This is a genomic window from Flavobacterium psychraerolatum (assembly GCF_025960985.1).
GTDB lineage: Bacteria > Bacteroidota > Bacteroidia > Flavobacteriales > Flavobacteriaceae > Flavobacterium.
Window position 1 is genome coordinate 57,672 of the sequence record NZ_JAOQMX010000005.1, and the last position, 57,671, is coordinate 115,342.

A 57,671-nucleotide genomic window follows, 5' to 3' on the forward strand; every position below is an offset into this window, starting at 1 on the left:
ACCAAATTACGATAGTTATGACTGCAAAAGAATTAGTTCTTGATTTTTACAAATCTGATGCCTTGATTGATTGTGAAGTAATGAAACAATATATCCATCCGGATATTCATATCGATTGGAATAATAGTAATGGATTCTTAGAATTAAACTATGAAGCTATTTTAGCTTTCACAAGTAACTTAAGTTCGGGTTATGTAAGATCAAAAGCTAAAATAAGTCATATTATTGCAGAAAATAATCTAGTTTCAGTTCACTATTCACATGTTGTTAAGACGATAGAAAATCCAAGAGAAGACATGTTGGTTGGTCATTTTATGGTAATCTGGGAGATAAAAGACAATAAATTATTCCGTGGGTTTCAAATCAGTCAAAAACCTTGATTTTTGTTTTAAAAAATCGAAAGTTCTACACAGTTTAATGCCTACTATTTTATATTTTTGCAACACAAAATTTAAAAACTACATAAAATATATATCATGAGTGTTTTAGTTAATAAAGATTCCAAAATAATTGTTCAAGGATTTACAGGAAGCGAAGGTACATTCCATGCTTCTCAAATGATTGAATACGGTACAAACGTTGTTGGAGGAGTTACTCCAGGAAAAGGTGGTACTACACATTTAGACCGTCCAGTTTTTAATACAGTAAAAGATGCTGTTGATCAAGTTGGAGCTGATACTACAATCATTTTTGTACCACCAGCTTTTGCCGCTGATGCAATCATGGAAGCTGCAGATGCAGGTATCAAGGTAATCATCGCTATAACAGAAGGAATTCCTGTTGCAGATATGATTAAAGCAAATGGATATGTAAAAGAAAGAAATGCTAGATTGATCGGACCTAACTGTCCAGGAGTTATTACTCCAGGTGAAGCCAAAGTTGGTATTATGCCAGGTTTCGTTTTCAAAAAAGGAACTGTTGGTATTGTTTCTAAATCTGGAACTTTAACATACGAAGCTGCTGATCAAGTAGTTAAACAAGGTCTAGGTATCACTACTGCTATTGGTATTGGTGGAGATCCAATCATTGGAACTACAACAAAAGAAGCAGTCGAATTGTTGATGAATGATCCAGAAACAGAATGTATCATCATGATTGGTGAAATTGGTGGTCAATTGGAAGCTGATGCTGCAAAATGGATTAAAGCTGATGGTAACCGTAAGCCAGTTATTGGTTTTATCGCTGGAGAAACTGCTCCTGCTGGTAGAACAATGGGTCATGCAGGTGCTATTGTTGGAGGTACTGATGATACAGCTGCTGCCAAAAAACAAATTATGAGAGACAACGGAATTCATGTTGTTGATTCACCAGCTGAAATTGGTAAAAAAGTAAAAGAAATTTTAGGATAAACTTTTCTTGAAATTAAAATACAAGGAGCCTCACATTTGTGGGGCTTTTTTAGTATAAAAATGAAATTAAAGAAATACATTTGCACTTTATTAAAAAGGACTGTTTTATCAGTAGTAATTATAAATGTAACAGAGACAAACGATTGATTTTGACGAGACCTTACGAATTGGTGAGAGTTTATTGTGTCAAAAATTTCAAAATAAAAAACAAAGAATTATGTACAAAGAATTAGAAAAATACAAAGAAAACAATAGTTTTACAATTGCAGTTGATGATAGCTTAGAAGATGCGTGTAATGCATCTGAAGGAAGTGGTGTTTTTATTGTAAACGCAATCAACGGAGATGACAAAGAATTAATCATGGTAGGTTCTACTGGAACGGTACAAAATGATGGTTCTTTGAAAAGTAAAAATGGTGGTTTGTATGATAAAATTGTAAACGGACATCAATTTGCAAAAACAGGAAGAAAATATTCTTGGCCAGCACAAATGAAAATAGAAAACATCGAAAGACTTGAGGTTCTTTGGTTTGAAACTTTTAATGATACTGATAAAGGAATTCCAACATCTGTTGAAGGTCAAATTTTACAAAATTTCTTATCTGAAAATGGTAAATTACCAAGATGGAATGTGGCTTTCTAGTCCACTTTCTTTAAATTAATAAAAAGCTCCATAACTATGGGGCTTTTTCTATTTAACTTATTTTATAAAACACTTAAATAATCTATATTTGTATTTCCAAATACAATAAAAATATACTTAAAATATGAAATTACTAGAAGGAAAAGTTGCCATCATTACTGGTGCAAGTCGTGGAATTGGAAGAGGAGTAGCAGAAGTTTTTGCTAAGCATGGAGCAAATGTAGCTTTTACATACAGTTCATCTGCAGCATCAGCTTTGGAATTAGAAAATGAATTGAATGCATTAGGAATTAAAGCTAAAGGGTACCAATCTAACGCAGCAGATTTTAATGAAGCACAAATTTTAGTGGATAAAGTTTTGGAAGATTTTGGAACTATTGATATCTTAATTAACAATGCTGGAATTACAAAAGACAACTTATTAATGCGTATCTCGGAAGCTGATTTTGATTCTGTTATAGCAGTTAATTTGAAATCTGTATTTAATATGACTAAAGCGGTTCAAAAAACATTTTTGAAAAAACGTGCTGGATCTATCATCAACATGAGTAGTGTTGTAGGAGTAAAAGGAAATGCTGGTCAAACTAATTATGCAGCTTCAAAAGCGGGAGTGATTGGTTTTACAAAATCAGTAGCTCTTGAACTAGGTTCTCGTAATATCCGTTGTAATGCTATTGCTCCAGGTTTTATTGAAACAGAGATGACAGGAAAATTAAGTGAAGAGGTTGTGCAAGGATGGAGAGATGGAATTCCGTTGAAACGTGGTGGTACAACAGAAGATGTTGCTAACGCTTGTCTATTTTTAGCCTCAGATATGAGTGCATATGTTACAGGGCAAACCCTAAATGTATGTGGTGGAATGTTAACATAGTAAAAAGTTATCCGTATCGGCTTACAATTCTGTACTGATAATTATAACTAAAGTGTATTATTAAATATGAATAAATCAACGATTCTACTTCTTTTACTTTCTTTGCTAATTGCAGGTAGTTTGTCATATTTTCAATACTTATATAAAGCCAAAGACAATTCAAAACTGAATTTGTTTTTGGCTTTTTTACGATTTCTAACTATTTTGGGTATTTTTATCTTACTTATCAATCCCGTTATAACGAGGAAAACTCTAGAAGTTGTAAAGCCTCCACTGGCTATTGTAGTAGATAATTCGAGTTCTATTGTAAACCTAAAGGCCTCAAAGGAAACAATGGATACTTATAATTTTTTAAAAAATAATAAAAAAATAGCCGATAAGTATACCATTCAAACCTATCAATTTGATGCTAATTTTAAATCAGGAAACATATTTGATTTCGAAGGGACTCAGACTAATTTTGATGGAATTGCAAAAAACTTAAAAAATTACAATCGTAATCAAATTTATCCTACTGTAATTATTACCGATGGAAACCAAACTCAAGGTAATGATTATGTATTTACATTCGATAAAACAAATAAAATTTTTCCAGTAGTTGTAGGTGATACGACAAAAGTTTTGGATCTAAAAATTAATCAACTCAACGTTAATAAATATGCTTTCTACAAGAATAAATTTCCTGTAGAGGTATTTATGAATTATACTGGTAAAAAAAACATTCAAGCAGAATTAACTATTACGGAAGGTAATTCTGTTGTTATAAAACAAAAAGTTTCTTTTTCAAATACAAATAAAAGTACTATTGTCAACTTACTTTTACCAGCGGATAGAGTAGGAGTTTGTGTTTTCAAAGCGACGCTTTCTTCGGTAGAAAAAGAAAAAAATACCTATAATAATAGTAAAAATTTTGCTGTTGAAATACTAAATCAGAAAACGAATATCCTTATAATTTCAGAGATCAATCATCCAGATATTGCTGCATTAAAACGTGCAATTGAATCTAATGAACAACGTAAGGTAACTATAGTTAAACCTAGTGAAATTAAAGTATTAAATAGTTATGCAGTTTGTATTCTTTACCAGCCAACTGCAAATTTTAAAACTATTTTTGATCAAATTAAAAAAGCAGGAGTTAATGCGTTTATCATAACTGGAATGCATACAAATTTTAATTATTTAAATCAAAACCAAAATTATTTTGAGTTTAAAATGAGTGGACAACCTGAAGATTTTACTGCTAAATTTGAAGATCAGTTTAATCTTTTTGCGTTAGAAAATAATGGTTTTGAAATCTTACCACCGTTAGAAAATCCATTTGGGAAAATTATATCCAAAAGTGCTATATCTGATTTATTAACTGCCAAAATTAGAAACATCGAAACTGGCATTCCTTTATTATCTTTTGCTGAGAGTCATGGAGAAAGAATGGCATTTCTATTTGGTGAAAATAGTTGGAGATGGCGATTTCAGTCCAACATCAATAATCAAACCTTTGATAAATATGATTTATTTATAGATAAAATTATTCAATACTTAGCTTCTGATAATTCAAAAAAATCATTAGTGGTTAATCATGAACATTTTTATAATTCTGGAGAATCACTTGAAATTAATGCACAATTTTTTAATAAAAATTATGAGTTTGATGAAAAAGCCCATATAACCATTACGGTAAAAAATAAAAAAACGAATCAAACTAAAAATTATGATTTACTAAAATCAAACAGTTCCTACAAGGTAAACTTAGAAGGACTCTATCCTGGTGTATATGATTTTACAGTAAAAGAATTAAATACCAACAGTAAGTATACCAATAAGTTTGAGATTTTGGACTTTAATATCGAAAAGCAGTTTGTAAATTCTGATTCTGAAAAACTAAAACAATTAGCCAATCAAACTGGAGCAGAATTGTATTTTCCAAATCAAATGGAAAAGTTGGAAAAAACACTTCTAAATGATGAAGATTACAAGTCAATACAGAAAAATACTGTAAATAGATTCCCAATAATTGAGTGGTATTGGTTATTAATCATTCTTACACTACTACTATCAATTGAATGGTTTACACGAAAATACAATGGACTACTTTAAAATATAATGTTTCTAATATAATATACAAATGGATTTTAGACTTCAAGTTTTTGTCACTGTCGCTAACCGCTTAAGTTTTACTAAGGCAGCAGGTGAATTGTATATTACCCAACCAGCGGTAAGCAAGCACATTCAGGAACTAGAGGAGAGCTATAAAATTAAGCTTTTTGATCGAAAAGGTTCTAAGGTAGCACTTACGCAAGCTGGTGAAATATTACTAAAACATTGTAAAAACATTTTTGATATTTATAGAACCATTGATTTTGAGATGAGTACTTTGACCAAAGAACGAAAAGGTTCATTGCGATTGGGAGCAAGTACCACTATATCTCAATATGTTATTTCGCCTTTGCTAGCTAATTTTCATTCGAAACTAAAAGATATAAAAATCAATCTCCGAAATGGAAACACAGAACATATTGAAAATGCATTGGTTAACAAAGAAATTGAAGTTGGAATTGTAGAAGGGCAATCCAAAAATACTTCAATCAAGTACGTCCCTTTTTTAAAAGATGAAATTGTTTTGATCTGTAGAGCAAATCATGATTTAGTGAATCAAAAAAATATTTCGATATCAACTCTAGAAAAATTAAAATTCTTAACAAGAGAAATAGGTTCTGGGACATTGGAAGTTATCGAGCATAGTTTGAAAGCACATTCTATATCACTTCAAAAATTGACTATTGAAATGCAATTGGGAAGTACAGAAAGTATTAAATCTTATTTATTAAGTTCTAATTGCGTAGCATTTATGTCTATTCATGCTGTAAGCAAGGAGCTAGCAAACAACGAATTAACGATTGTAGATGTTGATAATCTAGTCATTGAACGGAATTTCTATATTATTACTTTACAAGGATGTCAAAACCCATTAACAACTTTGTTTATTCAAAACTTAAACACCTATTATAATCTTAAGTAATAGCGTATCGTAATTATGAATAATAATTATCAATAAAAAGTACGCACCTTTGTATTCAAGAAACAAAGTTAACTTATCATGGAAAATACAAACCCCTTCATAAAAATAAATCCAAGATTTCAGAAACTAATATTTATAGTATTGTTAATACTATGTTTAACAGTTGGTATTACACCACCTATAGCATTATTATTAGGACTGGTTGTTGCCAATGTATCGGGGCATCCCTTTTTACCTTTTAATCATATTGCAATTCGGTATTTACTACAATTTTCAGTAGTAGGGTTGGGGTTTGGTATGAATGTTTATCAAGCGATGGCAATTGGTTCTACTAGTTTTTTGTTTACTGTGATTTCAATAATTAGTACGATTACGATTGGAATTATAATAGGAAAATGGTTTATGATCGATAAGAAAACAGTTCATCTAATCTCTTGCGGTACTGCTATTTGTGGAGGTAGTGCAATAGCTGCTATTGCCCCCATCATCAAATCTGATGAAAAGCAAACATCGGTAGCTTTAGGCGTAATATTTATATTAAATTCTATCGCATTATTTTTGTTTCCTGCCATTGGTCATTGGTTACAACTTTCACAACAAGAATTTGGATTGTGGTGCGCCATTGCAATTCATGATACGAGCTCTGTAGTAGGAGCAGCAAATAAATATGGTGCAGAAGCTTTGGCAATTGCAACAACTGTAAAGTTAGCACGTGCCTTATGGATTATACCAGTAGCATTATTGACGACAATTACATTTAAAAATAAAACTAGTAAAATAAAAATCCCTTATTTTATTGGATTTTTTATTATATCCATGCTTTTAAATACTTACATCTCTCCAATTTCATTTATTGCTCCAACTGTAGTAGTGATGGCAAAAATTGGTTTAACTATAACTTTATTTTTAATCGGATCTGGACTAAATTTTAATGTTTTAATTTCTGTTGGAATCAAACCATTACTACACGGTATTATTTTATGGATTTTTATAGCAATAATGTCATTGGTATCAATTATGTATTTTATTTAATACCTAATCTAGACTTTAATTTCAAAAATAATAAAGCAGTTTTATAAGCTGCATCTGGTGAGGAACCTTTTTCTTTATTTTCAATTTTATAAATACCTAATAACTCTTCCAAAGTAAAATCTTGATCAGTAATTTCAATTAATTTTTGATGCATAATATTTACATCCAAAGCTTCGTTTTTTAAATGACCACATTCCAACCGTTCTAGTGCTGCATTAATCATATCAACACTAAAATTAATATTATGCCCCACCAAAATGGCATTACCCAAATAATCAATAAAAGCTTTTATCGCATCAGGTTCTCCCATTTTTTTTAATTTACTTTCGACAATAAAATCAAAAGGAAGTTTATTATCATGAAAATATTTGTATTGCATCAAAACGGTCTCAAAACTATCACCGATATGAATACTGTCATCAATAACTGAGAATGCTCCAATGGTTAATATAACATCAGAGTGCAAATTACCACCAGTACTTTCTGTTGATAATATTACAAATCTTTTTGATTTTTTATTAAATGTCGCTAAATAGTTTTTCCAGTATTCAGGATAAACCTTATTCATTGTTTTTAACCAATCTAACATAATTAAGAAAATTGAGTTAATTGAAATTTGCTTTTGATCAAATCTTCCAGTTCTTTCATTGGAGCGAGTGCATTTTTGAGTTTCTCACGATCGATTTTTGATAATTCTTCGATATTTATAAATTGACCGGAATCATCATTTTTTATACCTTCGAGTGTTCTAAACTTTGTTAAAGTCAAATACGCATCTGCACAGTCCAGATAAATCTCTGCATTTTTAGGATCTGTAATCGCTAATTGTTTTAATCTTACATACGTATTATTGATTCCTCTGATACCATTACTCAAAGTAAACATTCGAGCACCATCAATTAGCGGCATTAATGCTCTTGTTTTTATATCAAATTTATCTTTATTGGGGCCTTCTTCTTCCACTAAGAATTTTTTGAAAAAACTTAATGGTGAATTTTTACGTAAAGCATCATTACCAAGAAAATCATAAAATAAGGAATTGTTTATCGTGTTTTCAAAAACAATCGCATTTAGAGCTTCTTCGATCCTTTGATCACCAAAAATAATTTCATAATCAAAAAAGATACTACTTAATTCATTATTTTTTTCTCCAGGATTTTTCATCCAAGAATCAAATTGTTTTAACCATTCAGATACTGATCTACACCATATCATATTGCTGGCTAAATATCCATCTGGGCATTTAGTATATCCAGTTTTTTCTAATTTTGAAGTAGTTTTTTGCGCTAATTCGACAAAATAATCTTTAATTTCTCTATATTTCTCAGGAACAATATCTTCAAAAACCAAGAAACTATCTTGATCAGTAAGTAATAACTGCTCTTTTCTAGCTTGACTACCAATACTAAACCATGCAAAACGAGCAGGAGGGGAGCCTAGCTCCAAAATAGATTGTTCTACAGCCCTTTTTAAAATGGCGAAATTAACCTCACTCGCAATATTTGAAATATGTGTTAATGGAATATTTTTTTGAATAGAAGATTGAATTATATCCCCCAAACGAGAACGAATTTGTTTTAATTCTTTTGCCGTTTGTGATCGTTTAATTTCTTTAATTAATATTCCTGGATTATTTGCCTGAGCCAAAATCAAATCATGCTCGGTAATAATTCCTTTAATTTCTGTTGTATCCGAACCATCTGCCGTTACACACAAATGTGTTACATTATGTTTTAACATTAGCAATTGTGCCTCTGCAAGTGATATATTTTCAGAAACAGTAACCACTGGATATGACATAATCGCATCAATACTATCTGTAATGAGAAAACGTCCAGTTGCTATTTTTGAAGACATATCAGTATCAGTAACAATTCCAACAGGAACATTATTTTCTGCAATGAGTGCATTATTTACTCGCATTTCTGCCATCAATTGTGCAACTTCTTTTATTACAGTATTACCATTTGTAATTAAAGGGTCTGTAGTAAATGATAAATTTTGAAAAAATTGCATCCCAGACTGTTGACCCGTGAAATATGAATTTTCAGAAATTAAATTATTTTCAAAATTTTCTTTATCATTTGCATTTCTTTTATCTACAGCAAAATTTTCGAGTAATAAATTTAAAACATCTGAATTACTTGCAACAAAAGGCCTAAAAACTGCAATAGGAATAGCATATACAATACTTTCTTCACGAGCTTTGGCCGTCATCATATAATTGTTTTTCGCAAAAAATGGTCTTAACCCAAAAATAGTTCCTTCATGACATTTTGTTAAAATAGTTTCTTCTGCATCAGAAATGATAGAAAGATTGACCATGCCATAAGCTACAACATAAAAGGAATCATGCAGTGGTTCATTTATTTTAAAAAGAGTTTTATTTTTTTCTAAATTAATTACACGAATACTAGATGCTATTTCAGATAATTGTTCATTTGTCAAGTTATTAAATGGAATATATTCTTTTAAAAAATCGGCAATTTTCGCTGCAATTGAATTCATAGTTTAAGTAATTGTATCATACAAAATTAATAAATAAATTGATCTAAAACGATGTTGAGTTATGGATTGTAAATCTTTTATTAAAAATAGTTTTAAAGTTTCAATTTTTCAGAATATTTGAATAAATCTATTATTTTTTCTTTAATTCATAACTGCTTCATTTGTAATTTGGTATATATAAATGTATTTTTATAGTATTTGTTCAATAGTAGGGATAAAAGAAGATTTTAATCTATTCTATTTTACATAATATAAATTATGATTCAAATTATAACAGTTTAATTTGTGATTATCCAATCTAAATTATTAGAACTATTTAATAGATTAATTTAACTTTTACTTTAATTATTCTTTTAAATATCATGATTAATAATTTATTAAATACAAAACAATTAACTATAGTCAAAAGGCAAATTATTAGCTTTGTAGTGAAAGAGAAATAAACAAATTTAAATTCTAAAAATTGAAAAAGAACACCTTTATATTCGATATGGACGGAGTTATAATTGATTCTGAACCAATTTGGCGAGAAGCCCAAATAAAAGTCCTGGCCAAGCAAAATGTTACCATAACAACTCAAGATTGTATCCTAAACACCATGGGCAAGCGAATTGATGATGTCGCTATTATTTGGTGTCAGCTTCACCAATTAACTATCGCTCCAAAAGAAATTGAAATACAAATCATTGATCTGGTAGTTCAATTAATAGGAATAAGAGGCAAATCAAAAGAAGGCCTTTATCAACTTTTGGATTACTTAACCCAAACAAATTACACAATTGCTTTAGCTACTTCATCAAGTATTCCAATCATTAATGCTGTCTTTGACAAACTTTCTATTGCTACTTATTTTAAGGTTGTGGCCAGTGCAGACAATGAATTGTATGGTAAACCACATCCAGCTGTTTACTTAAAAGTTGCCAAAGAATTACAAGTAACTGCAAGTGATTGCTTTGTATTAGAAGACAGCGTAACTGGTATGATAGCAGGAAAAGCTGCTGTAATGACTACAATGGTTATTCCAGAAAACAAAGATGATCCTAGATTTACTTTAGCTGATGAAATTTTCGAATCTATGATTGAAGTAATAGATTACTTGAAAGAATATAATTAACTATATATGAAATATATAAAATAAATTTCAATAGTTATATTATAGAATTTTATTAGATATTGATAGTTGGTACAAACAGTGATTTAATCAAAATAAGACCTACTAATATCATTAAAAATGTGGACTACTTCCCTACTCGATCAACATTATAAGCTATCGTTACAACAAATAGTACACGGATTGTTTAATATCTGATTTACAAATAAGTGGTATCAATCAAATAATTTATTATTTTAGTACACTAATTGCAAAAAATGACAGCAAACGAAGAAACTATTCAAAAATTTTATTCCGCTTTTTCAAAATCAGACACCAAAACAATGTTTAAATTTTATGCTCCAAATATAAAATTTATGGATCCTATTTTTGGTTCTTTAATAGGTATGGATGTCCTCTCGATGTGGTCAATGTTAATTAGTAAAAGTAAAGGAAAGATGGAAATTGTAGTCTCCGATATTAAAGCTGATGATTTTATTGGTTCTGCACAGTGGATTGCGACTTATACTTACAGTGCCACTAATAGAAAAGTAGTTAATATAGTGACTGCTAATTTTCAATTCAAAGATGGTTTAATTTTTAAACATACTGATAATTTTGATATTTGGAAATGGTCTCAACAGGCCTTAGGTTTTATTGGAGTACTATTTGGCTGGACAGGATTTATGCAGCAAAAAATACAAGACAAAGCACTTCTCTCATTAAAAAAATACAAAACAACAATAAGTAAACATAACTCTAATACTTCTGTTCAATAGAGGTTTTACTTGGATTAAAACTAAGATTGAAATATAATAGAATGAAAATAACATTAAGTTAGTTAATAAAACATTACTGATTTCTCTGGTATCCTAATAAAAAATTATTATCATCGAAGAATGTTCGATTTTTAATAAATAATAATTGGGGAATAATTAACAAACGATTACCTTGCGGCGGATTATCTAAAATTTATACAATGAAAAAAGTAATGCATAAGAAGTTAAATGAGTTACAAGCCACAGCGATTTGTGGAAATGACATTAGTTCTTCCTGCTTATATGTATCCGCACTTACAATTATGTATGCCGGACAATATGCATGGATTTCCTTATTATTTGTAGCAGTTGTTCTTTTTTTATTTAGAAAAATCTACGGAGAAGTAGTCGGAGCCTTACCTCTTAATGGTGGAGCATACAATGTACTTCTTAATACCTCTTCAAAGAGATTAGCTTCTATTGCTGCAACACTTACCGTATTATCCTATATGGCGACAGCAGTAATTTCTGCCTCAGAAGGAATGCATTACTTACACAATATAGCACCTGCCATTAATATTACAATTGCTACTGTTATTATATTATTGATATTTACGGGATTAGCTATCATAGGTATTGGAGAATCTGCTATCGTGGCGGTAGTTATTTTTATTACCCATTTAAGTACATTGACTTTATTAGTTATAGCTTCTGTATCGTTCATATTTATGAACGGTTTAGATGTTTTCAGTATGAATTGGAGCCTCCCTATCACATCCGGAACTATTGTTAATGCTTTATTCTTAGGGTTTTCGGCAGCAATGTTAGGTATTTCTGGATTTGAGAGTTCAGCCAATTTTGTTGAAGAACAAGAAGCAGGCATTTTTCCTAAAACGCTTCGTAATATGTGGGCAATTGTTAGCTTCTTTAACCCTGTAATTGCTTTATTGCTTATTTGCATCATACCCTTGGCACAAGTTGGAGAACACCAAGAGTCGCTTTTAGCCTTTTTGGGAGCAACCACTGGAGGATCTTGGCTAGCTTATTTAATTTCTATTGATGCTGTTTTAGTTCTTTGTGGTGCAGTATTAACATCATTTGTAGGGGTTTCAGGGTTATTAAACCGTATGACGCTGGATAGAATTTTACCTAATTACTTTCTAAAGCAAAATAGTAGAGGTTCAAATTACCGTATTATCATAAGTTTCTTAATCCTTTGCATATCAGTTTTACTAGTTACAAAAGGTGATATTGTAGCACTTGCGGGTGTTTACACCTTCTCATTTTTGGCAGTAATGGGATTGTTTGGAATCGGAAATTTACTTTTGAAATTTAAACGTAAAAAATTACCTAGGCCAGAGAGAGCGCGTGGTTTAGCAGTAGTTATTGCTGTAGCCTTAATTATTACTGCTTTTATAGGAAACATAAAGTTAAACGTAGATTCATTCTATACCTTCCTTCAATACCTAGTACCAGCATTTGGATTTGTTGCCATTATGTTGAATCGTTCGTTACTAATTCGTCTTTTGATAGAAGCTTTAGAATACTTTTATCAACCTTTACGAAAAATGGTGATCTTTAGTAATCGTTATTTGCATAAAATGAACCTTAAAATTGAATCGCAAGAGTTTGTGTTTTTTACGAAAGGAGATGATGTAGCCATCATCAACAAAGTGATGCAATACGTCCAAAATAATGAATCAACGAAAAAGTTAAAAATTGTCAATATTAATAAAGATCATGAGAATAATGACTTACTAATTTCTGATTTAAAAGTATTGGATAGAGCATATCCAGAAATTGATATCGAGTTTATTGAACTTGATGGTGTTTTTGGTCCAGCAATTATCGATACCCTATCAAATAAATGGAAAATTCCAAAAAACTTTATGTTTATTGGTTCCCCTGGTGATCGTTTCTCTTATAGAGTTTCTGAACTAGGTGGTGTACGTCTAATTATGTAACTCTCTCATAAACAAATTACTTTACCCCAGGATAAAATTAAAAATATTTTTATTCTGGGGTATTTTTTTTCATAATAAATCCTATAAATCACTTTATTTGCATTTTATAAACTAAATATTTTTTATTAATAATGAATGAATTTCTCACCTATACCCTTTTAAAATCTGGTCATTTTACTATTACTGTGACTAGTATCTTAATGATTGTTACATTCATCTTTGGTACCTTAATTTTTTTAAAAATAATTAAGAAAACAATTTATAAGACCCAAAAAATAGATTTTGCTAAAAAGTATTCTATTTATACCTTATTAAGGTATTTTATTCTTGTATTTGCTTTTATTTTTGGATTACAATTTTTGGGTTTCAACCTATCGGTATTAGTAGCTGGCTCTGCAGCCCTATTAGTTGGTGTTGGTTTAGGTTTACAAAACTTGTTTAGTGACTTTGTTTCTGGAATTGTTTTGTTAATAGATTCTTCTGTTAAAGTAAATGACATTATTGAAGTCAATGGATTAGTTTGTATTGTTAAAGAGATTAATTTGAGAACAACAACTGTACTCACTCGTGATGACAAATACATCATCTTACCCAATACCGATTTAACTCACAATCAAATTATAAACTGGACACATAATAATCTTTCATCCCGTTTTGAAGTTAACGTAGGTGTCGACTACAATTCAGATGTTACATTGGTGATGGATATTTTACAACAAGCTGTGGATGAACAGCTAGGTGTACAAAAAGATCCTAAACCGTTTATAAGACTTACCAATTTTGGTGATTCCTCTTTAGATTTTTCGATAATTTTTTGGTGCGAAAATGTTTTTAGAGTAGAAAGTCTTAAAAGTGAAATGCGAATCAAGATATTCCAACTTTTTAAAGAAAGTAATATAACAATTCCGTTTCCACAAAGTGTTATTCATTTTAATGAAAAAGAAATTTTTAATAATAATTCAAAATAAGTGTCAGGCTTTGGATTTATGAACGACTAAACTAGTGAATTTACCAATTTAACTCTTATTTGTGCTTTAATAAGCTTAATATTTGCTTTCGAAAGGTGAATAATATAGTAAACCAAACCTAAATATTATTTTATGAAAAAAACTTACCTCTCATTATCCGTACTAGCCATAGCTCTATTTACACAACTTTCACAAGCACAAAGTCCTTGGACCAAAGAAAAAGGAAAAGCCTATGTTCAAGTTGGTTTTTCGGGTTTATTTTATAATTTAGCTCAAATTGATGGTGTAAAAACAACACTGAATGCAGATTATTCAGATGTAACGAGCCAAATTTATACCGAATACGGTCTTACAGATAAATTGGAAGCACAGTTTATCCTTCCATATAAATTTATAAATGTAACTTCCACAGTAAATACTAATTCGGCTAGCCTATCTGGATTAGGGAATATAACTTTAGGTTTAAAATATAAAATTCATGACAAAAACTGGAAAATAAGTACTGGATTACAATATATTGCCAATACCATTGAATCAGGAACTGGAATTGACGGGAAGAATCTAAGTACTGGTTTTGCTGCTAATACTTTTGTTCCCTATGTTACTGCTGGAACAAGTAATGGAAAATGGTACTATTTTGGAAACATAGGCTATGGCTATATGACTAATGACTACTCTGATTATCTTAAATTTGATGCTGAATTAGGTTATAGCATCGTGCCAAAAGGACATTTAATTTTGGCTTTTAACTCTAAAAATGTAGTCTCAAAAGAAAAAGCATTTGACAAAAACAGTACTAAATGGCCATCTTACTTAGACCGTCAAACTTATAATGCATTGGGTTTAAAATTTAATTATGAGTTTAAGCAAGATAAATTTGGTGCTAATTTTGCTGTTTTTGGTGCTTTTGGAAATGAAAATGCTCCTTTAGCTCCTTCTCTTAATCTTGGAATTTACACCAAATTATAAATAACAAAATAGAATATTTAGCTAGTTAAAAACTGCAAGTCCGTATCAAGTTGTATCGCTACACTTGCTTACGGACTTATTACTTAGATTGAAATTTACTAGACTTTTCTGAAAATCAACAAATCAAGTAAATTTTAAAATCACTAATCATACATGAAAAAAGTTTTAGTAATAATCGTTTTATCTCAATTTTTATGTACTTCATTATGGTTTGCGGGTAATGCAATTTTACCCGAATTGATTCAAAGGTTGGGCATTTCAAGTAATTTTTTGGCTCATAGTACTAGTTCTATTCAGTTAGGATTTATTCTAGGTACATTATTATATGCACTACTTGCTATAGCGGATCGTTTCTCTCCTTCACTTGTCTTTTTTATAAGTGCACTTTTAGCCGCATTTTTTAACCTAGGTGTCAACTTGCCTAATCTTACACCTGAAATTTTATTATTAGTCCGTTTCTTAACAGGGTTCTTTCTAGCTGGAATTTATCCAATCGGAATTAAGATTGCAGCTGATTATTACCAAGAAGGTTTAGGAAAATCATTAGGTTATTTGGTTGGAGCATTGGTTTTGGGGACCGCTTTTCCTCATTTTATAAAAAGTTTTACACTAAACTTGCCTTGGGAATATGTTGGTTATTCAACTTCGTTATTTTCTGTTTTGGGGGGATTTTTATTATACTTGTTAGTTCCAGACGGACCATATCGTTCCAAAGGTTCTACATTCAAAATTACAGCAATTTTAGACGCTTTTAAAAATCAAAAATTATCAGCTGCTGCGATTGGGTATTTTGGACATATGTGGGAGTTATACGCCTTCTGGACTTTTGTTCCATTGATGATTCAGCAATATTATAAAAACCACCCAAATCCCCAAACTAACTATTCGTTATTAAGTTTCTTTATCATTGCAATTGGTAGCTTGGCTTGTGTTGCTAGTGGGTATTTATCCAAAAGAGTCGGGACAAAAAAACTTTCTCAAATCATTTTACTACTCTCTACATTTTGCTGTTTACTTTCTCCATTGTTTTTACAAAATAGCTCAGAAGTAGGTTTTAAACTATTTTTACTGTTTTGGTCGTTAGTAGTAATTGCTGATTCACCACTTTTTTCAACACTAATTGCTCAAGAATCACCACAAAATAGTAGAGGATCAATTATTACAATTGTGAACTCTATTGGTTTTTTGGTAACAATAGTAAGTATTCAGCTAATTAGCTATTTTATTAGCGCAACTAATACTGTGTATATATTTATCATTCTTGGTATCGGCCCCATAATTGGACTATTTTATCTTAGAAAAAAAAGTAAAATATAAGGAAACTATATTAGCATTTTATTCCAAAAAGGACTTATTACTTATTCCAAAACACGTCATATGCAAAACGGATTAATGTCCCTACAACCACTACCAAAAAAAAGACTCTAATAAAACCGTTTCCTTTGTTTATAGCTACTTTTGCCCCAAACCACCCTCCTATTGCATTGCAAAATGCCATTGGAATGGCTATCATCCAAATAATTTTACCTTTAATAATAAATAAAACGATAGAACCAAAGTTAGTTGCCAAATTTACCATTTTAGCATTAGCAGAAGCATGTAAAAAATCAAATCCCATCAAGGCAATAAAAGCAACTACAAAAAAACTACCTGTACCCGGACCTATAAAGCCATCATACATACCAACTATAAAACTTATTAAAACTGCATTTATAAGTTGTTGGCGTTTGCTAAGATTTTTTTCTACTAGTTGTCCAAAATTTTTCTTGGCATAAGTATAAATTGCCAATAATGACAGTATAAACAGTAATAAAGGTTTCATGAAATCATTACTTACATACGTCAATAACGTCGATCCAGCAAATGCAGACGGTATTGCAACAATCATCATTAAGAATAATAATCGCCAATTCATGGTAACCTTTTTCAAATATTGAAATGCAGCAAAAGAAGTACCACTAAAAGCGGGTATTTTTAAAGTTCCAATGACAGTTGATACCGGTAGGTTTGGTAATAAAATTAATCCCGCTGGTGTCTGTATTAGTCCACCTCCTCCCACAATAGCGTCAATAAAGCCTGCAACAAATGCTGCCACGCACAACATAATCAATATATAATTTTCCATAAATCGGTAACAAAAGAATCAATTTGCAAAAATAAGATTTCAAAATTGATAATGCTGATATAATCTATTCAAAATTATATATTTTTGTGACTTAATTTGAATTATAATGGACTCAACTCAATTGATAACACTACTCTCATATACAATTCCTTCAATAATAACAGGAGCTGTGGCCTCTTACCTATTCGATGCACATTTTAAGGACCAACAAAATACGAGACGCTGGTTGCTAGAAAAGGAAAATAAGCCTGCAATTTTACCTTTACGTTTACAAGCGTATGAACGCATGATCTTATTTACTGAACGTATTAATCCATCGCAATTATTAGTACGTGTACAACCCATTTCAACAGACAAAATAGATTATCAAAACTATTTGATTGCACAAATTGAGCAAGAGTTTGAGCACAACTTAACACAACAAATATATATATCAGCAAAATGTTGGTCTATTATCTTGACAGCCAAAAATGCTACAATTCAAATGATACGACTTGGCGCTCAAGATGAAAAAACTACAGATGCTAATAATTTGAGAGCTTATATATTAAGTAATTTATTAGATAAATCAACTCCAAGTAATACCGCTATCGCCTTCATTAAAGGTGAAGTAAGTGAATTATGGTAAGTTTATAATTCATTCAATAAGCGATTCAGTTGAAATTTTTCAGCTTCATTCAATTGTGGTAGAATATGCTCAAAAGTGGTCTTCATTCCTGCTTCTTTGAGCATTTTACGTATAGAATCTCTACCGAATTTAGAAAACTGCCACATATGATGTGTGGTTGCTTTGACCAAATTAATTAAGACTACATCATTGATAATTTTAAAGCTTATTAATCTCTCAAGTGCATTCTGTCTCGTGATTGCTTCATACTTCGGACTAGAATACTGGATTAATTCAGCTATTAAGGGAGGTTTATCGGTAATGTAATTTGGGGTTGAAAGTGCCAATGATAACCATAAAGTTCGTAAATTATAATCATTAAATCCTATCCACCTTTTTGATTGTTCTAGGTATTGAAATCTTTTTTCTGGAAAATTACTCCACAGATAATACAATGCCAATTCTTGCGTTTGATACGATTTATCCTTTAATAAAGTCTCATATTTTAAACGAAAATCCTCTGGTATTTTGGGAATTAAAGCTGCTATTTGCTGTCTTAATTCTACTTCATTAGTATTTAATGCTGCATCAAAAAGAGGTTTTTTATCTTCCCATTTTTCATTTTTTAATTGATTTAAAATTGCTTTTTTGACTATAATATTACTATCTGAAACTAATATATCTTTAAAAATAATAATTTTATCAGATAATTTAACTCCTTTCATACCTTCAATTTTAAAGAGTAACTGAATCATCTTATTCTTCAATAACAACTCATTGGACTTAGGCGTATTAAACACGTAACCCTCAAGCCATACTTTACTGAATTTATCTAAATCATAATTAGAGAATTTCTTGATTTCAGTAAAGAAATCGGAGGTAGTAACCGTTTTGTATTGATATTTTTTAAGATAGGATTGAACTGCTTTTGCAAAAGCTTTTTCTCCAATTTCATTTTCTAAAACGAATAAAGCCCAAGCTCCTTTTTGATAAAAACTTAATGAACTTGCTTTTGCATTCAAAATCGGAATACTATCCGTGCGAGAAGCATATTTTATCTGCTGTGCCGATTCATACATTTTGGCATAAAAATAATCCTCTCCTTTTAATTCTTTCTCCGTCAAAAGTGCATAATATGTAGCAAACCCTTCCTGAAGCCAATGATGTGTACCATTTTTTGCTGTAACTAAATCACCAAACCATTGGTGAGCCAATTCATGTGCATTCACATTGGTATAACTTCTATCTTCAAAACCAATAGAATCTACAACATAACGACTCGAAAAAATGGTTGCAGACGTATTTTCCATACCAGCATAAAGAAAATCACGAACCGGAATTTGACGGTACACTTTCCAGGGATACTTCACACCTATCTTGTTTTCTAGAAAATCAAAAATCTTTTTAGAATCTCGGTAGGTAGTTTCAAATTTTGCTGTATCAGACATCTCAAGATACATTTCTAATGGAATACCCGAGTCTGATTTCTCCTTATACAAATCATACTTTCCAATTCCGAGCATCAATAGATAAGAACTCATAGGATTATTCATTTTATACTTCCAAACTGTTTTTTTAAGGCCTTCAATTTTTGCTTTCAGAACACCATTTGTAGTAACCTGATATTCTTTATCGAAAGTGATTTCAAGATTAAAAATCATTTTTTCATTAACGTCATCAAAACTTGGATACCAGTTGCTGGTATAACGTCCTTGTCCCTGCGTCCAAATTTGTGATGGTATTTTAGATTCTCCTGATAATTCAAAGTCACCAACAAAATACAAAGCTTGATTAGGAATTACTTTATAATCCAATTCTAATTTGTATTTTCCTTTTTTAAATGGAGCAATCAATAGTAATTCTTTTTCCGTATTAGTATAAATAATTTGTTTACCATTTACTAATATATTTTTAAAAGTCATCTTTTGAGCATCAATCCGAATTGTATCAATAGCTACCATCACTTTAAACTCATAATTCACTTTCCCAGAAATAGATTTATCTTGAGCATTGAGCTCAATTTTTCCACAAGATTTTATAAAATCAACAGATTTTACTTGTTGCCCAATTGCAATGTAGGAAAGCAGCAGAAAAAGATATTTCATAGGAGTTAATTATTTTCTAATGGTCAAAGTTACAAAAGGTTTTTAATATTTTTTTAGTGCTATATAAAGTAAATTCTTCGTAAATCTATTTGAAAAAACTTATAAATTAAACAAAAAAAATACTCAATAGATAAACCATGAGTATTTTTTTTTATTGTATTGAAATAGATCTTTACTCTATCCTACCTTCTTTAATTTCTTCTACAATTTCAGGGTTTAGTAATGTGCTAGTATCACCAAAATTTGAATAATCACCCTCTGCTATTTTTCGCAAAATACGACGCATGATTTTACCAGAGCGTGTTTTTGGTAATCCAGATACATATTGAATTTTGTCTAATTTGGCAATTGGTCCAATATGGTCTGCAATATGTCTATTTATTTCCAAGAATAAATTTTCTTTATTTCTTAATTCGCCTGTTTCTTTCAAAATTACAAAACCGTATAATGCTTTTCCTTTTACGTCATGAGGAAAGCCTACAATAGCACTTTCAGCTACAGCTGGGTGCTCATTGATTGCATCCTCGATGGGTGCAGTACCTAAATTATGACCCGAAACAATCACTACATCGTCTACACGACCAGTAATACGGTAATAACCAACTTCATCTCTTAAAGCTCCATCACCTGTAAAGTATTTACCTGGAAATTGAGAAAAATAAGTTTCTTTGTAACGCTCATGATCATTCCAAATAGTTCGTGCAATACCTGGCCATGGAAATTTGATACACAAACTACCCTCTTGTTGATTACCTTCAATTTCATTGCGCTTATTATCCATAATCACAGGTTGAATACCTGGTAATGGCAAAGTAGCATATGTTGGTTTTGTTGGTGTTACAAATGCTATTGGCGAAATCATAATTCCACCAGTTTCTGTTTGCCACCAAGTATCTACTACTGGACATCTTTTTGCCCCCACATGGTCATTAAACCAATGCCAAGCTTCTTCATTAAGTGGTTCCCCAACAGACCCAACAACTTTTAATGATTTGAAAGGGTATTTCAATACGTAATCTAAGCTTTCTTTTGCAAGAGCACGGATTGCAGTTGGAGCAGTATAAAACTGCGTTACTTTATGTTTTTCAATTACTTCCCAAAAACGACTGAAATCTGGATAAGAAGGTACTCCTTCAAAAATCACTGTTGTCGCACCGTTTAATAAAGGTCCATACAAAATATAAGAATGCCCTGTAATCCAACCAATGTCAGCAGTACACCAAAAAATATCATTTTCTTCGTAATTAAATACGTTCTTAAATGTGTAAGCTGAATAAACCATGTAACCAGCTGTAGTGTGTACCATTCCTTTTGGCTTTCCAGTTGAACCCGAAGTATAAAGGATAAATAAAGGATCTTCAGCATCCATAATTTCTGCAACACTATTATCAGAGGCCTCATCAAGTAAAGGTTGCAAATAGACATCCCTACCTTCTTTCATTGTGATGGGCGAATTGGTTCTCTTAACTACTAAAACAGAAGTGACACTTGGACATTTTTCTAATGCTTCATCAACAATAGGTTTCAAAACAATAGTTTTATTACCACGGAATCCACCATCAGAAGTGATAACCATTTTACATTCACTATCGTTAATTCGACTTGTTACTGCTGAAGAAGAAAACCCAGCAAATACTACTGAGTGTATAGCACCAATACGTGCACAAGCGAGAACAGAGACAGCTAATTCTGGAATCATTGGTAAATAAATACAAACTCTATCTCCTTTTTTAATTCCTTGTTCACGCAATACATTTGCCATTTTGCAAACACGTTGGTGAAGTTCGTTATAACTAATATGTAAGGCTTCTTCTTCGGGATTATTTGGCTCAAAAATAATAGCCGTTTTTTCACCTCTTTTATTTAAATGTCTATCAATACAATTCTTTACAATATTAACCTTAGCTCCAGAAAACCATTCAACTTCAGCTTCAGCCATATTAAACTCTACTACCTTGTCCCATTGTTGGTACCAAGTAAAGTTTTCTTCAGCAATTTTCCCCCAAAATTTTCTAGGCTCACGAACCGATTTATTATAGTGTTTAAAATATTGTTCTAAATTGTCTATTTTATAGTAACTCATCTTTTCAAATTTTGCTTAAATATATTAAAACTCTATTAATTGTTGAAAGATTTTGGAAATACCAGAGAAACCCCTCAATAATCAAGTTTTGTAAAACTAATATTTTTTTTTGTTATTTACTAGTTTGCTTCCAAAATCAAAGCTAATATAGAACAACAAAATCATTTCCTATAAAAACACCATAAATTTCACCAAAAAGAGATACTCCTGATCGCTTTAAATACAGAAATATTACAAGTAATTACTCTTTTATAAATTAGTATAATTATACCAATTAGGCTGGATATTGAATTTCCCTAGAAGTAGTTTCTGATTGCAATGCATTACTAAATACAGAGATGAGATTATAACCAAAAATATTAATCTAGCCCCAATAGCAGTTTAATACTTTACTATCATAATCTAAAATTGAATCGAAATTTCCATTGTATTAAACTTTAACAACCTCATTAACACTATCTTTTGGATTATGTTCATGCTTAAATAAAATAGCAAAAGCAATGGCAATAACCAAAGCATACACAGCAAATGAAAGCCAGATTGAAGACCAATCTTTATTATTTCCCGTAGTAAAATAAGTATCAATAAGATAACCACTTGCTTTACTGCCTAAAACAGCTCCAAAACCATTGGTCATCATCATAAATAATCCTTGAGCACTTGAGCGAATAGAGGAATCTGTTGTAGTTTCTATAAATAATGAACCTGAAATATTAAAAAAGTCAAAAGCCATACCATATACAACGCATGATAATAAGATCATCCATAACCCACCAACTGGATCACCGTATGCAAAAAACACAAATCGCAATACCCAAGCTAACATACTAATAAGCATTACTTGTTTGATTCCAAAACGTTTTAAGAAAAATGGAATAGCTAAAATAAATAATGTTTCAGAAATTTGAGAAATTGAAAGCACAATAGTAGAATATTGCACTACAAATGAGTCTGCATATGCTGGTATTTTTGCAAAATCAGACAAAAAAGAATCTCCATACATATTGGTTAATTGTAATGCTCCTCCCAAGAACATAGAAAACAAGAAAAACAAAGCCATTTTATAGGTCGAGAATAATCGAAAAGCATTAAGTCCAAATAATTCTACCCAAGAAGATTTATTCACCGTTAGTTTTTGCGGAGGACATTTAGGTAAGGTAAATGAATATAAACCCAAAGCAATGGCAAACACTGCCGCGATATAAAATTGGTTAGCATTGGCTTTACTTCCTGTAAGATTGGTGATCCACATCGCTACAATAAAACCAACAGTTCCCCACACTCGAATGGGAGGAAAATCTTTTACAACATCCATAGCATTATTCTTCAATATTGAGTATGAAATAGAATTAGATAACGAAAGTGTTGGCATATAGAAAATCATAGCCAAAAAGATTACATAATACAAAGTATTTGGATCGTTAACTTGTGGTACATAAAGTAAAACCAAACCATACAAAATATGCAAAATACCATAAAGCTTTTCAGCATTAATCCATCTATCGGCCAAAATACCAGTTATTGGCGGCATAAAAATTGAAGAAAGACCTAAAGTCGAAAAGATTGCACCGAACTCTGCTCCTGTCCAACCTTTTGTATTAAAACAATAAGTCCCAATAGTTATCAACCAAGCTCCCCAAACAAATAGTTGTAAGAAACTCATGATAGTTAATTTAATTTTTATGTTCATAAAATACCAAATAAGACTTTAAAAATAAAGTTGTTGTTTTTGTTTATTCTAATTGTTGTTTGATAAGTACGAATTCAATTTATTAATTGTAGAATTAGTACTATTCGAAGAATTTTTAATTATTTCATCATTGATTATATCAAGTTTTTATCAAGATAAATAATCCAAACCCATTGGTCTCAACTTAAATAAGCTTAGGTCTATTGGCTATAAATCAGATAGATTCTGAACTCGTATACAATCGTTTTTATGGGATACAATAATAGGAATTTTTAAATAAAAATACTCCATAAGTTTTCATTTTTTATCAAATTATAAAAAAGGTATATTAGAGTAAGATTACAGGTATAGTTGTAAAATCAATATTTTAAATTATAATTATGCATTACCTATAGTATTACTTCAAACTATAATAGTTAAAATTATAAAAATCAGTTTATAACAAAAATAATATTAAATATAATATAACTGAAATTATTATAAAAAAAGGATAATAACGTTTGTTTTTATTTTAAATTTATACATATTAAAATCTCATAATAGATAATATTAAACAGAATTGTAACAAAAACTAAAACCAAATGATTCCCGAACTACTCTTTTTCTACCTAAATAAGGAAGAACCAAGCAAAAGTTGTTTACTTACTCTAAGAGCAATTATCCTAAAACAAGATGTCAATATTACCGAAACACGTAAATATGGGATGCCATGTTTTTGTTATTTTAAAAAGATATTTTGCTATTTATGGACTGACAAAAAAACTAGTGATCCATACATTCTAATGGCAGAAGGAGTATTACTTTCTCATCCTAAATTGAAAAAAGGAAACCGTTCTAGGATGAAGATACTTCAAATTAAAGCTTCCGAAGATTTAGATATACAAATAATTGAAACTATTTTACAGGAAGCTTTAAATTTATACACAAAGGGGATTATTACTTTATAAAACAAAAAAACAAAGCCTTTTTAGTATTACTAAAAAGGCTTTGTTTTGTATAAAAGTGACTAATTAATTATTGAAAGGTACTGCTACTCTAGTAGTTCCCCACCCCATTAATAAAGTTCCATCATTTTCAAAAGTCATTGAAAAACTTTCTAAAGACTCACCAGAAGTCACAGGAGCCGATACTCTAATAACATCATTTGCTTCATTATAAGAATAAGCTCCCCAAACATTGATGTCTTTACTTAAAATAATTGTCCAAGTTTTTTCTCCTGGGATAGTAAATAAAGAGTACTCACCTGCTTTCACTAGTTTACCACCCAACTTTACATCTTTGTAAAGTATTATGTCTACTGCCTCATTTGCGCCTGTACGCCAAACTTTACCATTTGGAACCAATGTAGCAAGACTTCTATCTTTTAACTGTGGTCTACTGTAAACTACTTTAATTTCTTTATTAGCTTCTTTACTTGAAATTGGAAAAGAAATTGCATCCATTGGACTAGCGTCAAGCGGCTTGAATTTTTGAGCATAACTAGTAGGGCTCATTAAAAGGGTAAAAATAAAAGCTATTACCCCTGATAAAATTGATTTTTTCATAGTGTTTTTTAATTAATGCTAAAAATAAGTAAACTTATAAAAACAACGGTATCAAAATCTCTACATTACCTTTTATTGTATAAACTTTAACTATTTTTGCGCTCTATGTGGAATTTTCAAAATAAGAAAGTCGCCACTATAATTAAAAAGATATCTTATGTATAAATACTGCTGGGCAATAACATTCTGTTTGTTTTTAGTAAGTTGTGCAGGAACTATCAAAACTACCAAATTTGATAAAGAGAAAGTAAATACTTATAAAAAAACCTATATCATATCAGCTAAAAATTCTCAATATATAAAATTCCATTTCGGTACAATAACCCCATTTCCCATCTATATTCCAGCTGATATACCTGCTCAAAATGCGGCAGTTATTGGAAATACAGCTGAAGTTATTAAGCAAGAGTTAGAAAAAAATGGTATCCAAGCAGTGATCGGTAGCAAAGACAATATTCCTCCGACAGATTTTGATCTTATTATTGAATATTATGATGTTTGGCGATGGGATTTTAAAAAAATATTAGATCGGCTAGATTTATTATTTATTGCTCCATCTGGAGAGGGTTTAATCGCTAAATCAACTTTTACTATATATAAGAACAAAGAATTACATAATTTTCCTACTCCCGAAAAAGAAGTACCAAAAATGATTAAAGAATTCCTTAATCCTTAAAACATAAGTGTTACTTGAGTTTAATAGCCTTTTGAACTAAATCCAATACTAATTCAAACTGTGTTTCTCTTGTCATTTCAGAATTATCGATTTCAATAGCATCTGATGCCTTTACCAATGGAGAATTATCTCTATGAGTGTCTATATAATCACGTTCCACTACGTTATCATAAATTTCCTTAAAAGTAACAGTATCCCCTCTAGCAACGAGTTCATCAAAACGACGCTGTGCTCTCGTTTGTGCATTAGCGGTCATATACAACTTTAATTCTGCAGTAGGAAAAACAACGGTTCCTATATCTCTACCATCCATAACAATTCCTTTATCCTTCCCCATTTCTTGCTGTTGTTCAACCAATTTGGAACGAACCTCTGCTAGTTCGGCTATTTTACTCACAAAACTAGAAACTTCTATAGTACGTATTTCTTTCTCTATATCAACTCCATTAAGTAACATTACAGCCAACCCCATTTCTGGCTTGAATTCGAATTTTAATTGAATACTAGATAAACTATTTATTAAGGAAGTGGTATCAAAATACTCTTTAGTAATATATCCATTCTGCATAGAATACCAAGTGATAGCACGGTACATTGCCCCAGTATCTACAAAGACATATCCTAGATATTTTGCCAATTGTTTGGCTAGTGTACTTTTTCCTGTAGATGAAAATCCATCAATTGCTATGGTAATTTTTGAACTCAAAATATTTTATTGAAAATTAATAGTTAAACCAAAAAGGCTGGTATTTCCTGCCAAAGTATATCTAGAATAGGAATAATCAAACTTTAACTTGTTCATTTTTAACCCTAATCCTAAAGAAAAACCTGAAAAATTGCGTTGTTCTACAATTTTTAATTCTTGTGCTCTTCTAAAGTTATAACTCATTCGTATATTAAATGCTTTTTTGGGAAATAATTCGGCTCCTAAAATAACATGGCGGAAAGCATTGCCTAAAAATGATATTTTTTCTTCGGTAATTGAACCATCAAACGATGATGTTGCTCTTGATGGATTTGAAAATGAAATGTTCCATTGCTGGAGATTTTCTAAATTTAAATGCCAACGAATCGGTACGTGCTCTAATTCTTGTGAAACTCCAAAAATAATCTCCATTGGTAATTTTTCACGTATCCCTGAATAGGTTGTGAATTGTGTTCCAATGTTTCGAATGACTAATCCCCAATTTACATCATTGGCCTCATCAATATATATAGCACCCAAATCAATTGCACCTCCAAAAGAACTATACGTCTCTAGACTAGATGATATTAATTTGGCGTTAGCACCAATATGCAAAGTAGTATTTGGAACATTATACGCATAACCCCCAGATAACGCTATTTCACTACCAGAAAATGAAGCTGTACTTTGACCATTTTCGTCATAACCATCAAAATTACCATAGTTAATATAACTAACTCCTGCATGTATGGTTTGTACATGACGATCATAAGTGTAAGCATAAGCAGCTGTACCATAAGTAACTTCTCCAAAATAACTACCATAATTAATTGCCAAATGGTTGTCCATTTCGGCATTAATTGATGCTGGATTAAAACTACCTTGATTTACATCCCCATCATATACAGTAACCGTTTTACCTCCTAGAGCAGCTTGTCGTGGAGAGGTAACCAAATTTAGAAATTGATACACACTCTTTCCCCCAATTTGAGAGTAAGAAATTGAACAAAAAAGTAAAAACAAATAAATAAGATGTTTTTTTAACATGCTTTAAATTTCTCTATTGGTGTATATTACAACGCAGTTGCGAAGATAAAATTATAATGCTATAATTAATTATTTTTTAATATTAAATCCAAATTTAATAATAAAACCAAAGTCAAAAGCATATAATGGAGCTTAACTCTGGTTTTATTACTATTTTAAAAAAATTCTATTTATTATAGTTTTTTGGCATTTTTTACATTTTGATCAGTAATAGCAATTGCCAATACTTCACTCATTTCTTTCACAAAATGAAATGTAAGCCCCGAAATATATTCAGGTTTAATTTCGTCTATATCACTTTTATTTTCATGACATAAAATAATTTCCTTGATATTTGCTCTTTTGGCAGCTAATATTTTTTCTTTTATTCCTCCCACAGGAAGCACTTTACCTCTAAGTGTAATTTCGCCAGTCATGGCTATATTTTTCTTAACACGTTTTTGTGTCAACAATGACACTAAAGAGGTCAACATAGCAATTCCAGCGCTAGGTCCATCTTTTGGTGTCGCTCCTTCTGGTACATGTAAATGAATATTATGCTTGGTTAGAACTTCTGGATTTAATCCTAGTAACTCTGTATTAGCCTTGATATACTCTAAAGCAATAGTAGCTGACTCTTTCATCACAGTACCTAAGTTACCTGTAATTGTCATAGTTCCTTTTCCTGGAGAAATTAAAGATTCTATAAATAAAATATCACCACCAACACTAGTCCAAGCTAATCCTGTTACTAATCCAGCAACGTCATTAGATTCGTATTTATCTCTTTCCAACCTTGCTGCTCCCAACACTTCAATAATATCAGCATCAGTAACTTTAACATTATACTGCTCTTCCATTGCTACCGATTTGGCCGCATTACGAATCACTTGAGCAATTTTTGCCTCCAAACCACGTACACCTGATTCACGAGTATAACCTTCTATGATTTTTTCTAATTGTTTCTTTCCAATGGATAAATCTTTACTTGTCATTCCATGTTCTTTTAATTGACGTGGAAAAAGATGCTGTTTTGCAATTTCTACTTTCTCTTCAATTGTATAACCGGACATTTTAATTATTTCCATACGATCACGTAAAGCAGGTTGAATTGCGCCCATATTATTGGATGTAGCAATAAACATTATTTTGGATAAATCATAACCTAACTCTACAAAATTGTCGTAAAATGTACTGTTTTGTTCTGGATCTAATACTTCTAATAATGCCGAAGATGGATCTCCTTGATTACTGTTCGAAAGTTTATCTATTTCGTCCAAAACAAAAACTGGATTAGATGTTCCTGCTTTTTTTAAACTTTGAATAATTCTTCCAGGCATAGCACCCACATATGTTTTTCTATGTCCGCGTATCTCTGCTTCATCACGTAAACCACCAAGAGATATTCGTACATACTCTCTACCTAGCGCTTCTGCAACCGAACGTCCAATTGATGTTTTACCAACACCGGGAGGTCCTGTCAAACAAATAATTGGCGATTTCATATCATTACGCAACTTTAATACAGCCAAATGCTCTATCATACGTTTTTTGACGTCTTCTAAGCCAAAGTGATCTCTATCTAATATTTTTTGTGCTTTTTTTAGATCAAAATTATCGTTAGAATATTCGTTCCACGGTAAATCTAATAACACTTCCAAATAGTTACGTTGAATTCCAAAGTCAGGTGCTTGGGGGTTCATACGTCTCATTTTGGATAATTCTTTCTCAAAATGTAATTTGGACTTTTCGTCCCATTTTTTTGTTTTAGACTTTACCAGCATTTCGTCCATTTCTTCCTCTTGAGACACGCCACCCAATTCTTCTTGAATGGTTTTCATCTGTTGATGCAAGAAATATTCTCTTTGTTGTTGGTCTAAATCAAAGCGAACTTTTGATTGAATATCGTTTTTAAGTTCCAATTTCTGCAACTCAATATTCATGTATTTCAAAGTCTCTAATGCTCTATCTTTTAAGTTATTAATAGCAAGTAAATCTTGCTTTTCTTTAACTGTAAGATTTAAATTTGAAGTAACAAAATTCACAAGAAATGACTGGCTTTCAATATTTTTAATCGCAAAAGTAGCTTCACTAGGAATACTAGGGCTTTCTTTTATGATTTGAATAGCCAACTCTTTGACAGATTCTAGTATGGCTATGAATTCACCATTTTTTGCTTTAGGCTTCTTCTCAACTACATCTTTTATAGTAGCGGTCATGTACGGCTCTTCAGAAATTACTTCTGTAATTTCAAAACGTTTTTTACCTTGAATGATTACAGTCGTATTCCCATCAGGCATTTTTAAAACACGCAAAATTCTTGCTACAGTTCCTATCTTATGAATATCATTTTTTGTAGGTTCTTCAACATCTTCGTCAATTTGAGCTACTACCCCAATGATTTTCCCAACTGCGTTTGCATCATCAATTAATTTAATTGATTTGTCTCGTCCCGCTGTAATTGGAATTACTACACCTGGAAATAGAACCATATTTCGTAAAGGAAGAATCGGAATCGTTTCAGGTAGAACTTCATTCATCATCTCCTCCTCATCCTCGGGAGTTAATAACGGAATTAATTCTGCTTGAGAGTCAAGTTCTTGAAGTGACAGGTTGTCAATTGTACTTATTTTATGATTTGACATATATATAATTAAGTCATTTTGTCATAGGATTAAGATACTCCATGACAAAAATATTAGATAAAAAATTTTATTACACTGAAAATCAATCAGTAAACACTGTAAACATCACTGATTAATAGTTAAAAATCAATCTCTGTGCCACAGTCCTTTCAGATTACGTAAAGGAATCGTTTGTGAGCAAAAATCGGTGCATTATTTTTTTAATAAACTATAAGATGAAATTTTTCCTTGGTATTCTTCGTAGCAAAATGATCCCAATTGCAAAGAATAATGCTAAGAAAACCATAGCCAATCGTGGGCTACCTGTGATTTGATCTATTAAACCATAGATAACCATTCCTATTACAATTCCAATTTTCTCCGCCACATCATAAAAACTAAAAAAGGAGGCTGTATCATCTGTTTCAGGTAATAATTTTGAATATGTAGAACGTGATAAGGATTGTATACCTCCCATTACCAAACCAACAATACCCGCCATGAAATAAAAAGTTCCTGGTTGTGTGATGAAATAAGCTGAAATACATAGTACTAACCAGATAGAATTAATGACTATTAAAGTAGGTATATTACCATATTTCGCAGATGATCTTGATGTTATAAAAGCACCTAGAATGGCCACCAACTGAATTACCAAAATACAAATAATTAATCCTGTGGTACTATCACTCTCTGTTTTCCACTCAATTTCTTGTGCTCCAAAATATGTTGCAATAAGCATTACCGTTTGAACTGCCATACTGTAGACAAAAAAACTAGCCAAATAACCTTTCAATATTTTATTTTGATTCAATAGAGTCCATACTTTTTTTAGTTCATTAAAACCGTTGAATAAAATTGCTTTTGTTATTTTTTCTTTGATTTTGTGATTTCCTTTTGGTAAATAGAGATACGTATATTGACTAAACAAAAGCCACCAAAAACCTACCGTTATAAAAGAATACCTCATAGCTTTCATAGTTGCCTCTCCCGGTGTACCACTGATACCAAATAATGTCGGTTTCATTACCATAGCCAAATTGACAATAAGCAATAACACACTACCTAAATATCCCATGGAATAGCCCTTGGCGCTTACAGCATCTTGTTGCTCTTCAAAAGCTATATCAGGCAGATAGGAATTATAAAAAACCAAACTTCCCCAAAATCCTATTAGTCCTAAAAAGTAAAATAACAGCCCAAAATAGATGTTTTCTAAACTAAACCAATACAATCCAATGCACGAAAGTGCTCCTATGTAACAAAAGAACTGCATGAAAACTTTTTTGTTCCCCACATAATCCGCTATTCCTGAAAGAAATGGCGAAATGAAAGCTACTACCAAAAATCCCAATGCAGTTACAAAACTGATTAATGCAGAATTCTTAAAATGAAAACCAAAAACATCCAAATAGGGATTTTTGGAATCAAAAAGAGCATTATAAAAAATGGGGAAAATGGCTGAACTTATCACTAATGGATAAGCTGAATTAGCCCAATCGTAAAAAGCCCATGCATTTAATAATTTTTTATCTCCTTTTTTTAATGCTTCCATAAATCCTTTTGCAAGTTAAAATTGTATATCATAAAAAAAGAGAAGTCCATCTAATAGAATAAACTTCTCTTTTGAAAATTATTTCAATATTGGAAATTATTTGTAAATAACTCCAAATTTTGCTGCTGTTGCTTTTGCTTCTGGTACCATTGCTTTTAAATTAGCAATTCTTGTAGCGTCAGATGGGTGTGTACTCATGAATTCTGGTTGTGCTGCTCCATTAGAATTTGCAGACATTCTTGTCCAGAAAGCAATTGCTTCATCGGGGTTATACCCAGCAATTGCCATTAATGTTAAGCCAATTTTATCCGCTTCAGTTTCATTAGATCTGCTAAAAGGCAAAGTAACTCCGTATTGTGATCCTAAACCGTAAGCAGTACTAAAGGCTTGTTGCGTTTCGGCACTTTTACCTGATGTAGCAACAGCTAATCCCATACCAACATATTCTTGAATTTGAGAAACACTCATACGTTGCGCACCGTGATTTGCTAAAGCGTGCGATACCTCATGCCCCATTACTGTCGCTAGACCTGCATCCGTTTTGGTAATTGGTAAAATTCCAGTATACACAACAATTTTACCTCCTGGCATACACCATGCATTTACATCTGGGCTTTCGACCAATTTGTATTCCCATGCATACCCTTTTAAATATTCTGTTTGCCCCAATGATGCTAAATATTTTTCGGCTGCAGCTTTAATTTTCATCCCTACATTTTCTACTTTTTTAGCATCTGTTGTTCCGGTTACTACTTTGTTCTCTTTTAAAAAAGTCCCATATTGTTGAAATGATGTTGGGAATAATGCATCATTAGATACAAAATTTAATGTTTTTTTTCCTGTTAGTGGATTGGTAGCGCAAGAAAATAGCATACCAATCGCACAAAAACCTACAAATATATTCTTTTTCATTTTTCTATAATTTTTTACAAAAATAAGATTTTATCCTAAACTCCCATTATATGAAGTACTCTAAATTCTTTATCTACTATTAAATAACTCTCTTTATCCATTGTTTTTTTATCAAAATCTATTTCTTCATTATTAATTTCGATACATTTTACTTCAAAAGGTAAACCAATAAAGTTAATCTTATATTTAGAATACTTAGTATCATACTTTCCGTCTTTATGCAATTGAATAATTAATTCGTTCTTTTTGCCCGTTACTTGGAAAGATAAAAAACTATATCGACCTTTTTTATAATCATAACCATCTTGAGCATCTTCATAAACTACTGATTTTTCCATTCCGTCCTTATAATACAAATCAAGTATTAATTCATCAAATTCCAGTTCGCCAACATATTGTTGAATAGGATATTTTGGGATTATAGCTCCTGCTTTTATAAAAATTGGAATTTCATCAAATTTTGTGTCTACCCACATTTCTTTACCTCCTTTAAACATCAAATTTGTCCAATAGTTATACCAATTACCTCTAGCAACATATATTCGTCTACCTAATGAGTTAGGTTCTAATATTGGGCAAACCAAAATTTGATTTCCAAAGATAAATTCATCATTACGATAATGAGTTTGAATATCATCTTGATCAAAATAAACTAATGGTTTTAACATAGGGATTCCTTCTTCAATATATTGCCAAAACATAGTATACAAATAAGGCAACAATTGATAACGAAGGTTGATGAATTTTCTTGTAATATCAATTACTTCTTCATCGAATGCCCAAGGTTCTTGATTACCATGATCACCTGAAGAATGGGTACGACAAAAAGGATGAAAAACACCCAACTGAATCCAACGTGCGTATAACTCTCCTGTTGGTTGTTCTGCAAAACCTCCAATATCCGAACCAGTGAAGCCCATACCAGAAATATTCATACGCTGTACTTGAATATTTGCGATCCATAAATGTTCCCAGGTAGCAACATTATCACCTGTCCATGATGACGTGTATCGTTGTGCTCCAGCATATGCAGAGCGAGTAATTACAAAAGGTCGCTTTGGATAAGCAAATTTTTTCACACCATGATATGTTGCTCTTGCCATTTGTGTGCCATAAATATTATGGGCTTTTCTATGACTACATGGATTTCCATCATAATCATGTCGTACATCATTTGGAAATGTTTTGTTTGGAACTTCCATAACAGCTGGTTCATTCATGTCATTCCAAACTCCTTTCACTCCAATATCAACAATCAATTCTTTAAATAAACTAGCCCACCATTCTCTAACTTCAGGATTTGTGTAGTCTGGAAAATTACATTCACCAGGCCATACTTTCCCCTTCATATAGGGACCATCTGCCCTTTTGCAAAAATAATCTTTATCTAAAGCTTCTTGGTAAATAGAATATTCTTTATCAATTTTTATCCCAGGATCAATAATAACAATTGTTTTGAATCCGTCCGCGGCCAACTCGGAAACCATTCGTTTTGGGTCTGGGAAATAATTTTTATCCCAAGTAAAACATCTAAAACCATCCATATAATCAATATCAAGATAAATGGCATCACAAGGAATTTTTAATTCTCTAAATTTTGCTGTCACTTCTTTGACATTACTTTCTGGGAAATAACTCCATTTACATTGATGATAACCTAAAGTCCATAGCGGAGGTAATTCAGGTTTCCCTGTTAAATCTGTATAGGAGACTACAACATCTTGCATATTTGGACCATAGATGAAATAATAATTCATTTCTCCGCCATCTGCCGAAAAGTTAGTGACATTTCTACGATCATGACAAAAGTCAAAATTTGTTTTAAAAGTATTATCAAAAAAAATCCCGTATGCTTGTTTATTTTGTAACCCAATATAAAAAGGTACTACTTTGTAAAGTGGTTCTTGGTCTTTTTGGAAAGCATATTGATCTGTTGCAAAATTTTCTAACTTTTTACCTTTAAGATTCATTTGAGTAGCTTTATCACCTAGACCGTAAAAACATTCACCGTCTTTCGAGGCTTTACTCATTTTTACTATGTTTCCCCCAAATTCATAACTTTCCTCCCAATGAAAACCTAATTCATCTTCTAGTATTACCTTATTATCCATATCCAAAATAGAGACTCTAAGGTCTTCTTTTTGAACTTTACAAATAACTTTGCTTGTTTTTATTTTAAAATAAGTTGCTTTTTCAGTCACTTCAAGAAAATTATATCCATGTGAATGATTTTGATCAATGGCATATGAAAAATCATTACTAAAATATCCTTTTGTAGTGTATCTAAAGCGTAACATACTATCTCTAAGTATGGTGATCTTTAAAATAACACTATTATTTGTGTGAAAATAAACAGAATCTACTTCATGTTCATAGGAAATTATTTTTGAAGGGTATAAATTTCCTTTATACTCTAATTCTGTATTTGTAATCATTTTCCAGTTATTTTAAAGTTCAATATTATAATTATTTTAAGTTTCACCACTTTTTAATCAAAATTGATTCCTTTAATTATGATATAAAACAAAATACCACATCCCTATTTAATAACTAAAGTAAATTGGGATATGATATTTTATTATTTTGTATAAATTGTAGCTCTATATAAATAAATGACTGCCCGCTCTTACTATAATTTAAAAGGGGGGGGGAAACTATAACTTTAAGGTTATTTATTTCAATATGTATTGAAACAAATGATCCTATTTTATAATTTAATAAGTATTTTATATTTACAGATCATTCTCAAGACACTCTATAAGAAGGAATCTTGTAAATAATTCATTTATTTTGAAATTTTATATGCGATCATAGCTAAAGGAGGTAGCGTCAGTTCTGCCGAAAAATCTCTACCGTCATAAGGTGATGCTTCAATTGCAATCTTATTTGGATTAACTATTCCACTTCCTCCATAAATTGCATCATCACTATTGAAAATTTCAGTTAGTTTTCCTTTTCTAGGTAAACCAATACGGTAATTTTCTCTAACAACTTGAGTGAAGTTACAAACTACAATGACACTATCTTTTGGATCAATTCCATGTCGAATATAAGACATCACCGCATTTTGATGGTCTGAATAATTGATCCATTCAAATCCTTCTGGACTAAATTGTTTCTCATGCAAAGCAGGTTCAGATTTATACAAGCCATTCAAATTAGTAATTACTTTCTTAATACCTTCATGTAGAGGGTATTGTAACAAATGCCAATCTAAACTTTCTTGAAAATTCCATTCGGCACTTTGACCAAATTCAGCCCCCATGAACAATAGTTTTGTTCCTGGATGTGTAAACATATAACCATAAAGCAATCGTAAGTTGGCGAACTTCTGCCACTCATCCCCCGGCATTCTTCCAAAAATAGAATGTTTACCATATACTACTTCATCATGAGAAAGAGGTAGCATAAAATTTTCTGTAAAAGCATAAGTCATAGAAAAAGTTAAATCATTTTGATGGTATTTCCTATAAACTGTGTCTTTTTGGAAATAATCTAAAGTATCATGCATCCAACCCATCATCCATTTCATTCCAAAACCTAATCCACCAACAAATGTGGGCCTAGAAACCATTGGAAAAGAAGTACTTTCTTCGGCAATTGTTTGAACACCTTCAAAATTAGAATAGACAGCTTCATTAAACTCTTTCAAGAAACTGATAGTGTCTAAATTTTCTCTACCACCAAATTCATTTGGCTCCCACTCTCCTTCTTCTCTCGAGTAATCTAAATATAACATTGAAGCAACTGCATCTACTCTCAAAGAATCAACATGATAATGTTGTAGCCAAAAGATTGCATTGCTAATTAAGAAAGAACGAACTTCATTACGACCATAGTTAAACACTAAACTTTTCCAGTCAGGATGGTATCCTTTTCTACGGTCAGGATGTTCGTATAAATTTGATCCATCAAAAAATCCTAATCCATGTGCATCATCAGGAAAATGTGATGGAACCCAATCCATAATCACCCCAATTCCAGCTTGGTGCAGTTTATCAACCAAAACCATAAATTCTTGAGGATTTCCAAATCGTGAAGTTGGTGCAAAATAACCGACCAATTGATACCCCCATGACGGATCATAAGGATATTCCATTACAGGCATAAATTCTACATGAGTAAAACCTGTTTCTTTGACGTAATTAACTAGATCCTCAGCAAATTCTAAATACGTTAAAAAACGATTTTCTTCGCCTTGACGTTTCCAAGATCCTAAATGAACTTCATACACCGAAAAAGGTTTATCAAGGCCATTGTGCTCTTTTCTAGTTTTCATCCATTTGGAATCATCCCATTTGTAATCCAAATCCCAAACAACTGAGGCTGTATGAGGTGGTTTTTCACAATAAAAAGCAAAAGGATCTGCTTTCTCAGTAATAATTCCACCATTATCAGATTGAATTTTATATTTATATGTAGTTCCTTTTTCAATTTCAGGAATGAAGCCTTCCCAAATTCCTGAAGAATCCCAACGTACTTGCAATTGGTGCTCTCCTTGAATCCAATAATTAAAATCACCGACAACAGAAACTGAACGAGCAGTAGGTGCCCAAACAGCGAAATATACTCCTTTTACTCCGTCCACTTCAATAAGATGTGCACCTAATTTTTCATATAATCTAAAATGCTTTCCAGCTTTAAACAAATCTATATCAAAATCGGTAAAAAGAGAATGCGTTTGTACTTTATTCATTTTTTGGTTTGTTTTTTTTAAACTTTACTATATATTACTAGTAAAGAATGGTTATTAATAGCTTGACTATTGTTGAATTTTAAACAAATGAAAAGGTAATTCCGGACTTATTTCAACATAATTCCATTCTTTATCCCATAAATAGCTATTTCCAGTAATCAAATCTACAATATGAACAGGATTAATTCCTAACTTATCAATAGGTAATCTCACCCATCCTTTTTGAGTATTTGATGAATCTAAATTAACTATCATCAGTGTTTTGTTTTGTAAGTCATCATCAAATTTATAATAAGCTATAATTTGATCATTATTGGTATCACAGAAAACGATGTTATTTGTTTGTTGCAAAGAAGATTGCTCTTTACGAATCTGGTTAATTTTTGTGATTAATCGAGTCAATTTATTCTGAATGGTCCAATCCCATTTATAAACCTCATATTTTTCAGAATTAAGATACTCTTCTTTCCCTGGTGCCATCGGTTCTGAAACTCTATATTCGAATACGGGACCATATATTCCAACACTTGAACTTAAGGTAGCTGCTAGAAAATACTTTTGCAAATGCATTGATTCATTTCCGTTTTGCAAAGCAAAAGGATTAATATCAGGTGTGTTTGGCCAAAAATTAGGACGATAAAATTCTTTTTGCTCAGATTGTGTTAATTCAGATACATATTCTGTTAATTCAGCTTTTGAATTCCTCCATGTAAAATAGGTATACGATTGACTAAATCCCTGTTTTGCCAGCTCATTCATGATTTTTGGACGTGTGAATGCTTCTGCTAGAAAAAGTACATCTGGATGTTTTTTCTTGATCTCGCCTATTAACCATCCCCAGAAGTAAAAAGGCTTAGTATGCGGATTATCAACACGAAATATCTTTATATTACAATCTTCAATCCAAAATAATGCAACGTCTAATAATTCTTTCCAAAGATTTTTCCAGTCTGAACTTTCAAAATATATAGGCTGAATATCTTGGTATTTTTTAGGCGGATTTTCAGCATATTGTACTGTTCCGTCTGGTCTCCATTTAAACCATTGTGGAAAATCCTTTACATATGGATGATCTGGTGCCGCTTGTAAAGCATAATCCATAGCGACTTCAATTCCCCAATCTTGTGCTTTTTTTACTAATGATTTGAAATCTTCTATTGTACCCAATTCAGGATGAGTAGATTTATGTCCCCCTTTTTCTGAACCAATTCCCCAAGGTGAACCAACATCTCCTGGTTCAGCATTAGTTGCATTATTTTTACCCTTTCTATTTACTTCTCCAATAGGATGAATCGGCGGAAAATATAAGGTATCAAAACCCATTTGTGCTACTCTAGGCAATAATCTTTCACAGTCTTTAAAAGTTCCATGTTTACCCTCTTCTTCTGAAGTTGAACGAGGAAAAAATTCATACCAAGTACTAAATAGTGCTTTTTTTCTATCTACGTAAACTTTTAATTGTGAAGATTGATTAGCTAATAACCGTGTTGGGTATTTTTTAAAAATTTCAGTTAACCTAGGTGATGTAACTTCAGGAATTGCTTGATCATATTCTGATTCAGTTTTCAATAGGTATTCTAAATGTCCCAAATATCCTCTTTCATCGTGTGTTGCTACATCAAGAATAGCATGAACATACTCTGCCCCTTCTAGTAATTCTGATTTCACATATTGACTGTCTTGAATTTTACGATCTGTCCCGTGTTGCCAGTTTAGCGCATAATCAACCCAACCTTCTACAAAATAGCTATAATTCCCTTGTTTATCGACTTTAAAATCGCCAAACCATTCATCATTTACGGTTGGAATCATTCGAACTTCATTCCAATTTTCATCAGACTCATGTTTGTATTTTACACAAACCTCAATGACATCATGACCATCAGAGAAAACAGCTGCAGTTACATGTACCGTCTGACCAACTATTCTCTTTACAGCGAAAGTACCACCATCCAATTGTGGTGATACATTTTCTATTATAATTCTGGTTTGATTCTGCATTTTATAAATGTATATCTTTTCTAATTTATAATTTACTTTAGTTTTTCTGAATACCTATTATTATTTGATAATATAATTATCTGGAATTATTGCTCCTTTTATAACAACTACAATTCCATCTTTGACAGCATACAATTCATTGGAAGTATTTTCTAATTCTGGACTTCCAATAATTTGAACATCATTCCCAATTCGACAGTTTTTATCGATCAATGCATTCTTAATAAAGCATCTTTCACCAATTCCAATTAAAGTTTTATTTTTATCTGTTTCCTCTTCCATTTTCTCGATACTTTGATACAAATCATTACCCATAATATAGCAATTTTGTATCACAGAATCCTTGCCTATTCTAGAACGTATTCCGATTACAGATTTTGTTATTTCTTTAGCATTCAAAATACAACCTTCAGAAATTAACGAACGATCAATCTTAGTGTTTTGGAATTTTGAAGGAGGTAATAATCTTGGACGTGTATAAATTTTATTATCGTTATCAAACAAATTAAATTTTGGAACATCATCTGTTAGACCAATATTTGCTTCAAAGAAAGAGTCAATATTACCTATATCTGTCCAATATCCTTCGTATTGGTAACTTAATACTTTATGAGTTTCAACTGATTGTGGTATAATTTCTTTTCCGAAGTCTTTGGCATCCGGATTAGCCATAAGTTCTACCAATAAATCTTTATTAAAGATATAAATTCCCATTGAAGCTAAATACAGCTTTCCTTCAGATTCCATTTGTTCACTCACTTCAGAAGACCAACCAGGTAATAAATCCTGAACAGGTTTTTCAATAAAAGATTCAATGAAACTATCACTATTTGTTTTCAAAATTCCAAAATCTGATGCGTCTTTTGCGTTTACAGGCAAAGTGGCTAAAGTGATATCAGCGTCTTTCCTGATGTGCTCTTCGATCATCTCGTTTAAATCCATTTGATACAATTGATCCCCAGAAAGAATTAATGCATAATCAAATTCATGATTCAAAAAGTGCGGCATACATTGTCGTACAGCATCTGCTGTTCCTTGAAACCAATTAGGGTTATCTACAGTTTGCTCTGCTGCCAAAATATCAACAAAAGCTTGACTAAAAGCACTAAAAACGTAAGTATTTTTAATGTGAGCATTCAAAGACGCCGAATTAAATTGTGTTAATACAAACATTCTATATATGTCAGAATTCATACAATTAGAAATAGGAATATCAACAAGTCTGTATTTACCTCCAATTGGCACGGCAGGTTTCGACCTCGACTCCGTTAACGGATACAATCTTGAACCTTGACCACCTCCTAGAATAATCGCAATCACATTTTTTCTCTTCGCTTTCATCTTTTATTTTATTATTAAATTATACATTTTTAAATATTCTTGGTATGCTGTTTTCCAAGAATGATTAAGTGTCATCCCGGATTTTATTATTAAATTTATTTTTTCTTCATTTTCAAATAAAACTAAAGCTCTATTAGTTGCAGTAATCATGTCTTCAACAGTTGCGTTTTCAAAACAAATCCCTTGACCATTATCCTCTATATCAATTACCGTATCTTTTAGTCCTCCGGTGCGTCTAACTATAGGAATAGCTCCATAACGATATGCATACATTTGATTCAATCCACACGATTCTGTGCGTGACGGTATCAATAAAAAATCAGAGCCAGCATAAATCAAATGTGCCAATTCTTCATTAAAGCCAATGTAAATATTATAATTCTTTTGATAATCAGTTAATAAATTACTCAATTGTTTTTCAATGGTTATATTTCCTTTGCCTAATATAAGAATATTAATTTTATTAGCGTTTTCTTGCAATACTTTTTTTGAGTATTCACACAATAAATCAGCTCCTTTTACATCCAATAGCCTTCCTACATAACTTATCAACGGCACATCATGTGATAAATTAAATAAATCACATAATTTTTCTTTGTTTTTTCGTTTACCAAAACTAAAATTCGTTATCGAAAAATTTACTTCAATTTTTGTATCGGTAGTAGGATTCCATGTTTCATAATCAATTCCACTTAGAATCCCTTTCGATTTGTATCTCGTTTCGTTGAATAAATATTCTAATCCATTGGCTGAAATATTAACCTCATTTAGGTAATTAGGAGAAACGGTTGTAATGGCCCTTGCACACCTCAATCCAGCGGCTAGTGAATTAATACAACCATCCCATTCTAAAAGTCCTTTTTTATTCACATCATAATCTGGTAAATAATTATTTTTATCAAAACTGAATTGTCCTTGATACAAAGCAGTATGTATTGTTAATAATGTTGGGATATTTTTTAATTTTTCATATTGCATCCCTTGTGTTATCATAAATGGTATTAGTGCAGTATGATGGTCATGACAATTAATTACTGCAGGGAATTCATTTCGTGTCAATAACCAATCTAAAAATGCCTTTTGAAAAGTTAAAAATCGTTCTATATCATCTTTATATCCATAAATATCTTGCCTATCAAAAAGTTCTTGAATCACTATCAGATACAATTCAAACCCTAATGAATTATTTTTTTCTTTAAGTATTTTAAATGGAAAAAGAAATTGCCCCAATTCTACATCTGCCCAAAAAATAGTTTCAAATTTATTTTCTTGGATAAATTTGGTTTCATAACAAGGAAGAAACACTTTTACTGAATGTTCTTCCATATTCTGGTATTTTGCCAATGCGCCAACCACATCTGCTAAACCACCAACCTTAGCAATTGGATAACATTCAGCACTAATATGAATAATTTCCATATGAATAATTTAAAACAATTATAGTTTAAAAATAATCTATGACTTTCATCAATTAATTATCAAAAACCGAATAAATACCTGAATAAAAGTATTTAACATTTTCTAAATTTAGTAAAAAAATAAGTAAACAAAAGGATATTTGAAATTTTAGTAAAAATTTAAAAATTGACTCTTATAAGTCTTTATTTATATGCTTTTTTAATCAAAATAGGCCATTACATTACAATTATTCATCAAAAAATCACTAAATGGTTAAAAATTTAATAAAACTTGTTCCAAATTAGCAACAATTTTCTTTAATAAATCAATTCCATCATAAATACTAAGATAATTCTTCCTTACACTTTTTAAAATATAATGATTATTTGATCTTAGAATAGTAGGTAGATAAACGAATGATTTAATTTTTTCCTATTTTTAACATAAATTATAGTCTTAATAAATGTTCATTTGTCTACTATTAAGTAGTATTTTCGAATTATTTTTCGAATTAAATTATGAACTGCCTTTCTACTGTTAGTTAACCACAAATGAAATTATACTTACACCTTTATTTTAATCGAACAATGAGTTTTGTTTTGACGGTATTTATTATTTTAATGATTGGTTATATCGATGTACTGACAGGTACGGAAATGGCTTTTTCATTTTTTTATCTACTACCAATTATTTTATTAGCTATAAATAGTAATGTGAATTTGATAGATATCATAACATGTTCTGTAGTTGCTGCAAGTTCTTGGTCGTATTCTGAATATGCACATATCTCATTATCCAATACTTTTTTCCCAATTTGGAACTCAACTGTGCGCTTATTAATATTTGTTATCATTGGAACTCTTATCTATAGATTGAAAGAAAAAGAAAATAGAATTCAATCAACAAATCAAAAATTAAAGAAACTGAATCTTGAAAAAAATAAATTTATAGGCATTGCTGCACATGACCTAGCCAATCCAATTGGAGCTATTAATTCCTTCGCTGATCTACTGATTGATAATTGTGCGCAGAATAATTTAGCCGAAGTTAGCGAAGGACTAGAAATTATAAAAACATTGAGTGCAAATACGATGGCCGTATTAAAAAATCTTTTAAACGTAGCTGTTATCGAATCTGGAAAAATTGATTTGAAGATGCATCAAGAGGATTATATTAATTTCATAAGAAATCAAATTACTTATAACCAAATTGTTGCAAAAAATAAATGTATAAAAATAGAGTTAAAAACAAATTTACAATTCATACCACTTCATTTCGATACACATTATTTAAGTGAAGTGATTAGTAACTTATTATCAAATGCTATTAAATATTCTTATCCTGAAAGTACTATTATAGTTCAGGTTTCTCAAGAAGATAATTCGATTATAACCAAAATTATCGATAATGGAAAAGGGATTCCTGAGAAAGAACAACAAAACTTATTCTATTACTTTGAAAAATCAAGTACACAACCGACCGCAGGAGAAAGTAGCACCGGACTTGGTTTGGCAATTGCAAAACAAATCGTAAATTTACATCAAGGAACAATTGGCTTGAAAAGTAAAATTAATGAAGGTACAACGTTCTATTTTTCACTTCCAATGAAAAAATAATTGTATCAGGCCATTTTCTTAATTAAAAGAATACGAATTTTTAAAAAAAAACATCACATGAGTTATAAAGTAGAAAAATCTGAAAGCGAATGGAAAGACCAACTAGGTGCTGAGCGTTTTAGAATATTACGTGAAAAAGGTACTGAATACCCACATACGGGAGCTTATAATATGCATTACGAGAAAGGGGTGTATTGTTGTGGTGCCTGTGGAGAGCAATTATTTGAAAGTAATTCAAAATTTGATGCACATTGTGGATGGCCCTCTTTTGACGAAGCAATTCCAGGGAAAGTAAAAAATGTATTGGATAAAACACACGGCATGATTCGAACAGAGGTTGTTTGTGCTAACTGCGGTGGGCACTTAGGACATGTATTTAATGACGGTCCAACGCCAACAGGAGAACGTTTTTGCGTGAATTCGTTGTCTATCGATTTTAAGGAAGAATAGTAAATGAAAAAGAACTTCTCTAGTTTTAGAGAAGTTCTTTTTATGATACAGTACCCTTATTTAATGTGCAAATCCAAGAATAACACTCACTGCTATTATTAAAATGACAATGGTAGTAATGGTAGCATATAAATAATCTTTTTCGAAAATAAAAACAAAGAGCGACAGTAAGATTCTAGTGATTGGTGTTAAGAACAATAGAATAATCCCAAGTAAAATAATTGACTGTCCTTGTCCAGTAGAAACACCAGTGATAATACTGTCAACTATAGAAGTAAATGTTTCATGATTGCCTGCAAAACTACTGTAATTTTTTACTAGATCGGCTTGTTGCAGTATGTACAATATGCCTCCAAATGTACTGACAGACAAAGATAACCACACTCCATATTTTAATACAAGACTAATTATTTTTTGAAAATCAATACTACTCTGTTTTGGAACTTTGCTCCCGTTAAATTTTACCATTGATTCCATTGTATATCATATTTAAACCTAAGATTATTATTAAAAATGCAAAAAGAAGTCTAAGCTTTTTAGGATCTGTTTTTACTAAAACTTTCGCACCTCCCATGGCTCCCAAAAGAACCCCTATCACGATTGGCATACAAATTTCGGGTTGCACATAGCCTTCTTGAATGTATATGACAGAGCTAGCCATTGCAGTGACTCCCATCATAAAATTACTCGTAGTTGTAGAGACCTTGAACGGAATTTTCATGATTGTATCCATAGCAATAACTTTGAAGGCACCAGATCCAATCCCCAATAATCCAGACATTAATCCTGCAATCCCCATCATGCTAAAACCTCCCACAATATTTTTTGTACCGTAACTGATTATTTCACCATTGTGCGCAGGATAACTTCCGGGTAATTTTAAGGTAACAGCCAAAGTGCTCGAATGCTCAACGATATGCTCTTCTTTTTTTCGAATGGCATTTAGTGCTGAAAATATTAGTGTCAACCCAAATACAACTGCAATTGCTGCGGTCGGAATCATGGTAGAAAGTAGCGCGCCACAAACAGCTCCAGTTGTAGTTGCAACTTCTAAAAAAATACCTAATCTCATATTGGTAATTCCTTCCTTAACATAGGCTGCAGCTGAACCTGAAGAAGTCGCTATGACAGATACCAAGGCAGCACCAATTGCATAATGAATATCAACTCCAAGAAAAACGGTTAACAACGGAATAATTATTATTCCACCACCTAAACCTGATAATGACCCTATAAATCCTGCCGAAATAGCACCAATAAATAGGATCAGTGTAAAGATAATTACTGTCATTTTTTAATATTTTTATAACTAAAATAAAATACTTGCGGAAGTACCGTAAGAGATAAAACCATAAAAATTATTAATCCACCTACGATCTCATAATGGCCAGTGGCTTTTGAATCTCAGATCCCATTCCTGTTGATAATGCAGCCGGAAGCAAACCTAACGGCGCCATAAGTGCAATCATGACAATAGGTCTGATTCTATTGTAAACACCGTTTGAAATAGCTTCTTTTAATTCCATTTTGTTTTTTAAATTTTCTTTAATAATTCCAATCAAAACAATACTATCAATGGCACTATTCCTAAACAATATAATAAAACTAATACCACTGAAATTCCGAATATTGTACCAGTAAATCATACCGAAATAAAACTACCAATAAAGGCATTAGGCATGGTACTAACCATAATAAGAGTGTCTTTAAAATCACCAAAATTAAAATATAATAATAACAAAATTAAGACTAAAACGATTGGTACAATGAGAGCCAACTGTTTTGAATCTCTTTCTTTACTTTCAAATTCACCTGCCCATTTTACCACGTTTTCTTTTGGTAATTTCACCTCTTAAGCTACTTTTTTTGAGCTTCGGTAATAGTGCTACCTAGGTCTCAACCTTCAATATTAAAACCTATTGCAATATACCTACTATTTCCTTCTCGATAGATAAAAGTTGGTCCAGTTTTAAAATCAATGGTAGCAATTTCTTTCAATGGTATTCGCTTTCCATCGGTTGTAAGTACTAGAAATTTTTCTGTTTTTTCCTTAGAATCTCTATATTCTTTTTCGAATCGAATACGTATATCAAACTTTTTTTCTTCGTCATAAAAGGTTGAGGCAGCTTGCCCACCAATCGTCTTTGCAATTACAGCTTGTGCAGCTGTAGTTGTAGTTGTAATAGCGTATCGTGCCATCTTATCATCGTGTAATTGTATTCTAAGTTCTGGTAGTACACTATTTTTATAAACATTACTATCTTCAATTCCTTTGATATCTTTGATCGAATTGGCCACTTTTTGAGCCCTTGATTCTAATTCGAACAAATCATTTCCGAAAATTTTAATTACCAATAGACTTTTTACTCCCGCAACATACTCTTCTACATTGTCTTGGATGGGCTGACTAAAGTTGAAATTAATTCCGGGATAAACTTGTAATTGCTGCTTTATTTCTGTAATCAAACCATTATTATCTATTTTTCTTTTCCATTCACCTTCAGTTTTTAATTCAATATGAAATTCTATATTAAAAAAACCTGTAGGGTCGGTACCATCATTGGGTCTATCCATTTGTGACAAAATAAACTTTAGCTCTACAAATTTACTAATAAACTCTTTTATTTCTTGCGTCAGTTGAACTGCTTCATCAAGATTAACACTATTTGGCAAATTAGCTCTCAAATAAATGGCACCTTCATTCAGTTTCGGAATAAATTGAGAGCCATAAAAAGCAAATCTTCCAATGCATATTACTAAAAGGTTCAAAAATAAAATTAAAGTTAGTTTTCTATACCTAGCGCTTAACAGAAATGATTTATATGAATTTTCGCTAAAAAAAATGACTGATTTTGTTTTCTATTTCAACAATATTTTTGATCAACAATACCTTGCACATAGCAAGAACAAAGGTCAAACATAAAATTAATGAACCAATTAAGGCATATCCTAGTGTAAACGCTAAAGGTGATAACATCTCCCAAAATCTCTTTGCGAGACAAAACCTTATTTTTATTTTCGATTAAAAAGAGAAGCAGTTTGTATTCACGAGGCGAAAGATTTACTTGCTCGTCTTTCATCATTACCTTATGTTCATCAATAAAAACATGTATAGAACCACAGTTTACAGGAAGTTGAAGGATCTTCATTATTAAATTTAGTTCGCCGTACGAGTGCGTTGATTCTTGAGATTAACAAATTAAAAGGTTTAACCAAATAATCATCTACAACAAAATCCAATATTTCAACTTTGTTATCAGCCTCTCCCAAGGCATTTAGCATGATTACGGGGATAGATTTCTTTTTAAATCGAAGTAATTTAACTAGTTCAATTCCACTAGTATCGGGGAGCAGGTTATCCTTTAGGATGATATCCCATTGTGATGATAAAATATGTTCTCTTGCTTCAACACCATTTTCGCTCAAATGCACAGTAAAACTATTTTCGCTAGTCCTTTGATCATAAAATCGCTAATTCGTTTATCATCCTCAACTAATAGATATTCCTCTGTTGTGCTTTTTTTTTTTACAAATTTACTATATTGATAAAAATATAAAGCAAAAAAAAACTCCAACAAAATTGTTGGAGTTTCTTGGTGGGCGATGAGGGGTTCGAACCCCCGACCCCCTCGGTGTAAACGAGGTGCTCTGAACCAGCTGAGCTAATCGCCCTATTTTACTAGGTTGTAATTATTACTAATTACCTGCTAAACATTTTAAAGATAATGTTTGAATCTTGTGGGCGATGAGGGGTTCGAACCCCCGACCCCCTCGGTGTAAACGAGGTGCTCTGAACCAGCTGAGCTAATCGCCCTATTTTACTAGGTTGCAATCATTACCTATTGCGAGTGCAAATGTAAGACGAGTTTTTGAATAAACAATGCATTTAAAAAAAAAAAGATATAAAAAAATAACCTTTCCCCCTTTAGAACTCATTAACAACTATTTAAGATAAGTAGAAGATAATAGTTTTTTTTTCTACTAACTATATAATGTACATTTGCAATAAAAATATAACTCAATGGCCCGTTTTAAAGAAAATGATTTACCCAAAGCGAAACTAAATACTAGTTCTCTCCAAAAGGCATTACGAATTTTTAAATATTCCAAAAATCAAAAATGGAAATTTTTTGTTGGTTTACTCTTTTTGCTATTAACTAGTGCCACTGCCCTAGCCTTTCCAAAATTGATGGGTATGCTTGTTGATTGTGTATCAACCAAAGATTTAGACAAAGCCAATCAAATTGCATTGGCATTGATGGGGATTTTAGTACTGCAAGCTGTTTTTTCGTTTTTTAGAATATCGTTGTTCGTAAATTTTACTGAGAATACTTTATCTAACATTCGTTTTGCATTGTATGAGAATTTAATTAAACTACCCATGTCATTTTTCTCTCAAAAGCGCGTTGGAGAATTAAACAGTCGCATCAGTGCAGATATTTCGCAATTACAAGATACGCTTACTACAACCATTGCCGAATTTTTGAGACAATTTATCCTTATCGTTGGAGGTTTTATTATCCTAGGAAGCATCAGTCCAAACCTTACTATCATGATGCTTTGCATTGTTCCCGTGGTAGCCGTTGCTGCAGTGATATTTGGTCGTTTTATTCGAAAATACGGAAAAATGACGCAAGACAAAGTAGCCGAAAGTCAAGTTATTGTTGAAGAAACTTTACAAGGAATTACAAACGTAAAATCTTTTGCTAACGAATGGTATGAATTGGAACGTTACAAAAATAAAATTAAAGAAATTGTAGCGATTGCAATCAAAGGAGGACAATACAGAGGATATTTTGCATCGTTCATTATATTATGTTTGTTCGGTTGCGTAGTAGCGGTCGTTTGGTACGGAATCACATTAACTATTAAAGGTGAAGTTGACGGTGTTGGAGATTTAATTTCCTTCATTTTATATACTACATTTATCGGAGCTTCTTTTGGAGGAATAGCTGAAATGTATGCACAAATTCAAAAAGCCGTTGGTGCTACAGAACGAGTTTTTGAATTATTAGACGAAGTTCCAGAAGCAATTAATACTACTCCTAATAAAAATCCAATTGAAAAAATAAAAGGGAACGTTACATTCAAAAATGTAGCTTTCAGTTATCCTTCTAGAAAAGAAATCAAAGTTTTAAAAGAAGTTAACTTTAAAGCTGAATTTGGCCAAAAAATAGCCGTTGTCGGTCCAAGTGGAGCTGGTAAATCAACTATTGCTTCTTTATTACTCCGATTTTATGATATTGAAAGTGGCGAAATTAGTATTGATGGTAAGAACATCTACAATTACGACCTAGAAGAGTTACGCGGTAATATGAGTATCGTACCTCAGGATGTAATTTTATTTGGAGGTACAATCAAAGAAAACATTGCCTACGGAAAACCAAACGCTACTGAAGACGAAATCATAGCCGCAGCAAAACAAGCTAATGCTTTAACTTTTATCGATAGTTTTCCTGAGAAATTTGAAACTGTAGTAGGTGAAAGGGGTATTAAGCTTTCTGGTGGTCAAAGACAACGTATTGCTATTGCCCGTGCATTATTAAAAAATCCTAGTATTCTGATCTTAGATGAAGCCACTTCTTCATTGGATAGCGAAAGTGAAAAATTAGTGCAAGAAGCTTTAGAAGTTTTGATGCAAGGTAGAACTAGTATTATTATTGCTCACCGTTTGTCAACAATTCGTTCAGCAGATCAGATTTTAGTATTGGATAATGGTGTTATTTCAGAACAAGGAACACATCAAGAATTAATTAACCTTGAAAATGGTATTTATAAAAATTTAAGCAATTTACAATTTAGCCATTCCTAAGTGCAGTATTGAAATTATAAAATTAAAGCTCCAAATAATCACTATTTGGAGCTTTTTTTTTATGCCTTTCTTCTAGATCTTTCCGTTTTTAACAGCTTCAATTCTCTACTGGTTTGTCCGGCAACAGAGGTGTTTTCTTCAGCTCGACGAATCAAGTATGGCATTACATCTTTTACCGGTCCAAACGGCAAATACTTAGCCACATTATACCCGTGAGCTGCCAAATTATAGCTGATGTGATCACTCATACCATACAGTTGACCAAACCACACCTTTGAATTACTAACAGATATACCCTTCTTTTTCATTAAATCGAGTACTATTAAAATACTTTCTTCATTATGTGTACCAAAAAAAACTGAAAGCGTAGCACTATTATCTAGTAAATAACTTGCAGCAGTGTCGTAGTTTTGATCCGTAACTTCTTTGTTAATACAAATTGGAGAAGGATAACCAAATTCAATTGCGCGATTGTTCTCTTTTTCCAAATAAGCCCCACGAACCAATTTAATACCAATAAAAAAACCATCTTGGATAGCGATATTATGTATTTTTTTTAAATAATCCAAACGATCCCACCGGTACATTTGCAACGTATTAAATATGATTGCTTTATACTTATTATATTTTCGCATCATGTCCAGAATCAAATCGTCTGCTGCTTTTTGCATCCAGCTTTCTTCGGCATCAATTAACAAAGACACGTTGGCATCAAAAGCTGTTTTGCAAATTAATTCGAATCGAGCTTCGACCTTCTTCCATTCTTCTAGTTCTGTTTCAGTTAATTTTTGACCCGCACTTATTTTTTCGAACAAAATAAACCTACCTATTCCTGTTGGTTTAAAAACAGCAAATGGAATAGCAAGTTTTTCTTTCCCAAAAGTGATGGTTTTTAATATCATTTGGGTAGCTGCCTCAAATTGCTTTTCTTCCTCTTTTCCTTCTACAGAAAAATCCAATACTGCCGATACTCCTTTGGTAAACATAGTATCAACTACAGTAAGACAATCTTGTTCATTTACACCTCCACAAAAATGATCAAATACAGTTGCTCGTATCAAACCTTCAACCGGCAAATGTACTTTGAGTGCAAAATTGGTAACGGCTGTCCCTATCCGAACCAAAGGTTCATTGGCAATCATTTTAAATAAAAAATAAGCTCTTTCTAACTCGGTATCACTCTTTAATGCAAAAGCTACTGCTGTATCTTCAAAAATATTCCCCATTAACTTGAATTTTTAATTAAAAATAGATAATTATAAACCAACTTTTGTTTTGATCATCACAAAGTTTTTTATTTTATATTAAAATAACCTTCAAAATGCCTAGAACTAGCGCGAGACCGCATTTTTAACATGAAAAAACAAAATATCTCTACGAAATAAAAGCGCTTATTTTTCAAAAAATTAAAGGAATAAAATCAAAAAAAATGTAGATTTGCAAAAGTTTTCAAGGAGCACATTAACTGTTGTTTCCTTATTGATACTATCGCTTTTTACTCATATTGCAAATTACAATTAATTATGTCTTTACAATCACATACTATACAAGCCGTTGATCATCCTATTCACTTTAATGAAAAAGGATACGAAGCTTTAAATGCTCATTTGAGAGAAAACAAATATTCAAATTTATTTATTATTGTTGATAGTAATACCAACGAATTTTGTTTACCCAAATTTCTTCCGTTAGTAGAGACTAATTTGGGAATTGAGATCATCGAATTTGAAGCTGGAGAAATCAATAAAAACATTGATACTTGTGTAGAAATTTGGAATGTATTAACTGAACTTGGTGGGGACAGAAAAAGTCTTGTTATTAATCTTGGTGGTGGAGTTGTAACCGATCTAGGAGGTTTTGTTGCCTCTACATTCAAACGTGGAATCGATTTTATAAATATCCCTACTACATTATTATCTATGGTAGACGCTTCTGTTGGTGGGAAAAATGGAGTAGACTTGGGTAATCTAAAAAATCAAATAGGTGTATTCAACTTACCGAAAATGGTAATTGTAGATACTGAATATCTTGAAACAGTTCCTCAAAATGAAATGCGTTCAGGATTAGCCGAAATGCTGAAACACGGTTTAATTTATGATAAAACATATTGGGAACACTTTTTGAATATCAGAGCCATCAATTTTGCTCAATTGGACGAATTAATTTTTCGATCTGTAGCCATAAAAAATGAAATTGTAACTCAAGATCCCACTGAAAAAAACATAAGAAAAGCATTGAATTTTGGACATACTTTGGGTCATGCTATAGAAAGTTACTTTTTGGAAAACCAAGAAAAAACTACCTTACTACATGGTGAAGCTATTGCTGTTGGAATGATTTTGGAAAGTTATATTTCATTACATAAAAACTTAATCTCAGAGCAAGAATTCAATGAGATTAAAACTACATTAAAATCAATCTATCAAGACATCACGTTTGACACAAAAGACATCAACCCCATCCTTGAATTATTGATTCATGATAAAAAAAATGAGTACGGAACAATTCAGTTTGCATTGATAGAAGGTATTGGTAAAATAATCATTAATCAAACAGTTGAAAATGAATTGATTCTTAAAGCATTTCAAGATTATCAATCTTAATATTTTTTTACCATAAAGGATTGGATTACGTCTATATTATTTTTTACATTTGCGTTAATGAAAACAAATAAAAAACAACAAAATAACACTTCTCGAAGCCGCCAAAACAATAGGTCTTTTTTGAGTTTATTGAAACGGTTCTATTCGACAAGAGGCAACTTTATTTTTGATGTTTTTGACTTTTTAAAAACAGAGAATGAAAAGCTTCAGATTGTCTATGCTAACATTAGAGTTTGAATTGTAGAATAATTTAAAAAATTTAAATCATTCTCTTAAACAAAAACAAACTAAAATGAATACTAAATATTCTGACTTAATAAATCAAACTTACTATTTTCCTCAAGAAGAATTTAATTTAAACAAAGACAATCTTCAATTTCACAATATTGATTTGATGAAACTGGTGGAACAATACGGTACACCATTAAAATTCACCTATTTACCTCAAATATCCAACAACATTAACAAAGCCAAAAACTGGTTTCGTAAATCAATGGATAAAAACAAATACGAAGGTAAGTACTATTATTGCTACTGTACAAAAAGCTCTCATTTTGAATATATAATGAACGAAGCTTTCAAGAATAACATACACATTGAAACTTCATCAGCATTTGACATCAATATCGTTGAGAATTTATTAGAAAACGGAAAGATCAACAAAAGTACTTATGTGATTTGTAATGGTTTCAAAAGAGACCAATACATCGATAATATCGCTCGTTTGATCAATAACGGACATAAAAATACTATTCCGATCATCGATAATTACGAAGAATTAGATTTATTACAAGCTGAAATTAATGGGAAATTCAAAATCGGAATCCGTATTGCAGCGGAGGAAGAACCTAAATTTGAATTCTATACTTCTAGATTAGGAATTGGATATAAAAACATTGTACAATTTTATAAAAAACAAATTCAAGAAAACGACAAGTTAGAATTGAAAATGTTACATTTTTTTATCAATACTGGTATTAATGACAATGCTTATTATTGGAATGAATTAGTAAAATGTATAAAAGTATATATTGCACTTAAAAAAGAATGCCCTACTCTTGATGGATTAAATATTGGTGGTGGTTTTCCAATTAAGAATTCTTTGACATTTGATTATGATTATCAATACATGATTGACGAAATTATCAATCAAATCAAAATTGCTTGTGACGAAGCTGAAGTAGATGTTCCTAATATCTTTACAGAGTTTGGTTCCTTTACTGTTGGAGAAAGCGGTGGCGCTATTTACCAAGTTTTATATCAAAAACAGCAAAACGACAGAGAAAAATGGAACATGATTGACTCCTCTTTTATTACCACTCTACCTGATACTTGGGCAATCAACAAACGTTTTATCATGCTAGCTGTTAACCGCTGGAATGAGACGTATGAAAGAGTATTATTGGGAGGAATGACTTGCGATAGTGATGATTATTACAACTCTGAGCAAAATATGAATGCCATCTATTTACCTAAATACAACAAAGAAAAACCACTATATATTGGTTTTTTTAATACAGGTGCGTACCAAGAAACTATTGGTGGATACGGAGGTTTACACCACTGTTTGATTCCGCAACCCAAACATATTCTGATAGATAAGGATGAAAATGGGATTTTGGCTACCGAAGTTTTCTCGGAACAACAAACTTCAGAGGACGTACTAAAAATATTAGGGTACAAAGCAAAATAATTCAAAAAAATAATAGTTAAATTAAAAAAATCTTTACTTTTGAAATTGTAATCTCTTTCAATAAAACAGATTAAAAATATCTTTAAAAAAAACAAAATGAGCAAGGGACCTATTAGCCAATTTATAGAAAAGCATTATTTGCATTTCAATTCAGCATCATTAGTAGATGCAGCAAAAGCATACGAACAACAATTAGCCAACGGTGCTAAAATGATGGTAAGTATGGCTGGAGCAATGAGTACAGCCGAAATTGGTAAAATATTTGCCGAAATTATTCGTCAAGACAAAGTTCAAATCATTTCTTGTACAGGTGCAAATCTTGAAGAAGATATCATGAACTTGGTAGCGCACTCACACTACGAGAGAGTACCTAATTATAGAGATTTAACACCGCAAGACGAATGGGATCTTTTGGAAAGAGGATTGAACCGTGTGACTGATACTTGTATTCCTGAACATGAAGCTTTTAGAAGATTACAAAAACATATTTTCAAAATTTGGAAAGATGCAGATGATAAAGGGGAACGCTATTTCCCTCATGAATTCATGTACAAAATGTTGCTTTCGGGTGTTTTAGAAGAATACTACGAAATTGACCTAAAAGACAGTTGGATGTATGCTGCTGCTGAGAAAAACTTACCTATTATCGTTCCAGGATGGGAAGATAGCACAATGGGTAATATTTTTGCCTCTTATGTAATCAAAGGAGAGTTGAAAGCATCGACAATGAAATCTGGAATTGAATACATGGTATACCTTTCTGATTGGTATCCAAAAAATAGTGCTAACGGAATTGGATTTTTCCAAATTGGTGGAGGTATTGCTGGAGATTTCCCAATTTGTGTTGTTCCTATGTTGTATCAAGATATGGAAATGCATGACATTCCTTTCTGGAGCTATTTCTGTCAAATTTCTGATTCAACAACTAGTTATGGTTCGTATTCAGGGGCAGTACCGAATGAAAAAATCACTTGGGGTAAATTAGATATTAAAACTCCTAAATTTATTATCGAATCTGATGCTACTATTGTGGCACCTTTAATTTTTGCTTATTTATTAGACTTATAGAGTATCATTATGAAAAGAGTAATTGTTGATTACGCAAAACTTACAAACGAGATTTTAAACCTATTAGTGGAACGTTTCCCTGATGGCTATGATGATTCAGACATCATTCGTTTTAGAAATGCTAAGAATGAATTGATTGAAGCGGTAGAAGTACGTACTGAAGACACTATTTATTTAGTAAAAGTGAGTACTAAATTGGCTGACCGAATCGAAAATTATGATGAAGATGATGAAATTGATGATGAGATTGAACCAATCACACCAATTAAAGGAGTAGATTTGGATGACGACATTGACGATGATGATGACGAAGATGATAATCATGACAAACCTGATTTGGATGATGATGACGAAGATTCTGATGATCGAAAAAGCTCAGATGACGACGATGATGATGACGACGAAGATTAATTTCTTCATTTAAATATAAAAGGAACTCCATATTGAGTTCCTTTTTTTATATTACTACTATCTTTTTTATTTTATTGAATGATGACATCCACACTGCTACACGAAACGCTTAAAGATAATTTTGGTTTTGAAAAATTTAGACCTAATCAAGAAAAAATTATTAGTTCAATCTTAACCGGAAAAGATGCTTTAGCAATTATGCCTACTGGTGGAGGGAAGTCAATTTGTTTTCAATTGCCTGCCTTATTATTTCCGGGTATTACTATCGTGATATCTCCTTTGATTGCTTTAATGAAAGATCAAGTAGATAGTTTGAAAGCCAACGGTATTGAAGCTTGCTACATCAACAGCAGTCAATCTAGCGGAGAACAGCAAGAACATATTGAAAATATTTTAAATCAAAAAATAAAACTCGTATATGTAGCACCTGAAAGCTTGTCTTATTTAGAAAACACCTTTAATCAAGTTACAGTAAGTCTAATTGCTATAGACGAAGCACACTGTATTTCGTCATGGGGACATGATTTTAGACCTGCCTATACCAATTTGGGATACCTAAAAAAACGCTTCCCTACCACTCCAATATTAGCATTAACTGCAACTGCTGACAAAGCAACCCGTGAAGATATAAGCAATCAATTAAACCTTTTAAATCCAGTGATTTCTATCTCTTCTTTCGATAGGAAAAACTTGAGTTTGGAAGTACGTCCCGCACTAGATAGAGTGAAACAAATTATTGATTTTATTGCTCAAAAACCTAATGAATGTGGTATTATTTATTGTCTAAGTCGAAAAACAACAGAAGAACTAGCTGAGAAATTGCAAAAAACAGGTGTCAATGCCAAAGCATACCATGCAGGATTAGACAACAACACTAGAGCAAAAACTCAAGATGAATTTATTAATGATGATTGCCAAGTTGTTTGCGCAACAATCGCTTTTGGAATGGGAATTGACAAATCGAATGTACGTTGGGTGATACATTATAATTTACCAAAGAATATCGAGGGGTATTACCAAGAAATTGGTCGTGCTGGTCGAGATGGATTACCCTCTGAAACGGTTTTATTTGAAAGTTATGGTGATGTAATCCAGTTACAAAAATTTGCCTCACAAGGATTAAATTCCGAAGTACAGTTATCAAAATTAGAACGCATGAAACAGTATGCAGATGCTGTAAGTTGCCGTCGAAAGATACTTCTCTCCTATTTTGGAGAAATAGTAACCGAAAATTGTGGTAATTGTGATGTATGCAAAAATCCGCCTGCCTTTTTTGATGGAACTATTTTAGCACAAAAAGCACTTTCGGCTATCATTCGATTAAAAGAATCAGAAGCATTGCCTGTGATTGTTGATTTTTTGAGAGGTTCAAAGAATGCTCATATCCTAGAGAATCAATACCACAACTTGAAAACATACGGCGTAGGTACAGACGTTTCTTGGTACGATTGGAACCAATATATTATTCAATTAATTAATCAAGGATATTGTGAGATTGCTTTTCACCTCAAAAACCAAATAAAACTGACACCATTAGCTCACGAAGTTTTATTTAATGGTGAAAAAGTACAATTAACAACAATACAAAAAGAAATCGCCGAAAAAGCAACAGCTAAAGAATCAAGAGCTGCTAAACCTAAAAAAGATTCGTTATTCGAAATATTACGTACCATACGGTATGAGATATCAAAAAAAGACAAGGTTCCAGCTTATGTCATTTTTAGTGATGCTGTATTGCGTGAGATAGAAACACATCGTCCAATGAGCGAAGAGGAACTTATT

At 31.6% G+C, this 57,671-nt stretch carries 49 protein-coding genes, 2 tRNA genes and 1 pseudogene (2 of these 52 cut by a window edge); 25 read left to right on the top strand and 27 right to left on the bottom strand.

The features are described 5' to 3' along the window. From M2326_RS03390 to M2326_RS03425, 8 genes are all read left to right on the top strand, one after another. Positions 1-15, top strand: partial view of a UDP-3-O-(3-hydroxymyristoyl)glucosamine N-acyltransferase gene (locus M2326_RS03390; RefSeq protein WP_264618144.1) — the final stretch only. 915 nt of this gene lie to the left of the window's left edge; the window shows 15 of its 930 coding nt (coding positions 916-930); its start codon lies beyond the left edge, outside the window; its stop codon occupies positions 13-15. Positions 16-17: 2 nt separating this feature from the next. Beyond that, complete coding sequence (locus M2326_RS03395; RefSeq protein WP_264618145.1) at positions 18-380, top strand: nuclear transport factor 2 family protein; 363 nt, start codon at positions 18-20, stop codon at positions 378-380. Between the two features lie 96 nt (positions 381-476). Continuing rightward, the gene (gene sucD / locus M2326_RS03400; RefSeq protein WP_264618146.1) at positions 477-1,349 is read left to right on the top strand and encodes a succinate--CoA ligase subunit alpha; all 873 of its coding nucleotides are present in this window, start codon (positions 477-479) and stop codon (positions 1,347-1,349) included. 217 nt (positions 1,350-1,566) lie between these two features. Next, positions 1,567-1,992: a hypothetical protein gene (locus M2326_RS03405; protein WP_264618147.1), complete on the top strand. Its 426-nt coding sequence runs from the start codon at positions 1,567-1,569 to the stop codon at positions 1,990-1,992. A gap of 124 nt (positions 1,993-2,116) precedes the next feature. Beyond that, entirely contained in the window at positions 2,117-2,863 is a 747-nt protein-coding gene (fabG, locus tag M2326_RS03410; RefSeq protein ID WP_264618148.1) for a 3-oxoacyl-[acyl-carrier-protein] reductase, read from the top strand. A gap of 66 nt (positions 2,864-2,929) precedes the next feature. After that, on the top strand, positions 2,930-4,957 hold the full coding sequence (locus tag M2326_RS03415; protein ID WP_264618149.1) for a hypothetical protein: 2,028 nt from the start codon (positions 2,930-2,932) through the stop codon (positions 4,955-4,957). 28 nt (positions 4,958-4,985) lie between these two features. Continuing rightward, entirely contained in the window at positions 4,986-5,879 is an 894-nt protein-coding gene (locus M2326_RS03420; protein ID WP_264618150.1) for a LysR family transcriptional regulator, read from the top strand. Positions 5,880-5,957: 78 nt separating this feature from the next. Next, positions 5,958-6,911 (top strand): YeiH family protein, encoded by a 954-nt coding sequence (locus M2326_RS03425; RefSeq protein ID WP_264618151.1) that lies wholly within the window; start codon positions 5,958-5,960, stop codon positions 6,909-6,911. Here M2326_RS03425 and M2326_RS03430 read toward each other — a convergent pair. Next, a complete protein-coding gene (locus M2326_RS03430) occupies positions 6,904-7,479 on the bottom strand; it encodes an exonuclease domain-containing protein (RefSeq protein ID WP_264618152.1) in 576 nt (191 codons plus the stop codon). The genes M2326_RS03425 and M2326_RS03430 overlap by 8 nt on opposite strands. Positions 7,480-7,502: 23 nt before the next feature. Beyond that, entirely contained in the window at positions 7,503-9,419 is a 1,917-nt protein-coding gene (locus M2326_RS03435; RefSeq protein WP_264618153.1) for a DUF294 nucleotidyltransferase-like domain-containing protein, read from the bottom strand. Between the two features lie 463 nt (positions 9,420-9,882). Between M2326_RS03435 and hxpB the strand changes: the two genes are divergently transcribed. The 6 genes from hxpB to M2326_RS03465 all read left to right on the top strand — a co-directional run bounded on the left by hxpB (position 9,883) and on the right by M2326_RS03465 (position 16,485). Then, the gene (gene hxpB, locus M2326_RS03440) at positions 9,883-10,533 is read left to right on the top strand and encodes a hexitol phosphatase HxpB (protein WP_264618154.1); all 651 of its coding nucleotides are present in this window, start codon (positions 9,883-9,885) and stop codon (positions 10,531-10,533) included. 254 nt (positions 10,534-10,787) lie between these two features. After that, positions 10,788-11,288: a nuclear transport factor 2 family protein gene (locus tag M2326_RS03445; RefSeq protein WP_264618155.1), complete on the top strand. Its 501-nt coding sequence runs from the start codon at positions 10,788-10,790 to the stop codon at positions 11,286-11,288. A 200-nt stretch (positions 11,289-11,488) separates the two neighbouring features. Beyond that, positions 11,489-13,231, top strand: a complete 1,743-nt coding sequence (locus tag M2326_RS03450; RefSeq protein ID WP_264618156.1) for an APC family permease — start codon at positions 11,489-11,491, stop codon at positions 13,229-13,231. 131 nt (positions 13,232-13,362) lie between these two features. Beyond that, positions 13,363-14,199 (top strand): mechanosensitive ion channel family protein, encoded by an 837-nt coding sequence (locus M2326_RS03455; protein ID WP_264618157.1) that lies wholly within the window; start codon positions 13,363-13,365, stop codon positions 14,197-14,199. A gap of 132 nt (positions 14,200-14,331) precedes the next feature. Then, the gene (locus tag M2326_RS03460; RefSeq protein ID WP_264618158.1) at positions 14,332-15,168 is read left to right on the top strand and encodes a transporter; all 837 of its coding nucleotides are present in this window, start codon (positions 14,332-14,334) and stop codon (positions 15,166-15,168) included. Positions 15,169-15,321: 153 nt separating this feature from the next. Then, positions 15,322-16,485, top strand: a complete 1,164-nt coding sequence (locus M2326_RS03465) for an MFS transporter (protein WP_264618159.1) — start codon at positions 15,322-15,324, stop codon at positions 16,483-16,485. Positions 16,486-16,522: 37 nt separating this feature from the next. Here M2326_RS03465 and M2326_RS03470 read toward each other — a convergent pair whose 3' ends face one another. Then, the gene (locus M2326_RS03470; protein WP_264618160.1) at positions 16,523-17,293 is read right to left on the bottom strand and encodes a sulfite exporter TauE/SafE family protein; all 771 of its coding nucleotides are present in this window, start codon (positions 17,291-17,293) and stop codon (positions 16,523-16,525) included. Between the two features lie 106 nt (positions 17,294-17,399). Here M2326_RS03470 and M2326_RS03475 point away from each other — a divergent pair, with 106 nt between their 5' ends. After that, on the top strand, positions 17,400-17,921 hold the full coding sequence (locus M2326_RS03475) for a DUF7935 family protein (protein WP_264618161.1): 522 nt from the start codon (positions 17,400-17,402) through the stop codon (positions 17,919-17,921). 2 nt (positions 17,922-17,923) lie between these two features. Here M2326_RS03475 and M2326_RS03480 read toward each other — a convergent pair whose 3' ends face one another. The 3 genes from M2326_RS03480 to M2326_RS03490 form a co-directional block, all read right to left on the bottom strand. Then, positions 17,924-20,005, bottom strand: coding sequence for a M1 family metallopeptidase (locus M2326_RS03480; RefSeq protein WP_264618162.1), 2,082 nt, complete (start codon positions 20,003-20,005; stop codon positions 17,924-17,926). A gap of 172 nt (positions 20,006-20,177) precedes the next feature. After that, positions 20,178-22,088 carry an acetate--CoA ligase gene (gene acs, locus M2326_RS03485; RefSeq protein WP_264618163.1) on the bottom strand — a complete coding sequence of 637 codons (1,911 nt, stop codon included), beginning with the start codon at positions 22,086-22,088 and terminating at the stop codon, positions 20,178-20,180. A 430-nt stretch (positions 22,089-22,518) separates the two neighbouring features. Further along, positions 22,519-23,778, bottom strand: coding sequence for a nucleoside permease (locus M2326_RS03490; RefSeq protein ID WP_264618164.1), 1,260 nt, complete (start codon positions 23,776-23,778; stop codon positions 22,519-22,521). 581 nt (positions 23,779-24,359) lie between these two features. Here M2326_RS03490 and M2326_RS03495 point away from each other — a divergent pair. Continuing rightward, a complete protein-coding gene (locus tag M2326_RS03495) occupies positions 24,360-24,725 on the top strand; it encodes a DUF1801 domain-containing protein (RefSeq protein ID WP_264618165.1) in 366 nt (121 codons plus the stop codon). Positions 24,726-24,788: 63 nt separating this feature from the next. Here the strand turns inward: M2326_RS03495 and M2326_RS03500 are convergent, their stop codons facing one another. Further along, on the bottom strand, positions 24,789-25,322 hold the full coding sequence (locus M2326_RS03500; RefSeq protein ID WP_264618166.1) for a DUF2911 domain-containing protein: 534 nt from the start codon (positions 25,320-25,322) through the stop codon (positions 24,789-24,791). A 190-nt stretch (positions 25,323-25,512) separates the two neighbouring features. Here M2326_RS03500 and M2326_RS03505 point away from each other — a divergent pair, with 190 nt between their 5' ends. Further along, positions 25,513-25,998: a hypothetical protein gene (locus M2326_RS03505; RefSeq protein ID WP_264618167.1), complete on the top strand. Its 486-nt coding sequence runs from the start codon at positions 25,513-25,515 to the stop codon at positions 25,996-25,998. A gap of 10 nt (positions 25,999-26,008) precedes the next feature. Here the strand turns inward: M2326_RS03505 and cmk are convergent, their stop codons facing one another. The 10 genes from cmk to M2326_RS03555 form a co-directional block, all read right to left on the bottom strand. Beyond that, on the bottom strand, positions 26,009-26,704 hold the full coding sequence (gene cmk / locus M2326_RS03510; RefSeq protein WP_264618168.1) for a (d)CMP kinase: 696 nt from the start codon (positions 26,702-26,704) through the stop codon (positions 26,009-26,011). Positions 26,705-26,710: 6 nt separating this feature from the next. After that, a complete protein-coding gene (porQ, locus tag M2326_RS03515; protein ID WP_264618169.1) occupies positions 26,711-27,730 on the bottom strand; it encodes a type IX secretion system protein PorQ in 1,020 nt (339 codons plus the stop codon). 173 nt (positions 27,731-27,903) lie between these two features. Beyond that, positions 27,904-30,354, bottom strand: coding sequence for an endopeptidase La (gene lon, locus M2326_RS03520; protein WP_264618170.1), 2,451 nt, complete (start codon positions 30,352-30,354; stop codon positions 27,904-27,906). A 208-nt stretch (positions 30,355-30,562) separates the two neighbouring features. Next, entirely contained in the window at positions 30,563-31,888 is a 1,326-nt protein-coding gene (locus tag M2326_RS03525) for an MFS transporter (protein ID WP_264618171.1), read from the bottom strand. A 96-nt stretch (positions 31,889-31,984) separates the two neighbouring features. Next, positions 31,985-32,800 carry a M48 family metallopeptidase gene (locus M2326_RS03530; protein ID WP_264618172.1) on the bottom strand — a complete coding sequence of 272 codons (816 nt, stop codon included), beginning with the start codon at positions 32,798-32,800 and terminating at the stop codon, positions 31,985-31,987. Between the two features lie 35 nt (positions 32,801-32,835). Further along, positions 32,836-35,235: a glycoside hydrolase family 31 protein gene (locus M2326_RS03535; protein ID WP_264618173.1), complete on the bottom strand. Its 2,400-nt coding sequence runs from the start codon at positions 35,233-35,235 to the stop codon at positions 32,836-32,838. Between the two features lie 350 nt (positions 35,236-35,585). Next, entirely contained in the window at positions 35,586-37,496 is a 1,911-nt protein-coding gene (glgB, locus tag M2326_RS03540) for a 1,4-alpha-glucan branching protein GlgB (RefSeq protein ID WP_264618174.1), read from the bottom strand. A 66-nt stretch (positions 37,497-37,562) separates the two neighbouring features. Continuing rightward, positions 37,563-39,497: an alpha-1,4-glucan--maltose-1-phosphate maltosyltransferase gene (locus M2326_RS03545; RefSeq protein ID WP_264618175.1), complete on the bottom strand. Its 1,935-nt coding sequence runs from the start codon at positions 39,495-39,497 to the stop codon at positions 37,563-37,565. Positions 39,498-39,557: 60 nt separating this feature from the next. Continuing rightward, on the bottom strand, positions 39,558-40,838 hold the full coding sequence (locus tag M2326_RS03550; protein WP_264618176.1) for a glucose-1-phosphate adenylyltransferase: 1,281 nt from the start codon (positions 40,836-40,838) through the stop codon (positions 39,558-39,560). Positions 40,839-40,841: 3 nt separating this feature from the next. Beyond that, positions 40,842-42,257, bottom strand: a complete 1,416-nt coding sequence (locus tag M2326_RS03555; protein WP_264618177.1) for a glycogen synthase — start codon at positions 42,255-42,257, stop codon at positions 40,842-40,844. A 530-nt stretch (positions 42,258-42,787) separates the two neighbouring features. Between M2326_RS03555 and M2326_RS03560 the strand changes: the two genes are divergently transcribed. Then, positions 42,788-43,852, top strand: coding sequence for a sensor histidine kinase (locus M2326_RS03560; RefSeq protein WP_264618178.1), 1,065 nt, complete (start codon positions 42,788-42,790; stop codon positions 43,850-43,852). Between the two features lie 57 nt (positions 43,853-43,909). Then, the gene (msrB, locus tag M2326_RS03565) at positions 43,910-44,302 is read left to right on the top strand and encodes a peptide-methionine (R)-S-oxide reductase MsrB (protein ID WP_264618179.1); all 393 of its coding nucleotides are present in this window, start codon (positions 43,910-43,912) and stop codon (positions 44,300-44,302) included. 60 nt (positions 44,303-44,362) lie between these two features. Here the strand turns inward: msrB and M2326_RS03570 are convergent, their stop codons facing one another. The 9 genes and pseudogenes from M2326_RS03570 to M2326_RS03605 form a co-directional block, all read right to left on the bottom strand. After that, a complete protein-coding gene (locus tag M2326_RS03570; RefSeq protein WP_264618180.1) occupies positions 44,363-44,779 on the bottom strand; it encodes a DUF1634 domain-containing protein in 417 nt (138 codons plus the stop codon). Beyond that, positions 44,757-45,593, bottom strand: coding sequence for a sulfite exporter TauE/SafE family protein (locus M2326_RS03575; protein ID WP_264618181.1), 837 nt, complete (start codon positions 45,591-45,593; stop codon positions 44,757-44,759). The genes M2326_RS03570 and M2326_RS03575 overlap by 23 nt, the downstream gene beginning before the upstream one ends. A 79-nt stretch (positions 45,594-45,672) precedes the next feature. Continuing rightward, on the bottom strand, positions 45,673-45,948 hold the full coding sequence (locus tag M2326_RS03580) for an efflux RND transporter permease subunit (protein ID WP_264618182.1): 276 nt from the start codon (positions 45,946-45,948) through the stop codon (positions 45,673-45,675). After that, positions 45,945-46,151, bottom strand: coding sequence for an efflux RND transporter permease subunit (locus tag M2326_RS03585; protein WP_264618183.1), 207 nt, complete (start codon positions 46,149-46,151; stop codon positions 45,945-45,947). Before M2326_RS03585 ends, M2326_RS03580 begins: the two co-directional genes overlap by 4 nt. 47 nt (positions 46,152-46,198) lie before the next feature. Continuing rightward, positions 46,199-47,146 carry an efflux RND transporter permease subunit gene (locus M2326_RS03590; RefSeq protein WP_319800819.1) on the bottom strand — a complete coding sequence of 316 codons (948 nt, stop codon included), beginning with the start codon at positions 47,144-47,146 and terminating at the stop codon, positions 46,199-46,201. A 20-nt stretch (positions 47,147-47,166) separates the two neighbouring features. Continuing rightward, positions 47,167-47,451 (bottom strand): winged helix-turn-helix domain-containing protein, encoded by a 285-nt coding sequence (locus tag M2326_RS03595; protein ID WP_264618184.1) that lies wholly within the window; start codon positions 47,449-47,451, stop codon positions 47,167-47,169. Next, positions 47,399-47,737 (bottom strand): annotated as a pseudogene (locus M2326_RS17575) (response regulator transcription factor); the annotation flags it as partial. The pseudogene M2326_RS17575 and the gene M2326_RS03595, both read right to left, overlap by 53 nt. 159 nt (positions 47,738-47,896) lie before the next feature. Further along, positions 47,897-47,974, bottom strand: a tRNA-Val gene (locus M2326_RS03600). A 67-nt stretch (positions 47,975-48,041) separates the two neighbouring features. Next, positions 48,042-48,116 (bottom strand) — tRNA-Val (locus tag M2326_RS03605). 207 nt (positions 48,117-48,323) lie between these two features. Between M2326_RS03605 and M2326_RS03610 the strand changes: the two genes are divergently transcribed. After that, positions 48,324-50,114 carry an ABC transporter ATP-binding protein gene (locus M2326_RS03610; RefSeq protein WP_264618185.1) on the top strand — a complete coding sequence of 597 codons (1,791 nt, stop codon included), beginning with the start codon at positions 48,324-48,326 and terminating at the stop codon, positions 50,112-50,114. A gap of 59 nt (positions 50,115-50,173) precedes the next feature. Here M2326_RS03610 and M2326_RS03615 read toward each other — a convergent pair whose 3' ends face one another. Further along, positions 50,174-51,340, bottom strand: coding sequence for a proline dehydrogenase family protein (locus M2326_RS03615; protein ID WP_264618186.1), 1,167 nt, complete (start codon positions 51,338-51,340; stop codon positions 50,174-50,176). A 297-nt stretch (positions 51,341-51,637) separates the two neighbouring features. On the opposite strand from M2326_RS03615, the gene aroB reads away from it, so the two are divergent. From aroB to recQ, 5 genes are all read left to right on the top strand, one after another. After that, positions 51,638-52,717: a 3-dehydroquinate synthase gene (aroB, locus tag M2326_RS03620; RefSeq protein ID WP_264618187.1), complete on the top strand. Its 1,080-nt coding sequence runs from the start codon at positions 51,638-51,640 to the stop codon at positions 52,715-52,717. Between the two features lie 292 nt (positions 52,718-53,009). Then, a complete protein-coding gene (locus tag M2326_RS03625) occupies positions 53,010-54,410 on the top strand; it encodes a type III PLP-dependent enzyme domain-containing protein (protein ID WP_264618188.1) in 1,401 nt (466 codons plus the stop codon). A 96-nt stretch (positions 54,411-54,506) separates the two neighbouring features. Then, the gene (locus M2326_RS03630) at positions 54,507-55,478 is read left to right on the top strand and encodes a deoxyhypusine synthase family protein (protein WP_108741494.1); all 972 of its coding nucleotides are present in this window, start codon (positions 54,507-54,509) and stop codon (positions 55,476-55,478) included. Between the two features lie 9 nt (positions 55,479-55,487). Beyond that, positions 55,488-55,889: a DNA primase gene (locus M2326_RS03635; RefSeq protein ID WP_264618189.1), complete on the top strand. Its 402-nt coding sequence runs from the start codon at positions 55,488-55,490 to the stop codon at positions 55,887-55,889. Positions 55,890-55,970: 81 nt separating this feature from the next. After that, positions 55,971-57,671, top strand: partial view of a DNA helicase RecQ gene (gene recQ, locus M2326_RS03640; protein ID WP_264618223.1) — the 5' portion only. Its footprint extends 411 nt past the window's final position; only the first 1,701 of its 2,112 coding nucleotides appear in the window; its start codon is at positions 55,971-55,973; the stop codon falls past the right edge of the window.

What these genes read in the sequence shown, in the direction of transcription:
- M2326_RS03415 (WP_264618149.1), top strand. Translation starts at nt 2,930, where the DNA reads ATGAATAAATCAACGATTCTACTTCTTTTACTTTCTTTGCTAATTGCA.
- M2326_RS03570 (WP_264618180.1), bottom strand. Translation starts at nt 44,779, where the DNA reads ATGGAATCAATGGTAAAATTTAACGGGAGCAAAGTTCCAAAACAGAGT.
- M2326_RS03545 (WP_264618175.1), bottom strand. Translation starts at nt 39,497, where the DNA reads ATGCAGAATCAAACCAGAATTATAATAGAAAATGTATCACCACAATTG.
- M2326_RS03475 (WP_264618161.1), top strand. Translation starts at nt 17,400, where the DNA reads ATGGACTCAACTCAATTGATAACACTACTCTCATATACAATTCCTTCA.
- M2326_RS03535 (WP_264618173.1), bottom strand. Translation starts at nt 35,235, where the DNA reads ATGATTACAAATACAGAATTAGAGTATAAAGGAAATTTATACCCTTCA.
- M2326_RS03525 (WP_264618171.1), bottom strand. Translation starts at nt 31,888, where the DNA reads ATGGAAGCATTAAAAAAAGGAGATAAAAAATTATTAAATGCATGGGCT.
- M2326_RS03500 (WP_264618166.1), bottom strand. Translation starts at nt 25,322, where the DNA reads ATGAAAAAATCAATTTTATCAGGGGTAATAGCTTTTATTTTTACCCTT.
- M2326_RS03555 (WP_264618177.1), bottom strand. Translation starts at nt 42,257, where the DNA reads ATGGAAATTATTCATATTAGTGCTGAATGTTATCCAATTGCTAAGGTT.
- fabG (WP_264618148.1), top strand. Translation starts at nt 2,117, where the DNA reads ATGAAATTACTAGAAGGAAAAGTTGCCATCATTACTGGTGCAAGTCGT.
- M2326_RS03455 (WP_264618157.1), top strand. Translation starts at nt 13,363, where the DNA reads ATGAATGAATTTCTCACCTATACCCTTTTAAAATCTGGTCATTTTACT.
- M2326_RS03550 (WP_264618176.1), bottom strand. Translation starts at nt 40,838, where the DNA reads ATGAAAGCGAAGAGAAAAAATGTGATTGCGATTATTCTAGGAGGTGGT.
- M2326_RS03610 (WP_264618185.1), top strand. Translation starts at nt 48,324, where the DNA reads ATGGCCCGTTTTAAAGAAAATGATTTACCCAAAGCGAAACTAAATACT.
- M2326_RS03425 (WP_264618151.1), top strand. Translation starts at nt 5,958, where the DNA reads ATGGAAAATACAAACCCCTTCATAAAAATAAATCCAAGATTTCAGAAA.
- M2326_RS03470 (WP_264618160.1), bottom strand. Translation starts at nt 17,293, where the DNA reads ATGGAAAATTATATATTGATTATGTTGTGCGTGGCAGCATTTGTTGCA.
- M2326_RS03460 (WP_264618158.1), top strand. Translation starts at nt 14,332, where the DNA reads ATGAAAAAAACTTACCTCTCATTATCCGTACTAGCCATAGCTCTATTT.
- M2326_RS03435 (WP_264618153.1), bottom strand. Translation starts at nt 9,419, where the DNA reads ATGAATTCAATTGCAGCGAAAATTGCCGATTTTTTAAAAGAATATATT.
- M2326_RS03490 (WP_264618164.1), bottom strand. Translation starts at nt 23,778, where the DNA reads ATGAACATAAAAATTAAATTAACTATCATGAGTTTCTTACAACTATTT.
- M2326_RS03630 (WP_108741494.1), top strand. Translation starts at nt 54,507, where the DNA reads ATGAGCAAGGGACCTATTAGCCAATTTATAGAAAAGCATTATTTGCAT.
- M2326_RS03445 (WP_264618155.1), top strand. Translation starts at nt 10,788, where the DNA reads ATGACAGCAAACGAAGAAACTATTCAAAAATTTTATTCCGCTTTTTCA.
- glgB (WP_264618174.1), bottom strand. Translation starts at nt 37,496, where the DNA reads ATGAATAAAGTACAAACGCATTCTCTTTTTACCGATTTTGATATAGAT.
- lon (WP_264618170.1), bottom strand. Translation starts at nt 30,354, where the DNA reads ATGTCAAATCATAAAATAAGTACAATTGACAACCTGTCACTTCAAGAA.
- M2326_RS03395 (WP_264618145.1), top strand. Translation starts at nt 18, where the DNA reads ATGACTGCAAAAGAATTAGTTCTTGATTTTTACAAATCTGATGCCTTG.
- aroB (WP_264618187.1), top strand. Translation starts at nt 51,638, where the DNA reads ATGTCTTTACAATCACATACTATACAAGCCGTTGATCATCCTATTCAC.
- M2326_RS03495 (WP_264618165.1), top strand. Translation starts at nt 24,360, where the DNA reads ATGATTCCCGAACTACTCTTTTTCTACCTAAATAAGGAAGAACCAAGC.
- porQ (WP_264618169.1), bottom strand. Translation starts at nt 27,730, where the DNA reads ATGTTAAAAAAACATCTTATTTATTTGTTTTTACTTTTTTGTTCAATT.
- M2326_RS03560 (WP_264618178.1), top strand. Translation starts at nt 42,788, where the DNA reads ATGAAATTATACTTACACCTTTATTTTAATCGAACAATGAGTTTTGTT.
- M2326_RS03450 (WP_264618156.1), top strand. Translation starts at nt 11,489, where the DNA reads ATGAAAAAAGTAATGCATAAGAAGTTAAATGAGTTACAAGCCACAGCG.
- M2326_RS03575 (WP_264618181.1), bottom strand. Translation starts at nt 45,593, where the DNA reads ATGACAGTAATTATCTTTACACTGATCCTATTTATTGGTGCTATTTCG.
- M2326_RS03580 (WP_264618182.1), bottom strand. Translation starts at nt 45,948, where the DNA reads ATGATTTACTGGTACAATATTCGGAATTTCAGTGGTATTAGTTTTATT.
- M2326_RS03625 (WP_264618188.1), top strand. Translation starts at nt 53,010, where the DNA reads ATGAATACTAAATATTCTGACTTAATAAATCAAACTTACTATTTTCCT.
- M2326_RS03530 (WP_264618172.1), bottom strand. Translation starts at nt 32,800, where the DNA reads ATGAAAAAGAATATATTTGTAGGTTTTTGTGCGATTGGTATGCTATTT.
- sucD (WP_264618146.1), top strand. Translation starts at nt 477, where the DNA reads ATGAGTGTTTTAGTTAATAAAGATTCCAAAATAATTGTTCAAGGATTT.
- M2326_RS03480 (WP_264618162.1), bottom strand. Translation starts at nt 20,005, where the DNA reads ATGAAATATCTTTTTCTGCTGCTTTCCTACATTGCAATTGGGCAACAA.
- acs (WP_264618163.1), bottom strand. Translation starts at nt 22,088, where the DNA reads ATGAGTTACTATAAAATAGACAATTTAGAACAATATTTTAAACACTAT.
- msrB (WP_264618179.1), top strand. Translation starts at nt 43,910, where the DNA reads ATGAGTTATAAAGTAGAAAAATCTGAAAGCGAATGGAAAGACCAACTA.
- M2326_RS03635 (WP_264618189.1), top strand. Translation starts at nt 55,488, where the DNA reads ATGAAAAGAGTAATTGTTGATTACGCAAAACTTACAAACGAGATTTTA.
- M2326_RS03615 (WP_264618186.1), bottom strand. Translation starts at nt 51,340, where the DNA reads ATGGGGAATATTTTTGAAGATACAGCAGTAGCTTTTGCATTAAAGAGT.
- M2326_RS03465 (WP_264618159.1), top strand. Translation starts at nt 15,322, where the DNA reads ATGAAAAAAGTTTTAGTAATAATCGTTTTATCTCAATTTTTATGTACT.
- M2326_RS03430 (WP_264618152.1), bottom strand. Translation starts at nt 7,479, where the DNA reads ATGAATAAGGTTTATCCTGAATACTGGAAAAACTATTTAGCGACATTT.
- M2326_RS03420 (WP_264618150.1), top strand. Translation starts at nt 4,986, where the DNA reads ATGGATTTTAGACTTCAAGTTTTTGTCACTGTCGCTAACCGCTTAAGT.
- M2326_RS03595 (WP_264618184.1), bottom strand. Translation starts at nt 47,451, where the DNA reads ATGAAGATCCTTCAACTTCCTGTAAACTGTGGTTCTATACATGTTTTT.
- M2326_RS03405 (WP_264618147.1), top strand. Translation starts at nt 1,567, where the DNA reads ATGTACAAAGAATTAGAAAAATACAAAGAAAACAATAGTTTTACAATT.